The sequence below is a fragment of the Achromobacter sp. ACM05 genome (assembly GCF_019218915.1).
Taxonomy (GTDB): Bacteria; Pseudomonadota; Gammaproteobacteria; order Burkholderiales; family Burkholderiaceae_B; genus Achromobacter; species Achromobacter animicus.
On record NZ_JAHUWQ010000005.1, the window covers coordinates 339,430 to 397,100 of the forward strand.

General features: G+C 65.1%; 46 protein-coding genes and 1 pseudogene (2 of these 47 only partly in view). 24 read left to right on the forward strand and 23 right to left on the reverse strand.

Annotation, left to right across the window (positions count from 1 at the left end):
- On the reverse strand, nt 1-401 hold the 5' end (the start) of the coding sequence (locus KW836_RS26280) for an ATP-dependent DNA helicase (RefSeq protein WP_218345173.1). The gene continues 1,690 nt to the left of window position 1, outside the view; the window shows 401 of its 2,091 coding nt (coding positions 1-401); it begins with the start codon at nt 399-401; the stop codon falls past the left edge of the window.
- A gap of 174 nt (nt 402-575) precedes the next feature.
- Between KW836_RS26280 and tex the strand changes: the two genes are divergently transcribed.
- Both tex and KW836_RS26290 read left to right on the forward strand, forming a co-directional pair.
- Nucleotides 576-2,951: an RNA-binding transcriptional accessory protein Tex gene (gene tex, locus KW836_RS26285; protein WP_175184290.1), complete on the forward strand. Its 2,376-nt coding sequence runs from the start codon at nt 576-578 to the stop codon at nt 2,949-2,951.
- A 347-nt stretch (nt 2,952-3,298) separates the two neighbouring features.
- Nucleotides 3,299-3,805, forward strand: coding sequence for a hypothetical protein (locus tag KW836_RS26290; RefSeq protein ID WP_218345174.1), 507 nt, complete (start codon nt 3,299-3,301; stop codon nt 3,803-3,805).
- Between the two features lie 57 nt (nt 3,806-3,862).
- Here the strand turns inward: KW836_RS26290 and KW836_RS26295 are convergent, their stop codons facing one another.
- The 12 genes from KW836_RS26295 to KW836_RS26350 all read right to left on the reverse strand — a co-directional run bounded on the left by KW836_RS26295 (nt 3,863) and on the right by KW836_RS26350 (nt 19,777).
- Nucleotides 3,863-5,218, reverse strand: a complete 1,356-nt coding sequence (locus KW836_RS26295; protein WP_218345175.1) for a tryptophan--tRNA ligase — start codon at nt 5,216-5,218, stop codon at nt 3,863-3,865.
- 86 nt (nt 5,219-5,304) lie between these two features.
- Nucleotides 5,305-5,628 carry a DUF3325 domain-containing protein gene (locus KW836_RS26300; protein WP_056567777.1) on the reverse strand — a complete coding sequence of 108 codons (324 nt, stop codon included), beginning with the start codon at nt 5,626-5,628 and terminating at the stop codon, nt 5,305-5,307.
- A complete protein-coding gene (locus KW836_RS26305; RefSeq protein WP_218345176.1) occupies nt 5,625-7,340 on the reverse strand; it encodes a PepSY domain-containing protein in 1,716 nt (571 codons plus the stop codon). The genes KW836_RS26300 and KW836_RS26305 overlap by 4 nt, the downstream gene beginning before the upstream one ends.
- Entirely contained in the window at nt 7,337-7,615 is a 279-nt protein-coding gene (locus KW836_RS26310; RefSeq protein ID WP_175122875.1) for a DUF3649 domain-containing protein, read from the reverse strand. Before KW836_RS26310 ends, KW836_RS26305 begins: the two co-directional genes overlap by 4 nt.
- Nucleotides 7,616-7,817: 202 nt before the next feature.
- The gene (locus tag KW836_RS26315) at nt 7,818-10,346 is read right to left on the reverse strand and encodes a TonB-dependent siderophore receptor (protein ID WP_218345177.1); all 2,529 of its coding nucleotides are present in this window, start codon (nt 10,344-10,346) and stop codon (nt 7,818-7,820) included.
- Between the two features lie 78 nt (nt 10,347-10,424).
- Nucleotides 10,425-11,399: a FecR domain-containing protein gene (locus KW836_RS26320; protein WP_218345178.1), complete on the reverse strand. Its 975-nt coding sequence runs from the start codon at nt 11,397-11,399 to the stop codon at nt 10,425-10,427.
- Nucleotides 11,392-11,925, reverse strand: a complete 534-nt coding sequence (locus tag KW836_RS26325) for a sigma-70 family RNA polymerase sigma factor (RefSeq protein WP_218345179.1) — start codon at nt 11,923-11,925, stop codon at nt 11,392-11,394. Before KW836_RS26325 ends, KW836_RS26320 begins: the two co-directional genes overlap by 8 nt.
- 111 nt (nt 11,926-12,036) lie before the next feature.
- Nucleotides 12,037-13,128: a cell division protein ZapE gene (gene zapE / locus KW836_RS26330; RefSeq protein WP_105237867.1), complete on the reverse strand. Its 1,092-nt coding sequence runs from the start codon at nt 13,126-13,128 to the stop codon at nt 12,037-12,039.
- 84 nt (nt 13,129-13,212) lie between these two features.
- Entirely contained in the window at nt 13,213-14,640 is a 1,428-nt protein-coding gene (gene lpdA, locus KW836_RS26335) for a dihydrolipoyl dehydrogenase (RefSeq protein WP_056567795.1), read from the reverse strand.
- Nucleotides 14,641-14,772: 132 nt separating this feature from the next.
- Complete coding sequence (odhB, locus tag KW836_RS26340) at nt 14,773-16,008, reverse strand: 2-oxoglutarate dehydrogenase complex dihydrolipoyllysine-residue succinyltransferase (protein ID WP_191576692.1); 1,236 nt, start codon at nt 16,006-16,008, stop codon at nt 14,773-14,775.
- A gap of 103 nt (nt 16,009-16,111) precedes the next feature.
- Complete coding sequence (locus tag KW836_RS26345; RefSeq protein WP_218345180.1) at nt 16,112-18,979, reverse strand: 2-oxoglutarate dehydrogenase E1 component; 2,868 nt, start codon at nt 18,977-18,979, stop codon at nt 16,112-16,114.
- 327 nt (nt 18,980-19,306) lie between these two features.
- Nucleotides 19,307-19,777 (reverse strand): Lrp/AsnC family transcriptional regulator, encoded by a 471-nt coding sequence (locus KW836_RS26350; RefSeq protein ID WP_056567804.1) that lies wholly within the window; start codon nt 19,775-19,777, stop codon nt 19,307-19,309.
- Between the two features lie 192 nt (nt 19,778-19,969).
- Here KW836_RS26350 and KW836_RS26355 point away from each other — a divergent pair, with 192 nt between their 5' ends.
- On the forward strand, nt 19,970-20,986 hold the full coding sequence (locus KW836_RS26355) for a 1-aminocyclopropane-1-carboxylate deaminase (RefSeq protein WP_218345181.1): 1,017 nt from the start codon (nt 19,970-19,972) through the stop codon (nt 20,984-20,986).
- Nucleotides 20,987-21,000: 14 nt separating this feature from the next.
- Here the strand turns inward: KW836_RS26355 and KW836_RS26360 are convergent, their stop codons facing one another.
- On the reverse strand, nt 21,001-22,242 hold the full coding sequence (locus tag KW836_RS26360; RefSeq protein WP_218345182.1) for an MFS transporter: 1,242 nt from the start codon (nt 22,240-22,242) through the stop codon (nt 21,001-21,003).
- Nucleotides 22,243-22,389: 147 nt separating this feature from the next.
- Here KW836_RS26360 and KW836_RS26365 point away from each other — a divergent pair, with 147 nt between their 5' ends.
- From KW836_RS26365 to KW836_RS26380, 4 genes and pseudogenes are all read left to right on the forward strand, one after another.
- Nucleotides 22,390-23,298 (forward strand): LysR family transcriptional regulator, encoded by a 909-nt coding sequence (locus tag KW836_RS26365; RefSeq protein WP_218345183.1) that lies wholly within the window; start codon nt 22,390-22,392, stop codon nt 23,296-23,298.
- Between the two features lie 119 nt (nt 23,299-23,417).
- Complete coding sequence (gene puuE, locus KW836_RS26370; RefSeq protein WP_218345184.1) at nt 23,418-24,362, forward strand: allantoinase PuuE; 945 nt, start codon at nt 23,418-23,420, stop codon at nt 24,360-24,362.
- A gap of 68 nt (nt 24,363-24,430) precedes the next feature.
- Nucleotides 24,431-25,684 (forward strand): annotated as a pseudogene (locus tag KW836_RS26375) (hydantoinase/carbamoylase family amidase); the annotation flags it as partial.
- A gap of 4 nt (nt 25,685-25,688) precedes the next feature.
- The gene (locus tag KW836_RS26380) at nt 25,689-26,930 is read left to right on the forward strand and encodes a M20/M25/M40 family metallo-hydrolase (protein WP_218345185.1); all 1,242 of its coding nucleotides are present in this window, start codon (nt 25,689-25,691) and stop codon (nt 26,928-26,930) included.
- A gap of 9 nt (nt 26,931-26,939) precedes the next feature.
- On the opposite strand, the gene KW836_RS26385 is transcribed toward KW836_RS26380, so the two are convergent.
- Nucleotides 26,940-28,991 (reverse strand): OPT family oligopeptide transporter, encoded by a 2,052-nt coding sequence (locus KW836_RS26385; RefSeq protein WP_218345186.1) that lies wholly within the window; start codon nt 28,989-28,991, stop codon nt 26,940-26,942.
- A gap of 211 nt (nt 28,992-29,202) precedes the next feature.
- Here KW836_RS26385 and mdeB point away from each other — a divergent pair, with 211 nt between their 5' ends.
- The 3 genes from mdeB to KW836_RS26400 all read left to right on the forward strand — a co-directional run bounded on the left by mdeB (nt 29,203) and on the right by KW836_RS26400 (nt 34,978).
- Entirely contained in the window at nt 29,203-31,890 is a 2,688-nt protein-coding gene (gene mdeB / locus KW836_RS26390; RefSeq protein ID WP_218345187.1) for an alpha-ketoglutarate dehydrogenase, read from the forward strand.
- Between the two features lie 235 nt (nt 31,891-32,125).
- Nucleotides 32,126-34,426 carry an NADP-dependent malic enzyme gene (locus tag KW836_RS26395; protein WP_175122888.1) on the forward strand — a complete coding sequence of 767 codons (2,301 nt, stop codon included), beginning with the start codon at nt 32,126-32,128 and terminating at the stop codon, nt 34,424-34,426.
- 99 nt (nt 34,427-34,525) lie between these two features.
- On the forward strand, nt 34,526-34,978 hold the full coding sequence (locus KW836_RS26400) for a DUF2214 family protein (protein WP_218345188.1): 453 nt from the start codon (nt 34,526-34,528) through the stop codon (nt 34,976-34,978).
- Nucleotides 34,979-35,003: 25 nt separating this feature from the next.
- Here the strand turns inward: KW836_RS26400 and KW836_RS26405 are convergent, their stop codons facing one another.
- A complete protein-coding gene (locus KW836_RS26405) occupies nt 35,004-36,116 on the reverse strand; it encodes a hypothetical protein (protein WP_218345189.1) in 1,113 nt (370 codons plus the stop codon).
- Nucleotides 36,117-36,286: 170 nt separating this feature from the next.
- Between KW836_RS26405 and KW836_RS26410 the strand changes: the two genes are divergently transcribed.
- The 4 genes from KW836_RS26410 (at nt 36,287) to KW836_RS26425 (ending at nt 41,394) form a co-directional block, all read left to right on the forward strand.
- Nucleotides 36,287-36,826 carry a fimbrial protein gene (locus KW836_RS26410; RefSeq protein ID WP_175122891.1) on the forward strand — a complete coding sequence of 180 codons (540 nt, stop codon included), beginning with the start codon at nt 36,287-36,289 and terminating at the stop codon, nt 36,824-36,826.
- Between the two features lie 81 nt (nt 36,827-36,907).
- Nucleotides 36,908-37,645 (forward strand): fimbria/pilus periplasmic chaperone, encoded by a 738-nt coding sequence (locus KW836_RS26415; RefSeq protein ID WP_218345190.1) that lies wholly within the window; start codon nt 36,908-36,910, stop codon nt 37,643-37,645.
- 138 nt (nt 37,646-37,783) lie between these two features.
- Nucleotides 37,784-40,354 carry a fimbria/pilus outer membrane usher protein gene (locus KW836_RS26420; protein ID WP_218345191.1) on the forward strand — a complete coding sequence of 857 codons (2,571 nt, stop codon included), beginning with the start codon at nt 37,784-37,786 and terminating at the stop codon, nt 40,352-40,354.
- 14 nt (nt 40,355-40,368) lie between these two features.
- A complete protein-coding gene (locus KW836_RS26425; protein ID WP_218345192.1) occupies nt 40,369-41,394 on the forward strand; it encodes a fimbrial protein in 1,026 nt (341 codons plus the stop codon).
- A gap of 94 nt (nt 41,395-41,488) precedes the next feature.
- Here KW836_RS26425 and KW836_RS26430 read toward each other — a convergent pair whose 3' ends face one another.
- The 7 genes from KW836_RS26430 to KW836_RS26460 all read right to left on the reverse strand — a co-directional run bounded on the left by KW836_RS26430 (nt 41,489) and on the right by KW836_RS26460 (nt 47,318).
- Complete coding sequence (locus tag KW836_RS26430; protein ID WP_006218129.1) at nt 41,489-42,799, reverse strand: citrate synthase; 1,311 nt, start codon at nt 42,797-42,799, stop codon at nt 41,489-41,491.
- Between the two features lie 19 nt (nt 42,800-42,818).
- Entirely contained in the window at nt 42,819-43,079 is a 261-nt protein-coding gene (locus KW836_RS26435; RefSeq protein WP_218345193.1) for a succinate dehydrogenase assembly factor 2, read from the reverse strand.
- 24 nt (nt 43,080-43,103) lie between these two features.
- Entirely contained in the window at nt 43,104-43,820 is a 717-nt protein-coding gene (locus KW836_RS26440) for a succinate dehydrogenase iron-sulfur subunit (protein ID WP_056322095.1), read from the reverse strand.
- An 18-nt stretch (nt 43,821-43,838) separates the two neighbouring features.
- Nucleotides 43,839-45,617 (reverse strand): succinate dehydrogenase flavoprotein subunit, encoded by a 1,779-nt coding sequence (gene sdhA, locus KW836_RS26445; RefSeq protein ID WP_175122896.1) that lies wholly within the window; start codon nt 45,615-45,617, stop codon nt 43,839-43,841.
- A gap of 3 nt (nt 45,618-45,620) precedes the next feature.
- Nucleotides 45,621-46,004 carry a succinate dehydrogenase, hydrophobic membrane anchor protein gene (gene sdhD, locus KW836_RS26450; RefSeq protein WP_008161843.1) on the reverse strand — a complete coding sequence of 128 codons (384 nt, stop codon included), beginning with the start codon at nt 46,002-46,004 and terminating at the stop codon, nt 45,621-45,623.
- Complete coding sequence (gene sdhC, locus KW836_RS26455) at nt 46,005-46,418, reverse strand: succinate dehydrogenase, cytochrome b556 subunit (protein WP_063952703.1); 414 nt, start codon at nt 46,416-46,418, stop codon at nt 46,005-46,007.
- Nucleotides 46,419-46,538: 120 nt separating this feature from the next.
- Nucleotides 46,539-47,318 (reverse strand): GntR family transcriptional regulator, encoded by a 780-nt coding sequence (locus KW836_RS26460; protein ID WP_218345194.1) that lies wholly within the window; start codon nt 47,316-47,318, stop codon nt 46,539-46,541.
- Between the two features lie 355 nt (nt 47,319-47,673).
- Between KW836_RS26460 and KW836_RS26465 the strand changes: the two genes are divergently transcribed.
- The 10 genes from KW836_RS26465 to KW836_RS26510 all read left to right on the forward strand — a co-directional run.
- Nucleotides 47,674-48,663, forward strand: a complete 990-nt coding sequence (locus tag KW836_RS26465; protein WP_054429535.1) for a malate dehydrogenase — start codon at nt 47,674-47,676, stop codon at nt 48,661-48,663.
- Nucleotides 48,664-48,905: 242 nt separating this feature from the next.
- A complete protein-coding gene (gene prpB, locus KW836_RS26470) occupies nt 48,906-49,796 on the forward strand; it encodes a methylisocitrate lyase (protein ID WP_175122897.1) in 891 nt (296 codons plus the stop codon).
- An 89-nt stretch (nt 49,797-49,885) separates the two neighbouring features.
- On the forward strand, nt 49,886-51,079 hold the full coding sequence (prpC, locus tag KW836_RS26475; protein WP_056322074.1) for a 2-methylcitrate synthase: 1,194 nt from the start codon (nt 49,886-49,888) through the stop codon (nt 51,077-51,079).
- 73 nt (nt 51,080-51,152) lie between these two features.
- Complete coding sequence (locus KW836_RS26480; RefSeq protein ID WP_218345195.1) at nt 51,153-52,604, forward strand: bifunctional 2-methylcitrate dehydratase/aconitate hydratase; 1,452 nt, start codon at nt 51,153-51,155, stop codon at nt 52,602-52,604.
- Nucleotides 52,605-52,695: 91 nt separating this feature from the next.
- Nucleotides 52,696-53,124, forward strand: coding sequence for a CopD family protein (locus tag KW836_RS26485; protein ID WP_218345196.1), 429 nt, complete (start codon nt 52,696-52,698; stop codon nt 53,122-53,124).
- Nucleotides 53,125-53,709: 585 nt separating this feature from the next.
- Nucleotides 53,710-55,098 (forward strand): class I SAM-dependent RNA methyltransferase, encoded by a 1,389-nt coding sequence (locus KW836_RS26490; protein WP_254594174.1) that lies wholly within the window; start codon nt 53,710-53,712, stop codon nt 55,096-55,098.
- A 262-nt stretch (nt 55,099-55,360) separates the two neighbouring features.
- On the forward strand, nt 55,361-55,549 hold the full coding sequence (locus KW836_RS26495; RefSeq protein WP_008161862.1) for a hypothetical protein: 189 nt from the start codon (nt 55,361-55,363) through the stop codon (nt 55,547-55,549).
- Nucleotides 55,550-55,682: 133 nt separating this feature from the next.
- Nucleotides 55,683-56,198 carry an RDD family protein gene (locus tag KW836_RS26500; RefSeq protein ID WP_218345198.1) on the forward strand — a complete coding sequence of 172 codons (516 nt, stop codon included), beginning with the start codon at nt 55,683-55,685 and terminating at the stop codon, nt 56,196-56,198.
- 141 nt (nt 56,199-56,339) lie between these two features.
- Nucleotides 56,340-57,245, forward strand: coding sequence for a DUF2167 domain-containing protein (locus KW836_RS26505; protein WP_218345199.1), 906 nt, complete (start codon nt 56,340-56,342; stop codon nt 57,243-57,245).
- A gap of 106 nt (nt 57,246-57,351) precedes the next feature.
- Nucleotides 57,352-57,671: the start of a UDP-2,3-diacylglucosamine diphosphatase gene (locus KW836_RS26510; protein ID WP_175122903.1), read on the forward strand. Its footprint extends 553 nt past the window's final position; only the first 320 of its 873 coding nucleotides appear in the window; it begins with the start codon at nt 57,352-57,354; its stop codon lies off the right edge, out of view.

Below are 57,671 nucleotides of genomic sequence, written 5' to 3' on the forward strand. Positions count from 1 at the left end.
TGGATTTCGGAGCGGGACTTGAGCGCGCGCTCGTCGCCCTGAAGGCGTTCGAGGTGGTAGTGGCACACATAGTTGCCGCGGCCCTTGAGCAGCGCGGCCGTGACGGGTGCAGCCAGCGCGGCGCGCACCCGCGGCAGATCGCGCGCGAAAAGCTGGTCTTGCAGGGTGCGTGTGCCGGTGGAAATGAGCACCTTGCCGCCCTGGATGAAGGCGGGTACAAGATAGGCCCAGGTCTTGCCGATGCCGGTGCCGGCTTCGGCCACGAGCGTGGCGCGGTCCTGGATGGCCTGGCCAATGGCCTGCGACAGTTCCACCTGCGATGGACGCGGCTTGTAGCCGGGCAAGGCCGTGGCCAGCGGCCCGTCCTCGTCAAAGAATTCGGATATGTCCAGGTCCAGCATTACAGCAGCCTAATGTAGGGCCCCAAATGATACCCGCTGGCGCGCCGGTTTCCTGCTTGCGGCCTGCCGCAATGCCCTTGGCAGAGGGACGGATCAGACACTTCGGCCACGTTCCGTAACAACGGCTTATGGCACAATCCGCCCCTCGTTTTCCCTTTTTGCCGTCGTATAGAGATGTCTGAAACTTCCACTATCACGAACGTCGCCACCGGCGTCGACAACGCCCGCATCGTCGCTCAACTCGCCACCGAGTTGGGCGCCCGCGCCTCCCAGATCGCTGCGGCGGTGGAACTGCTGGATGACGGCGCCACCGTGCCCTTCATCGCCCGCTACCGCAAGGAAGCGACCGGCGGCCTGGACGACACCGTGCTGCGCAACCTGGAAGTCCGTCTGGGCTACCTGCGCGAGCTCGAAGAACGCCGCGGCGCCATCCTGGAATCCATTTCGCAGCAAGGCAAGCTGACGCCCGAGCTGCAGCAGGAAATCGCCACGGCCGACACCAAGCAGCGCCTGGAAGACCTGTACGCGCCGTACAAACCCAAGCGCCGCACGCGCGCCCAGATCGCCCGCGAAGCCGGCCTCGAACCGCTGGCCGACGCCATCCTGGCCGATCCCGCCTGCGATCCCGCCGCGCTGGCCGCGCAATACCTCAATCCCGAAGCCGCCATCAACGACGCCAAGGCGGCGCTCGATGGCGCGCGCGACATCCTGGCCGAACGCTACGCCGAAAACGCCGACCTGCTGGCCGACATGCGCGAGCACCTGTGGTCCACCGGCTTGGTCTACTCCAAGATGATCGAGGGCAAGGAAACCGAAGGCGCCAACTTCCGCGACTGGTTCGACTTCAACGAGCCGCTGCGCACCCTGCCCTCGCACCGCATCCTGGCGCTGCTGCGCGGCCGCCAGCAAGGCGTGCTCGAGCTGCGCCTTGGCCTGGAAGCCGACCTCGAAGCCCAGACGCCGCATCCGTGCGTGGCCCGTATCGCCAACTTCCTGAAGCTCGGCAACGGCCTGTTCGCACTGGACGCCACGCCGCGCGCGCGCTGGCTGGGCGAAGTCTGCCGCTGGACCTGGCGCGTCAAGCTCCTGACCGCATTCGAAAGCGAACTGATCGGCCGCCTGCGCGAAAGCGGCGAAGCCGAGGCCATTCGCGTCTTCGCCGCCAACCTGAAAGACCTGCTGCTGGCCGCGCCGGCCGGTCCGAAGGCCGTGCTGGGCCTGGACCCCGGCATCCGCACCGGCTGCAAGGTCGCCGTCATCGACAAGACCGGCAAGGTCGTCGACACCACCACCGTGTATCCGTTCGAACCGCGCCGCGACCGCGAAGGCACGATCAACACGCTGGCCGCGCTGGTGGCGCGCCACAACGTGGACCTGATCGCCATCGGCAACGGCACGGCTTCGCGTGAAAGCGAAAAGCTCGTCGGCGACATGATGGAGCGCTTCCCCGACCTGAAGGTCACCCGCGTCGTCGTTTCCGAAGCGGGCGCGTCGGTGTATTCGGCCTCCGAAATCGCCGCCCAGGAATTCCCCGACCTCGACGTGACGCTGCGCGGCGCCGTGTCCATTGCCCGCCGCCTGCAGGATCCGCTGGCCGAACTGGTCAAGATCGATCCCAAGGCCATCGGTGTGGGCCAGTACCAGCACGACGTCAACCAGCGCGAACTGGCGCGCTCGCTGGACGCCGTGGTCGAAGACTGCGTGAACGCGGTGGGCGTGGACGTGAACACGGCGTCGGCCGCGCTGCTGGCCCGCGTGTCTGGCCTGAACTCGCTGCTGGCCAAGAACATCGTCTCTTTCCGCGACGAAAACGGCGCGTTCCCCACGCGCGAGGTCCTGCGCAAGGTTCCGCGCTTTGGCGAGAAGGCCTTTGAACAGGCCGCGGGCTTCCTGCGTATCCCCAACGGCGACAACCCGCTGGACGCCTCTTCGGTCCACCCCGAAGCCTACCCGGTGGTCGAGCGCATCGTGGCCAAGATCAAGGCCGAAGTGAAGCAGATCATCGGCCAGCGCGAAGCCCTGAAGGGCGTGTCGCCGTCGGACTTTACCGATGAGCGCTTCGGCCTGCCGACCGTCAAGGACATCTTCGCTGAACTCGAAAAGCCCGGCCGCGATCCGCGCCCGGAGTTCAAGACGGCGCAGTTCAAGGAAGGCGTGGAAACGCTGAACGACCTGTACCCGGGCATGGTGCTGGAAGGCGTGGTGACCAACGTGGCCAACTTCGGCGCGTTCGTCGACATCGGCGTGCACCAGGACGGACTGGTCCACATCTCGGCGCTGGCCGAGAAGTTCGTGAAGGATCCGCGCGACGTGGTGCGCGTGGGCCAGACGGTCAGCGTCAAGGTGCTGGAAGTGGACGCCGCGCGCAAGCGCGTGGCGCTCACCATGCGCTTGAACGACACCGCCGCGCCCGCCCGCCGCAGCGCCGATGCGCCCAAGGGGGGTGATCGCCCGCGCCGTCAGGGCGATGGCGGCCGCAACGCAGGCGGCGGCGCAGCAGCGTCGATGAACAGCGCCATGGCCGACGCGTTTGCCAAGTTGAAGCGCTGATCCGCTGATCCCTCGGCATCCCTGCTTTACCGAAATCCCGGCGTCCGAGGCGCCGGGATTTTCTTTTGGGCAGCCCCTTCAGGCCACCTTCAGGTGCTGCTGCAATCTAGGGGCTTACCCCTAGACCATGCGCTTTTGTTGCGCTCCCGCAATTCGGCACCACAGAAATAAGTGAAAATATCTAATTGTGTCTAAATAATAAAAACCAGCATGACGCTGTCTTTCACTAAAGCGTTCACCGGCGGCACAACCACCCGCGGTCAGGCGAGCTACTGCGCGAAGCGCCTGTCGGGGAGCAGCATCAGAACAAGAGCGCGCCCCCTGATAGCCCGGAGATCCGTTCCGTCATGCTCAGCACCATTACGCTCGCCGCAAACGAAACCGCAACCATCACCGACAAGGACGCCACGGCAAGCGGCGTCTACGGCGACGTGGCGTTGGGTCAGTATTCGCATCTGATCGTCGACAGCGCCGCGGTCACCTTCAAGCACGTCACACTCGAACGCCTGGGCAGCCGGGTCATCGAACTGCGCAATGGCGCGCAACTGCATGTGGGCGCGCTGGGATTTGCCAGCATGGGCGCCAGCATCGTCTACCGCATCGGCATCGGCTGCGTGATCACCTACGACGCCAGCCAATGGGATCCCGAAGTCGTGGCCAACACCACGTTCGACTTCGCCAGCGAGGGCAGCGGCACGCTGAAGTATTTTCCGTTCATCAATCCGCAATGGCTGGACTGTCCCCACGTCACGGGCTATTCGGACGGCGACCAGCTTGAAATCGCGGGGCAAGGCCGCGTGCAGCGCTTTCAGGTGCGCGACGGACGCATCGTCGCCAGCGCACGCCTGAACTGAATGCAAAACGGCGCGGATTGCCCGCGCCGTCTTTGTCCATCCGCTACCCGCTACCGGTTATTCCTGCGCCAGCGACAGCAGCGCTTCTCGCGTGCGCGCGATGCCCGCAGCCGGTTCGCCCTGCACGCCTTCGGGCGCGGTGGCGACCGTCACACCGTCGATCACCACCGCATAGCCCTGGGCATTGGCCTGCAGGACGCTGTCGGCGGGTTCGGACTGCAGGCGGCGCATCAGTGCGCCCGCTTCCTTGGGATCGGCAAAGCGCTGCGACAGCAACAGTTCCTCGCCATCGGCCGCCAGCAGGCGGAAGCGGAAGCCGCCGTCCTCGTCGCGGAAGCTGACGAATCGCGCCCCCTTGGACTTTTCCTTCTTGCCCTGGGCGCCCTTGCCCGCCGTAGCGGCGGCGCCCAACGTGCGCAGGCCCACGGCCTCGCGCAGTTCCTGCATGAACGGCACGGCAAGCTTGCGCGCCTTGGCGGCGCCCGCCTGCAGGATGTCTTCGATGCGGGCGGGATTGGCCATCAGATCGACGTACTTTTCGCGCATCGGGGCCAGCAGGTTTTCCAGGTGCTCGAACAGCGCCTGCTTGGCATCGCCCCAGCCCATGCCGGCCTCGAGCTGCTGGCGGAACGCCGCCGATTGCTCGGACGTGGCAAACGCGCGGTACAGCGTGTACAGATGGGACGATTCGGCGTCCTTGGGTTCGCCCGGCTCGCGCGAGTCAGTCACGATGCGCATCACCGAGGCGCGCAATGCGCTTTTGCCGCCTTCGAAAAGCGGAATCGTGTTGTTGTAGCTCTTGGACATCTTGCGGCCGTCCAGCCCGGGCAGCGTCGCCACGTCTTCTTCGATGACCACCTCCGGCAGCGAGAAATACTCGCGGCCATACAGATGATTGAAGCGCTGCGCGATGTCGCGCGCCATTTCCAGATGCTGGATCTGGTCGCGGCCCACGGGCACCTTGTTGGCGTTGAACATGACGATGTCCGCGGCCATCAGGATCGGGTACGAGAACAGCCCCATGGTGATGCCGTCGTCCGGATCCACGTTCTTGGCCACGTTCTGGTCCACCGAGGCCTTGTAGGCATGCGCCCGGTTCATCAGGCCCTTGGCGGTCACGCAGGTCAGCAGCCAGCTCAGTTCGGGGATCTCGGGGATGTCCGACTGGCGGTAGAACGTCACGCGCTCGGGGTCCAGGCCCACTGCCAGCCACGTGGCGGCGATTTCCAGACGCGAGCGCGCGACGCGCGCCGGGTCGTCGCATTTGATCAGTGCGTGGTAGTCCGCCAGAAAGAAGAATGCGTCCACGCCGGGCTGCGTGCTGGCCTGCACCGCCGGACGGATCGCGCCCGCGTAGTTGCCGAGATGGGGAGTTCCAGTCGTGGTGATGCCGGTAAGGACGCGGGTGTTCATGAGGCGAGAAGGCGGTTGCTAGGGGAAGCCCTGAGTGTAACGTGCCGCAGCCCGGCCCCGCCCCGGAAAGACTCGGGGCACCGCGCTTACAGCACCGCCAGCACTGGCGCCGCCAGCGCGCACAGGCCGCCCGCGGTCAGCGCGGCGCGCGGCCGGAAGGTCAGGAACCAGATCAGCAGCAGACCGGCGATGCTGAGGATGCCGATCCATTCGACCGTGCCGTAACTCCAGCCCCAGACCGCCGCCGACGCCCACAACGACAGCGCCAGCGACGCCCAGCCGAACAGCCGCAGCGGCAGCCGATGGCGGCGCGGCAAGGCGCGGTCGAACAGGTCTTCGTAGTGACGGTCCATACCCAGGCACAGGGCGGAAAACCCCGCATAGGCCAGGCAGAAGGCGGCAAGCGTCATGGCGTATCACCTCGCGGTTCAAAAGCGGTCCGGTGCACGGCGGCCGGGACGGCGGGCTCGTGGGCGGGGGCTGGGGCGGTTGCCGGGGGATGGGCAGTGGCGGCGACGGCGGCCTTGACCGCTTCGTTGCGCGCGGCGCGCGGCTTGCCCGCCGCTCTGGCGGGCGCCTTGCGGGCGCGGGCGGCCTTCATTGCCATCCAGGCAAAGAACAGGGCGCTGGCCAGGCACGTCAGGTCAAAGCCCGCCATCACCCAGTCGCCCTGCGGCAGGGAAACGCCCAGGTGCCGGTCGGTGGTCAGCGCATTGACCACGGGCACCAGCGCCAGCGCGGCGGCGGCGATGGCAAGCAGGTCCTGCCACTTGCGCCGCTGGAACAAAAACGCGTAGACCAGCGACAGCCCCCAGGCCATGAAGAAAGCGCGCACTTCCCAGACCTGGCGGCCGGGCATGTCGGCCGGCAGGAGCCGGTTGGCCAGGAACACCGCCGCCACGCCGAACACGACGCCCGCGATGGTGCCCGCATTCAGGCCGTCGACCAGACGCAGCGAGAAGGCTTCCCGCGCGTCGCCCTGCCGCGCCTTCTGACGGCGCTTGGCGATCCACAGCACGAGGCCTGTGGCCACCATGGCCGTGCCGGCCAGGCTGACGATGAAATAGAACCAGCGCAGCAGCGGTTCGGCGAACAGGCCCAGGTGCAGGCCGGTGATGACGCCCGTGGTCACGACGGTGGCGCTGTGATCGTCCTCGGCCTCCTGCAGTGCGCCCGTCACCCCGTCAAAGCGCATGAATGGCGCCAGCAGCCCGTACGACACGCCGTCACCCACGTTGCGCACCAGCGTGATGGTGGCGCCCGCATCGCCGGGGTTGTTGACGGTCACGCGCCCGAGGCGGCCCTGCCAATGCTGCTGGGCCTGTTCCACCAGCGGCGCGATGTCGACCAGCGGCGCCGGCTGGTTCTGCGGCGGCGTGATCCTGTTGGCCTTGAAGACCTCGCTCGTGAACTGGCGCGGATTGTCGTACACGGCCTGGATGCCCGCCGGCATCAGCATCACCATGAACAGCACCAGACCGCTGAAGGTGATCATCAGGTGAAACGGCAGACCCAGCACCGACAGCACGTTGTGGCCGTCCATCCAGGCGCGCTGCCCGCCCTTGCCCGGCCGGAAGGTGAAGAAGTCCGCGAATATCTTCTTGTGCGTGATGATGCCGCTGATGATCGCCACCAGCATGAACATGCCCGCGATGCTGGCCAGCCAGCGCCCCCACGGAAACGCGGTCTCCAGTTCGAAATGGAAGCGGTAGAAGAAGTCGCCGCCCCGCGTCTGGCGCGCCGTCACGGGCTCGCCGGTGGCCGCATCCAGCTTGACGCGCACGAACCCGCGTTCGCCCGGCTTGGGCTTGGGTGTCTGGTACAGCAGCTGGATGAGGGGCTCGCGATCCGAGGGCGGCGTGATGAACCAGCGCTTGGCGTCCGGCGCGTGTTCCGCCAGATAGCGCTGCGCCGTGGCAACGGCCTGCACTGCCGGCGCCGGCTGGGCTTGAACCTCAGGTTGCATCCAGCGCGTGATCTCGGGCCGGAAGAAGGCCAGCGAGCCGGTCAGGAACATGGCGAACAGCACCCAGCCGAAGATCAGGCCGGCCCACGTGTGCAGCCAGGACATGGACTGACGAATGCCCTCTTCGCCGGGATGCTTGTGCTTGGCCGCCTTCATGCCGCCACCAGCCGATGCGCCAGGAATAGACCGCCCAGCAGCGCGGCCGGGCCCAGGATGCCGGCCCAGGCGCGCCAGGCGCTGCGCGTGGCGAACACCCAGATCACGCCGCAGGCGTAGACCACGAAGGACAGCATCTGCGCCGCGGTCACGGCGTCGGCGCGCCCCATGGGCAGCCAGACCGCCAGACAGGCAGCCGCCGCCGAAGCCAGGGCGTAGCCGCCCAGGATGGCGGCCGTCGCGCGAGAGAAAACGGCCATTCTGTAGCGCATCATGCCTGCGCCGGCTGCGGGAGCTTTCACGGGAGTTCTAGGTGGTTGCGGGTCCGTGGCGGACCCGGGGTGGGGACGGGGTTTCCGAGCTTATCCGCCATTCCCTGTATAAGGCCTGAATTATAACGATTCTCGTTAATACAGGAACGGCAGTCTCGGACCAAAAGAAAAGGCGGCTCGCCAGGGAGCCACCTTTTGGCGTTGCTTACCAGCGATACCGCAAGCTGGCCTTGATGGAGCGCTGGTAGCCGAACCAGCACCACGATTCGCCGGAGCACGACGCGATGTACTCCTTGTCGAACAGGTTCTGCACGTTCAGCGCCACCTGCATGCCCTTGAGCGCGGGCGAGGCGCGGCCCAGGTCGTAGTCCAGCATCAGGTCCACCAGCGTGACCTTCGGCACCTTCAGCGTGTTGGCCTCGTTGGCATACGACGATCCGATGTAGCGCACGCCACCACCAACGCCCAGGCCGGCCAGCGGCCCTTCCTGAAGCTGGTAGCGCGCCCACGCCGACGCTTGCTGCGACGGCAGCGCGGCCGGAGTCTTGCCGGTCAGGTCGAAGCCGGCCGCATTCGGGTAGGCCTTGGTGTACTCGTTGTTCATGATCGAGTACGCGGCAATCAGCGACAGTCCGCGCATCGGCTCGGTCTTGGCTTCGAGCTCGATGCCCTGCGTGCGCAGTTCGCCCGCCTGGATCGAGCAGCGGCCGCCGGCCGTGCCGCACACGTGCGTCGGATCCGGATCGGTGGTCGTCATGTTCTCGCGGCGGATGTCGAACGCCGCGAACGTCAGCAACGTGGCCGAACCCGGCGGCTGGTACTTGATGCCCACCTCGTACTGCTTGCCCTCGATCGGCTTGAACGGCGTGTTGTTCCAGCCCGTGCCCGACTGCGGCTCGAAGGATTCCGAATAGCTGAAGTACGGCGCGACGCCATTGTCGAAGTTGTAGATGGCGCCGATCCGGCCCGAAAAGGCTTCTGCGTTCAGCTTGGACGGGGTGACACGGCCGGAAGCGATGGCGGTCGTTTCACCGACGTTGCGCGACCAGTCGTAGCGCCCGCCCAAGAGGAACGACAGGCGGTCGATCTTGATCTGGTCCTGAAAGTACACGCCCGTCTGGTACTGCGTGGTAGACGCGTCGCTGGAGAACGCCGGAACCGGAATGTTCTGGAAGTTGTCCGGGTTCTTCACGTACAGCGGGGGGGCCGAGCCAAAGCCCGACAGCGTGTCGGTCTTGACGTGCTGATAGTCGAAGCCCACCAGCACGTTGTGGCCGATCTTGCCCGTGTTGAACCGCGCCTGCAGGTTGTTGTCGATCGTCAGCGCGCCAACGTCCACGTCCGTCGCGATGGAGGCGCGCTGGTGATACAGGTAGGTCGGGTCGGTGTATCCGTAGTAGTTGGTCATCGCGCCGTAGACGCTGCGGTACTTGGCGTCCGAATGCGTCCAGCGCAGGCTTTGCGACGCCTTGAAGGTGTCGTTGAAGCGATGGTCCAGGATGTAGCCCAGCGAATAGCTCTTGCGGTCGCTCTTTTCGAAATTGGCGTCGCCATCGTAGTAATCGGCCGGCAGACGGAAAACGTCGGGCGCGCGCAGCAGCGTGCGCATCGCCGGCACGGCGCCGTACGAGCCCATGTCGGGATCGTGCTGGAAGTTGGTCAGGATGGTCAGCGACGTGTCCGCATTGGGCTTGTACGCGAACGCCGGCGACACGAAGTAGCGGCGCTCCTTGGTGTCCTGAACCTGGCCGTCAGACATGTAGCCCGAGCCCACCAGGCGGTACAGGTATTTGCCCTCTTCGTCGATGGGGCCGCCGAAGTCGAAGTTGGCGCGGCGGAAGTCGTAGTTGCCGACCTGCAGCTCCACTTCGCGCAGCGGCTCTTCCAGCGGACGCTTGCTGACCTGGTTCACTACGCCGCCCGGGCCGCCCTGCCCGTACATCACCGACGCCGGGCCCTTCAGGACGTCGACGCGCTCGAGGCGGAAGGCGTCGACCTGCGGCAGCGCATCGCGGCCGCCGAACACACGCAGCCCGTCCAGATAGGTGGACGCCGAGAACCCGCGCACGTTGAACTGGTCCAGGCGGGTCGCCGTGGCGCCGCGCGATTCGGTGGCAACGCCCGCCGTGTAGCGCAGCACCTGATTCAGCGTCTGCGCGCCCTGCTCGGTGATCTGCTCGCGCGTGACCACGGACACCGACTGCGGCGTCTCGATCAACGGGATGTCGGTCTTGGTGGCGCTGGCGCTGGCGGTGGCCACATAGCCCACCGTGGGCGCAAAGGCGCTGTCCGACATGCCCGTCACCGTCACCGGCGCGAGCGTGTGCGTGTCGCCCGTGGAGACCGGCGCGGGCGCCAGCGTCCAGGTGTTGCCCGACTGCGCGCGCGCCTGCAGGCCGCTGCCCGCCAGGATGCGCGAGAAGCCCGCGCCCACCGTGTAAGAACCATTCAACCCATCCGAATGCCGGCCGCGCACCAGCGCGGGGTCGAACGACAGCACCACCCCGGCGCTGCGCGCGAACTGGGTCAGCGCGTCGGCCAGCGGCCCTGCGGGAATCTGGTAGCTGCGCTGGCCATTGGCGGTGGCTTGCGCACCTGCGGCAGGCGCCGGCTGCGCCCAAGCCGCCGGCGCACCGGCAAACAGCGCCCCGGCGCAGGTCGCGGCCAGCACAGCTTTACGGCCGGCGGTCATCGGTGTGCGCAGGCGCGGGTGGATTGAAGCGGACACAAACATCTCCCTGTACGGTGGTTTCTTTCTGCTTTCCGTACGGGGATGCAAAACCTGCAATGCGCCGGCAAGAAAATTTGTAACTCAGGCGCCGGTGGGACCAACCTGCAGCCAGTACTGCGTGCGGCGCGTCACCGCGATGGGCAATGTGTGTTCCAGCGCCTTGAGCGCGCGCTCGGCGTCGTCCAGCGGAAACACGCCCGACAGCCGCAATGCCGCCACCGCAGGATCGACGCGGATCACGCCCACCCGCTGGCGCGCCAGGTGCTCGGCAAAATCGTCCAGCCGCCACTCCTTGGCCACCACCATCCCGTCCACCCATGCCAGGCGATCCGGGTCCGACGCGCCGCGGCGGACCTCGCCATCGTCGGCGTAGGCAAGCCGTTCACCGGCGCTCAGTTGCGTCAGCACGCCCTGGCGCAGCAGCGCGACGCTGCCTTCATATACGCCCACGCGCGAACCCTCCGCCGTGCGCCGCAGGTCAAACCGCGCGCGCTCGGCCCGCAGTTCGCCGTAGCCGGTATCCACGCGCAGCGCCTGCACGCCGGGGCGCGGCTCGGCCTGCACCAGCATCTCGCCACGCAGGAGATCGATGTCGCGCGCGCTGCCGCTGACGTTGACGCGCACCGCGGTATCGCTGTTCAACGTAACGCGCAGCCCGTCCGCCAGCGCCAGCGCACGACGCTCGCCCACGCCCGTGCTGTAGTCGGCGACCAGCCGTTGCCACGGGGCATGGCGGTAGCCCGCCCACCCGGTGGCAGCGATGCCCGCGCCGGCCAGCAGACAGCGCAGCGCGGCGCGCCGGCCGTGCGAGGCAGGCGCATTCAGCGCCGTGTGCGCCAGGGCCGCCGGCACGCGGCGCGCATTGCGGCCGATGTCCTGCAGCCGATCCCACGCCACGCGGTGCGCGGGGTCCTGGGCCAACCAGGACCGGCAGGATTCGTGGTCGCGCGCATCGTCAATGCCCGATTGCAGGCGCGCCCACCACGCAATGGCCTCGCGCACCACGGCATCGGACGGGCGGGCGTCCACAGGCGCGCCGTTGGCCGCGTCAGGCATGGATCGCCGCATAGCAGGCGGACATTGCGCGCACCATGTACTGCTGCACCGAACTCAGCGACACATCGAGGCGTTCGGCGATCTCGGGATACGTCAGGCCATCCAGCTGCGACAAGAGGAAGGCCGCGCGGGCCTTGGGCGGCAGCCCGTCCAGCAGGCGATCCAGCTGAACCAGCGCCTGCAGTTGCTCGGCCTGCGCCTCGGGCGATGGCGCATAGGATTCGGGAACGGTGGCCAGATAGGCCAGATACGCATGCTCCAGCGCGGCATGCCGCTGGTGATCGACCACCAGGCCTTTTGCAATGGTGGTGAGCAGCGCGCGCGCCTCGCTGGCGCGCACCTGCTTGCGGCCCTGGATCACCCGGACAAAGACGTCCTGGGCCAGGTCTTCCGCGCGGTGTTCGCAACCCAGCTTGCGGCGCAGCCACCCGAACAGCCACGGGCGATGATCGCGATACAGGCCATCGACAGGCGCGACCTGGGCGTCGACGCACGGGGCCGATGAGGAAAGCGAGGTGGAAGACACGGTTGAGACTGCGGCGCTGAACCAAAAGTCCCAAAATCTTAATTGATAATGACTTGCATTAACAATGATTGCGCCCCCGTGCCCTCGAAATGAGGGCGGGATGAGGCTTTACTACAACGTCACGGCCAACCGGCGTTCGGATTCCAGGTATTCGCGCGACTGCATTTCCAGAATGCGCGACACCGTCCGATGGAACTCGTTGGCCAGCGCGCCTTCCGTGTAGATCTCTTCAGGTTCGCACTCGGCCGACATGATGAGCTTGACGCGGTGGTCGTAGAACACGTCGATCAGCCAGGTGAAGCGGCGCGCCTCGGACGCCTGGCGCGGCCCCATGCGCGGCACGCCCGACAGGATCACGGCGTGGAAGCGGTTGGCCAGTTCCAGGTAATCGTTCTGCGAACGCGGACCGCCGCACAGCGTGGCAAAGTCGAACCACACGACCGACCCGCCCAGCGCCAGCGCGCGGATCTCGCGGTGCTCGATGTGCAGCACCGGATCCTGCGGCGGCGTGTCGGCCAGCGCATCGAAGGCCGCCTGCAGCGCCTTCTGCGCGTTCTCGTCCAGCGGCGTGTGATAGCTCTGCACCTGCTCCAGCGAGCGGCGGCGGTAATCAATACCCGCATCCACGTTCATGACATCCATGCGCGACTGGATCAGCGCAATGGCGGGCAGCACGCGGTCGCGGTGCAGACCATCGGTGTACAGCGTGGACGGTTCGTAGTTGGACGTCATCACGAAGGACGTGCCGTATTCGAACAGCTTGAGCAGCAGGCGGTGCAGGATCATCGCGTCCGCCACATCGGACACGTGGAATTCGTCAAAGCAAATCAGCCGGTAACGCTTGGCCACGCGCTTGGCGACCTCGTCCAGCGGATCCTGCATGCCCTTCACTTCCTCGAGTTCGCGGTGCACGCCGCGCATGAACTCATGAAAGTGCAGACGCGTCTTGCGCACGACGGGCACCGTGGCATAGAAGGCGTCCATCAGGAAGCTCTTGCCGCGGCCCACGCCGCCCCACAGGTACACGCCGCGCGGCACGTCGGGACGGTTCAGCAGCTTTTTCAGCGCATTCGAGCGCATCGACTTGAACTTGACCCATTCGTCGTAATAGCGCTGCAAGCGGTCGATCGCCTTCTTCTGCGCGTCGTCGGGCTTGTAGCCGCGTTCGGCCAATGCGTGTTCGTAGTAGTCGCTGACATTCATAGGGGAACCGGATCAAGCTGAAGGGAGTAAAGAAAAGGGCGGGTCCTGGAACCCGCCCCCGGTCTTGCAGAAGTCAGACGCGGCTTAGAAGTTCAGCGCGCGCTTGTCCACGGCCAGAGCGGCTTCCTTCACGGCTTCCGACAGGGTCGGGTGCGCGTGGCAGATGCGGGCGATGTCTTCGGCGGCGCCGCGGAATTCCATGATGGTCACGGCTTCCGAGATCAGTTCCGAGGCCATCGGGCCCACGATGTGCACGCCCAGGACTTCGTCGGTCTTGGCATCGGCGATCACCTTGGCAAAGCCGGTGGTGTCGCCCAGCGCGCGGGCGCGGCCGTTGGCCAGGAACGGGAAGCTGCCGGCCTTGTACTCGCGGCCTTCGGCCTTGAGCTGCTGCTCGGTCTTGCCGACCCAGGCGATTTCCGGCGAGGTGTAGATGACCCACGGCACGGTGTCGAAGTTGACGTGACCGTGTTGGCCGGCGATACGCTCGGCAACCGCCACGCCTTCTTCTTCGGCCTTGTGCGCCAGCATCGGGCCGCGCACCACGTCGCCCACTGCCCAGACGTTCGGCAGGTTGGTCTTGCAGTCGCCGTCGACGGCCACGAAGCCGCGCTCGTCAAGCTTCAGGCCCACGGCGTCGGCGTTCAGACCGCCGGTGTAGGGCACGCGGCCGATCGAGACGATCAGCTTGTCCACGACCAGCTTCTGCTCGGCGCCCTTGGCGTCGACGTAGGGCACGGTCACCGACTTGGCGGTCGCCTTGATCTCACCGATCTTGACGCCCATCTGGATGTTCAGGCCTTGCTTGGTGAAAGCCTTGAGGGCTTCCTTGGCCACTTGCCCGTCGGCGGCGGCCAGGAATTCCGGCATCGCTTCCAGGATCGTGACTTCGGAACCCAGGCGGCGCCACACGCTGCCCATTTCCAGGCCGATCACGCCGGCGCCGATGACGCCCAGCGTCTTGGGCACGGCGCCGATGTTCAGTGCGCCGTCGTTGGACAGCACGACCTTTTCGTCGAACGGCAGGCCGGGCAGTTCACGCGCCGACGAGCCGGTGGCGACCACGACGTGCTTGGCAACCAGGTCTTCCTCGGCGGTGCCGGTGACCTTGATGGCCCAGCCGCCTTCCACCTGGCCGCTGAACGCGCCCTTGCCGTGGAAGAACGTGACCTTGTTCTTCTTGAACAGGTACAGGATGCCGTCGTTGTTCTGCTTGACCACCGTGTTCTTGCGGCCGATCAGCGTGTCGAGCTTCAGGCTGACGCCCTTGACTTCGATGCCGTGCTCGGCGAAGTGGTGGTTGGCTTGTTCGAAGTGTTCGGACGATTGCAGCAGCGCCTTGGACGGGATGCAGCCGACGTTGGTGCAGGTGCCGCCGGGAGCCGGGCCGCCTTGGCCGTTTTGCCAGGCGTCGATGCAAGCGACCGACATGCCGAGCTGCGCGGCGCGGATGGCGGCGATGTAGCCGCCGGGGCCTGCGCCGATCACGACGACGTCAAATTGTTTGGACATAGTGTTCTCGCGAATGAGGGATGAAGAAGCGCACTTCCTGCCCAGCGCAGTCGGGCTGCGGGCCGGCGGGGAGCCGGCCCGGGCGCCGCGCGACCAGCAGGTCGGGCGCGGCGCCGGTCAGGGGCGTCGAGATTACAGGTCCAGCAACAGGCGCTGCGGATCTTCCAGGGCGTCCTTCATGGCGACCAGGCCCAGCACGGCTTCGCGGCCGTCGATGATGCGGTGGTCGTAGGACAGGGCCAGGTAGTTCATCGGGCGGATGACGATCTGGCCGTTTTCGACGACGGCGCGATCCTTGGTGGCGTGCACGCCCAGGATGGCCGATTGCGGCGGGTTGATGATCGGGGTCGACAGCATCGAGCCGAACACGCCACCGTTGGAGATCGAGAACGTGCCGCCGGTCATTTCTTCAATGCCCAGCTTGCCGTCAGCAGCGCGGCGGCCGAAGTCGGCGATGGTCTTTTCGATGTCGGCGATGGACAGCTGGTCGGCGTTGCGCAGGATCGGCACCACCAGGCCACGCGGGCTGCCGACAGCGATACCGATGTCGAAGTAGCCGTGGTAGATGATGTCCTTGCCGTCGATCGAGGCGTTGATCAGCGGGTACTTCTTCAGCGCGGCAACGGCGGCCTTGACGAAGAACGACATGAAGCCCAGCTTGATGCCGTGTTCCTTTTCGAACTTGTCCTTGTACTTGGCGCGCAGGTCGATCACGGCCTGCATGTTGACTTCGTTGAACGTCGTCAGGATGGCGTTTTCTTGCTGCGATTGCAGCAGACGTTCGGCGATGCGGGCGCGCAGGCGGCTCATCGGCACGCGCTGTTCCGGACGGCCATCCAGCGACAGCGTGGTCGGGGCGGGCGCGGCGGCGGCCTTGGCCGGTGCGGCCTTGGCGGGAGCGCTGGCGGCCAGGGCGTCGCCCTTGGTCACGCGGCCGTCACGGCCCGAACCCGCCACGGAAGCGGCGTCAACGCCCTTCTCGGCCAGGATCTTCGAGGCGGCGGGCGAAGCGACGCCGGCGGCGGCCGTCGAGGCCGGTGCAGCAGCGGCGGGCGCGGGAGCAGCAGCGGCTTGCTCGGCGGCCTTCGGGGCTTCAGCCGGCGCGGTGGCGGCGGCGCCAGCCTTGGCGGCGGTGTCGATGCGGGCCAGCACTTCGCCCGAGGTCACGGTGCTGCCATCGCCCTTGACGATTTCGGCCAGCACGCCCGAGGCGGGGGCCGGCACTTCCAGCACGACCTTGTCGGTTTCGACTTCGATCAGGATTTCGTCGGCTTCAACGGCAGCGCCCGGCTGCTTCTTCCAGGTCAGCAGGGTCGCTTCGGAAACGGATTCGGAAAGTTGGGGAACGACGACGTCGGTAATAGCCATTTTGTTTATTCCGTAGAGAGTATGTTCTTGTCACGCGGCGCGGCAAGGTTCGAAACGGGGTTCCGGAACGCTTGCCGCCCGCGGCGCGTGCATCAAGTAAAGGTTACTTCGTCAACATGACCTTGAACTTGGGCGCGAAGGCCGTTTCGATCAGGGCCTTCTGCTGCTCCTGGTGCTTGGCCAGGTAGCCCACGGCCGGCGATGCCGACGCGGCACGGCCTGCGTAGCCAAGCTTCTGGCCTTCGACCATGTTCTCGTACACGTGATGCTGAACGTAGAACCAGGGGCCTTGGTTCTGGGGTTCGTCTTGCACCCAGATCACTTCGGTCGCCTTGGAGTACTTGCGCAGTTCGGCTTCGAACGACTTGTGCGCAAACGGATACAGCTGCTCGACGCGGATGATGGCGACGTTGTCGGCGCCACGCTCGCGGCGGGCGTTGACCAGGTCGTAGTACACCTTGCCCGAGCAAGCCAGCACGCGCTTGACCTTGCTGGCGTCGATGGCCTCGTCGACCTCGCCGATGACCGGGCGGAAGCTGCCGCCGGCCAGATCGGTCAGGGGCGAACCGGCGTCCTTGTTGCGCAGCAGCGACTTCGGCGTGAACAACACCAGCGGCTTGCGGAACGGGCGGATCATCTGGCGGCGCAGAACGTGGAAGATCTGCGAAGCCGAGGTCGGCTGAACCACTTGCATGTTGTTGTCGGCGCACAGCTGCAGGAAGCGCTCGATGCGGCCCGACGAGTGCTCGGGACCCTGGCCTTCGTAGCCGTGCGGCAGCATCAGCGTCAGGCCCGACTGGCGGCCCCACTTGGCTTCGCCGGAGCTGATGAACTGGTCGATGACGACCTGGGCGCCGTTGACGAAGTCGCCGAACTGGCCTTCCCAGATGACCAGCGTGTTGGGTTCGGCGCTGGAGAAGCCGTATTCAAAGCCCAGCACCGCCTCTTCGGACAGCACGGAGTCGATGACGGTGAACGGCGCCTGGCCTTCCGACACGTTCTGCAGCGGAATGTAGGTGCCGTCGTTCCAGCGTTCGCGGTTCTGGTCGTGCAGCACGGCGTGGCGGTGCGTGAACGTGCCGCGGCCCGAATCCTGGCCGGTGATGCGGATGGCGTAGCCCGAGGACACCAGGGTCGCGAAGGCGAGGTGTTCGCCCATGCCCCAGTCCAGGTTCATTTCGCCCTTGGCCATGGTGCGGCGGTCGTTCAGCAGCTTGGCGACCAGCGGGTGCACCGTGAAGCCTTCCGGCACGGTGGTGATGCGTTCGCCGATGCGCTTGAGTTCAGCCAGCGGCACGGCGGTGTCGGCCTGGTCGGTCCACTTGGCGCCCAGGAACGGCGACCAGTCGATGGCGTACTTGCTCTTGTAGTCGGTCAGCACCGGTTCGATGGTGCGCTGGCCGTCTTCCATGAGCTGGCGGTAGTCCTTGACCAGCTGATCGGCTTCGCCGTCGGCCAGCACGCCTTGCGTGGTCAGCTTGTCGGCGTACAGCTTGCGCGTGCCGGGGTGGTGGCCGATGCGCTTGTACATCAGGGGCTGCGTCAGCGACGGGGTGTCCTGCTCGTTGTGGCCCAGCTTGCGGAAGCAGACGATGTCCACGACGACGTCGTGGCGGAACTGCAGACGGTAGTCCAGCGCCAGCTTGGTGACGAACACCACGGCTTCGGGATCGTCGCCGTTGACGTGGAACACCGGGGCTTCGATCATCTTGACCACGTCGGTGCAATACAGCGTCGAACGCGAGTCACGCGGGTCGGACGTGGTGAAGCCGATCTGGTTGTTGATGACGATGTGCAGCGTGCCGCCCGTACCGTAGCCGCGCGTCTGCGCCAGGTTCAGGGTTTCCATCACGACGCCCTGGCCGGCAAAGGCCGCGTCGCCGTGCACCAGCACCGGCAGCACTTGCTTGCCTTCGGTATCGCCGCGGCGTTCCTGGCGGGCGCGTGCGCTGCCTTCGACGACGGGGTTGACGATTTCAAGGTGCGACGGGTTGAACGCCAGCGACAGGTGGACGGGGCCGCCGCGCGTGGACAGGTCGCTCGAGAAGCCGTTGTGGTACTTCACGTCGCCGTCGGTCAGGCCTTCGGCGTGCTTGCCTTCGAACTCGGCGAACAGGTCGCCGGGCATCTTGCCCATGATGTTCACGAGCAGGTTCAGGCGGCCGCGGTGGGCCATGCCGACCACGATTTCCTGGACGCCGTTTTCACCGGCGTGGTTGACCACTTCGTCCATCGAGGCGATGAAGCTTTCGCCGCCTTCCAGCGAGAAGCGCTTCTGGCCGACGTACTTGGTGTGCAGGAAGCGTTCCAGGCCTTCGGACTCAGTCAGCTGCTGAAGGATGTGGCGCTTTTCTTCCGCGGTGTACGTGGGCGCGCCCAGCGTGGTTTCCAGGCGTTCCTGGATCCAGCGCTTGGCGGCGGGGTCGGAGATGTGGGTGAATTCTGCACCGATGCTGCGGCAGTAGGTGTCGCGCAGCGCCTTCAGGATGTCGCGCAGCGTCATCGTGCTGGCGGTCGTGAAGTAGGTGTTGGTGGCCGAGTACGTCTGGTCCAGATCGGCTTCGGTCAGGCCGTAGAAGGCGGGATCGAGCTCGGGGATCGGCGGACGTTCCTGGCGCTTGAGCGGATCGAGGTCGGCCCAGCGCGAACCCAGCGAACGGTAGGCGGCAATCAGCGATTGCACCGAAACCTGCTTGCTGGCCACGCTCAGGTCGGGTTCGGCGCAGCGTTGCACGAAGGCATTGGCCTTGGCGCGCTGGGCGAACGATTCGACGATGGGAGCGTGGGCCTGGTCGCGAGTGGATTCCTGGCCGTCGGTTGCGGGAGCGTGCTGCAATTGGTCGAAATATTCGCGCCAGTTGTCAGGTACCGAACCGGGGTTATCGAGGTAGGCTTCGTAAAGCTCCTCGACATACGGGGCATTACCCCCAAAGAGGTAAGACGTGGATAGAGATTCTATTTCCGAAGACATATCGCTTCACCTTTACGAGTGCTTCACTCGAGACGATGCAGGAAAACCTTCCGCGACACGGGCTTCCCGTTAGGCGGATAGCAGGGGCAGAAGGCGCGTACAAGCCTTGAAAGCCTATGGTCGAGAAGTATAACCCTTTGAGTTTATGGGTGTCTTCCTGCATTTCTGTGACGCAAAAGGCCTTTCGGAATGCTGTCATGCGGCAACGGAATGTCCGTCCAACCCCTTCTATTGCACCGTCTACGCGCCACCAAAATCCGTCAATGCAAAATGCGGCAGCGCGTCATTTCAAATAACAGAAAAGATGAGTGTTGCGTTTACGCGTCGTCAAACCGGCAGCGCGGTGGTCGACATGATCTCTTTGAGCACGAAAAAAGTACGAATCTGGCGTACGCCAGGCAGCTTGATGATCTCGCCCGCATGCAGCTTGTTGAAGCGTTCCAGGTCCCGGATACGCAACATCAGGAAATAGTCGAATTCGCCCGCCACCAGATGGCATTCCAGGCAACCGCTGATGCCCTTGGCCGCTTCCTCGAAGTCTGTGAATGAATCGGGCGTCGAGCGATCCAGCACCACGCCAACGATGACCAGCGTGGCCATGTCGACGTCAGCGGGCTCCAGCAACGCGACCGTCTTTCGGATGACGCCTTCGCTCTTCAGCCGTTCCACGCGCCGCAGGCACGCTGCCGGGCTCAGATGCACCCGGGCGCTCAAGTCCAGATTGGTGATCTGCGCATCGTCCTGAAGAATGCGCAGGATCTGGCGGTCGATGCGGTCCAGCGTGAAAACGGCGGTCATGGATAGCGTCCCTAAAAATTTAATTTCGCCGGTCTTTTTGTTTTGCAAATATTAGATCGATTAATCGGGATAAACGACCTTTCGATTTGGCGGATTAAAAAAATACGCAATTGACCCCTCAACCCCATGATTTCTATGATTTTTGCGAACCCCGCCGCAACGCCGGGCCCGCCAGAATCACCAGGAGCCACCATGGATCTGCAACGTTTTCCCCGTCATCGCCTGACCTTTGGCGATACCCCGATCGAAAAGCTGGAGCGCTTGTCGCAGCATCTGGGCGGCAAGGTCGAGATCTACGCCAAGCGTGAGGACTGCAACAGCGGCCTCGCCTTCGGCGGCAACAAGCTGCGCAAGCTCGAATACCTGATTCCGCAGGCGCTGGAACAAGGCTGCGACACGCTCGTCACGATTGGCGGCATCCAGTCCAATCACACGCGGATGGTCGCGGCGGTGGCCGCCAAACTGGGGTTGGCCTGCGTGCTGGTCCAGGAGAACTGGGTGGACTATTCCGATGCGGTCTACGACCGCGTCGGCAACATCATGATGAGCCGCCTCATGGGTGCGGACGTGCGGCTGGTCGATCAGGGCTTTGACATCGGCTTTCGCCGCAGTTGGGAAGAGGCGCTGGAAGAAGTGAAACGCCGCGGCGGCAAGCCCTATGCGATTCCGGCGGGCGCGTCCGATCACGAATTAGGCGGGCTGGGCTATGTAGGCTTTGCCGAAGAAGTGCGCCGCCAGGAAGCCGAGCTGGGATTCAAATTCGACTACATCGTCGTGTGCGCGGTCACGGGCAGCACGCAGGCCGGCATGGTGGTGGGCTTTGCGGCCGACGGCCGCGCCGATCGCGTCATCGGCATCGATGCGTCCGCCACGCCGGACCAAACCCGCGCGCAGGTCCTGCGCATCGCGCGGCGCACCGCCGACCTCGTCGGCTTGGGCAAACCCATCGAAGACAAGGACGTGGTGCTGGACACGCGCTACGCCTATCCGGCATATGGCCTGCCCTCAGCCGAAACCAACGACGCCATCCGCACGTGCGCCCGTCTCGAAGGCATGATGACCGACCCCGTGTACGAAGGAAAATCCATGCAGGGAATGATGGACATCATCCGCAAAGGCGAAATTCCCGCCGGCTCGAAGGTCCTGTATGCGCACCTGGGAGGGGTGCCGGCGATCAACGCCTACAGCTTTCTCTACCGCAACGGATAGCGGCGGATTCGGCGTCACGGGGTGGCCTTGCGGGGACTTGCGTTGACATTGCAGCCCTGCCCGCCCGCCATGGGAAACCCATGGCGGCGCGCCGCTGCCGCCACGATCAGCGTCGCCGCCAGCAACAGCACCAGCGCGGGCGCAAAGGCGGCGACGCCCACGCCTTCGAGCAGGAGGCCGCCGATGACACCGCCGCCCGCGATCGCCAGATTCCAGGCCGTGACCAGCATCGACTGCGCCACATCGGCCGACTCGCCCGCGGTCTTGGCCAGCGCAGTCTGGAACAGCGTCGGCGCCCCGCCAAACGCCAGGCCCCATGCCGCCACCGCCGTGACCACCACGGCCGGATCATTGCCGCTGAAGCCCAAGACCAATGCCGACAACGCGAACAGCACCGTGCTGGCCAGCGTCATCACGCGCAGGTGGCTGTCGATCAGAACGCCGATGACCCAGAGCCCGATCAACGACGACAGACCGAACACCAGCAACATCACGTCCGTGCGGTCCTCCATACCGCGCGCCGCCAGGAACGGCGCGATGTAGGTATAGAGAATGTTGTGCGCCAGGACGAATGCAAACACCACGAACAGCACCGCGCGCACGCCCGGCAGGGTGAAGACGCGGCGCAGCGGCGCGCGCTTGCCCGCAGCCTGGCCCGCAAAGTCCGGCACCTGGATGCGCACCCACGCCATCAGGATCAGCGCCAGCGCGCTCATGATGCCGAAACACCAGCGCCATCCCACCACGTTGCCCAGGAAGGTGCCCGCCGGCACGCCCAGCGACAACGCCAACGGCGTGCCCACCATCGCGATGGCGATGGCCCGCCCTTTCTGATGCTCCGGCACCATGCGCGCAGCGTAGCCCGCGGCCAGCGCCCACAGCAGCCCGGCGGACACGCCGGCGACGAAACGCGCCGCCATCGTCAGCGCATAGCTGGCGGACACCGTCGTGATGGTGTTGGCGATGACGAAGCCGGCGATCGCGGCCAGCAGCAACGGGCGGCGGCGCACGCCTCGCGTCGCGGCGGTCAACGGTATCGCCGCCGCCAGCGAACCGATCGCGTAGATCGTCACCAGCTGTCCGGCCATCGCTTCGGAAATAGCCAGCCCCGCGCTGATCTGCGGCAACAGGCCGGCCGGCAGGGCTTCCGTCAGGATCGTGACGAAACCGGCCAGCGCCAGGGCCAGCAGTGCTGCAATGGGAAGACGCGCCTCGCGCGCGCCGGGGCCGGAGGCCGCCGCCTGATCACCTGCCATGTTCTGCCTTTTGATTGGCCGGCGGCGGGTGGAAATCCCCGACGCCGGCACGTGTTGTGGGAAGGCAGCCATGTTGGCGGCAAGTGCAGTCCGGGACAATAATGCCGGTGTTCAAAACATATCGGACAAATTGTCCTGAATCGCATCATGGTTGAATCGCTCAGCGCCATTGCCGCCTTCGTGCAAGCCGCCGAAATGCGCAGTTATTCCGAAGCCGCCCGCCATCTGGACGTGTCGGCGTCGGCGGTGGGCAAGAGCGTCTGCCGGCTTGAAACACGCCTGGGCGTGCGCCTGCTCCATCGCAGCACGCGCAGCATCACCTTGACCGCCGAAGGCGCCGTTTTCCTGGAACGTTGCCGGCGCATCCTGTGCGAGCTCGAGTCCGCCGAACTCGAACTCTCCAAAACGCGCCAGGCGCCGCAAGGCCGATTGCGCATCAGCCTTCCGCTCGTCGGCATGCTGGTCATGCCGGCGTTGACCGCATTCATGCACCGCTATCCCGCGATCGAACTGGACGTGGATTTTTCAGATCGTCTGGTGGACGTCATCAACGAAGGCTTCGACATCGTGATGCGCACGGGCGAGCCGACGGACTCGCGGCTGGTGTCGCGCCCGGTCGGCAACTATCGTCTGCTGCTTGTCGCCGCGCCGGGTTACCTGGCCAGCCGCGGCACGCCGCGCAGTCCGGCCGACCTGCTGCATCACGCCTGCCTGCAGCACCGATTCCCCAGCACCGGCAAGCTTGAACCGTGGCCGCTGAAGCGCGACGCAGGCATGCCCGAATGGACAGTGCCCGCGTCGATGGTGTGCAACACGTCTGCGGCCCTCCTGGATGTGGCAGTCGCAGGCCTGGGCATCGCGTGCCTGCCCGATTTTCTGGTGCGGCCTGCCTTGCAGCGTGGCGAACTGGTTTCGGTGCTGGACGCCCATGTCGAACACCAAGGCACATTCCGGCTGCTGTGGGCGTCCAGCAAGCATCTGGCGCCCAAGCTACGGGTATTTATCGACTTCATGGGCGAGGAATTGTTCAAGGAGCGCGACGCCGCGCCAGTATGAAAACCGCGGCGTAGGGCATTCGCCGATGGCCGGCGGCTGGTATTTGATGTACATACTTTGTATACATGATCAGACCCGCGTCATCACGCGACCGATCATCCCCCTTCTTGCGACCGCCGATGCCCCTCTACGACACCACGCTGCTCTACCCCCGCGACCTCGTCGGCTACGGACGCAATCCGCCGCACGCGCAGTGGCCGGGCAACGCGCGGATCGCCGTGCAGTTCGTGCTGAACTACGAAGAAGGCGGCGAAAACAGCGTGCTGCATGGCGACGCCGGCTCCGAGCAATTCCTGTCCGAGATGTTCAACCCCGCCAGCTATCCGAACCGCCATCTCAGCATGGAAAGCATCTACGAATACGGGTCACGAGCGGGCGTGTGGCGCATTCTGCGTGAATTCGAAAAGCGGCAACTGCCGCTGACGGTGTTCGGCGTGGGCATGGCCCTGCAACGCCACCCCGACCTGACGGCTGCCTTCGTGGAACTGGGCCATGAGATCGCCTGCCACGGCTGGCGCTGGGTCCATTACCAGGACGTGGACGAGGCCACCGAACGCGAGCACATGCGGCTGGCCATCGACGCCATCACCACGCTGACCGGCACGCGCCCGCTGGGCTGGTACACCGGACGCGACAGCCCGCGCACGCGCAGGCTGGTCGCCGACGACGGCGGATTCGAATACGACAGCGATTACTACGGCGACGACCTGCCCTTCTGGATGCAGGTCCGCAAGACCGATGGCTCGACCGCGCCGCAGCTCATCGTGCCCTACACGCTGGACTGCAACGACATGCGCTTTGCGCTGCCGCAGGGCTATTCGCACGCCGATCCCTTCTTCCAGTACCTGAAAGACAGCTTCGACGCGCTCTATGCCGAAGGCACCGAGGCGCCAAAGATGCTCAGCATCGGCATGCACTGCCGCCTGCTGGGCCGCCCCGGACGCATCGTCGCCCTGCAACGCTTTCTGGATCACATCGCGCGCCACGACCGCGTCTGGATCTGCCGCCGGCTGGACATCGCGCGTCACTGGAAAGCCACGCACCCCTACACCCCCGACCGTTGAACAGGACGACCATGACCAACAATCTGAACGATCCGAACGCCGAGCCGAGCCCGCGCGAGCGCGTCGGCGAACCCGGAATGGGCAAGGACATCTGGGACTGGCACGAGGCGCTCAGCGTCTACAGCGATCCGGGCTACGCCGAGAAAGGCCAACTCACAGTCACCTATCTGACCGACGCGCACCGCGCCTGCGCCGCGCGCATCTCGCAATGGATGAAGGACTGCGGCTTTGACGAGGTCGGCATCGATGCCGTCGGCAACGTGGTCGGGCGTTACCGTGCCGCGCAGCCCGGCGCACCGGTCCTCATGTCGGGCAGCCATTTCGACACGGTACGCAACGCCGGCAAGTACGACGGCCGGCTCGGCATCTTCGTGCCCATGGCCTGCGTGCGCGCGCTGCACCGCCAGAACCGCCGGCTGCCCTTCGACGTCGAGGTGATCGCCTTCGCCGAAGAAGAAGGCCAGCGCTATCGCGCGACGTTCCTGGGATCGGGCGCCCTGATCGGCGATTTCAAGCCTGAATGGCTGGACCAGAAGGACGCCGACGGCATCACCATGCGCGACGCCATGCTGCACGCGGGGCTGGACATCGACGGCATTGCCGGCCTGCGGTGCGATCCGGCCCGCTACCTGGGCTTTGTCGAGGTCCACATCGAACAAGGCCCCGTGCTGTACGAACTGGGGCTGCCGCTGGGCGTCGTCACGTCGATCAACGGCTGCGTGCGCTATCAAGTGCAGATCCTGGGCCTGGCCAGCCACGCGGGCACGACGCCCATGGACCGCCGGCGCGACGCCGCCGTGGCCGCCGCCGAACTGGCGCTGTTTGTCGAACGGCGCGCCGCCCGCGATGGCGACTCGGTCGGCACCGTGGGCATGTTTGAGGTGCCCAGCGGGTCGATCAACGTCGTGCCGGGCGAATGCCGATTCAGCCTGGATCTGCGCGCGCCCAGCGATACGCAGCGCGACGCGCTGGCGGAGGACGTGCTGGCCGAACTGGCCGCCATCTGCCAGCGGCGCGGCCTGCGTTACGCGCTGGAGGAAACCATGCGCGCCTCCGCCGCGCCCAGCGATCCGCGTTGGCAGCAGCGCTGGGAACGCGCGGTCGACGCGCTGGGCGTACCCGTGCACCGCATGCCCAGCGGCGCGGGCCACGACGCCATGAAACTGCACGAGGTCATGCCGCAAGCCATGCTGTTCGTGCGCGGCCAGAACAACGGCATCAGCCACAACCCCAACGAATCCACCACCAGCGACGACATCGAACTTGCCGCGCAGGCCATGCTGAGCCTGCTCGATGCGCTGGCCAACGAAACCTCGACATAACGCCATGACCGATTACGCCCGACTCGACGCCTGGGTTGACGCCCATTTCGACGAACAAGTCCGCTTCCTGCAGGAACTGGTGCGCGTGCCCACCGACACGCCGCCCGGCAACAACGCGCCGCACGCGGTGCGCACCGCGGAACTGCTGCAGGGCTTTGGCCTTGAGGCCGAAGCGCATCCCGTGCCTGCGCAGGCCGTGCAGGACTACGGCATGCAGTCCATCACCAACCTCATCGTGCGGCGCGAATACGGCCGCGACGGCCTGCGCATCGCGCTCAACGCCCACGGCGACGTGGTGCCGCCCGGAGACGGCTGGACGCACGATCCTTATGGCGCCGAGATCGACAACGGCAGCCTGTACGGCCGCGCCGCCGCGGTCAGCAAGAGCGACTTCGCCAGCTTCACGTTCGCCGTGCGGGCGCTGGAAGCCATCGCCAAGCCGACCCGCGGCGCGGTGGAATTGCACTTCACGTATGACGAGGAATTCGGCGGCCTGCTGGGTCCCGGCTGGCTGCTCGCACAGGGGCTGACGCGCCCCGACCTCTTGATCGCGGCGGGCTTCAGCTATGAAGTCGTCACCGCGCACAATGGCTGCCTGCAGATGGAGGTAACGGTGCACGGCAAGATGGCCCACGCCGCCATTCCCAGCAGCGGCGTCGACGCCCTGCAGGGCGCCGTCGCGCTGCTCAATGCCTTGTATGCGCAGAACGCGCAGTACCGCAAGATCACGTCGCAGGTGCCGGGCATTTCGCATCCGTACCTGAACGTGGGGCGGATCGAAGGCGGCACCAACACGAACGTGGTGCCGGGCAAGGTCAGCTTCAAGCTGGACCGCCGCATGATTCCCGAAGAAAACGCCGTCGAGGTCGAGGCCGGCATCCGGCGCATCATCGAGGAAACCGCAGCGTCATGTCCCGGCATCCGCGTGGACATCAAGCGGCTGTTGCTGGCCAATTCGATGCGCCCGCTGCCGGGCGCGCAGCCGCTGGTGCAGGCCATCCAGCAACACGGCGAGGCCGTGTTCGGCGAACCCATTCCGGCGATGGGCACGCCGCTGTACACCGACGTGCGCTTATACGCCGAGGCCGGCATCCCCGGCGTGATCTACGGCGCAGGTCCGCGCACGGTGCTGGAATCGCACGCCAAGCGGAGCGACGAACGTGTCGTTCTGGAAGACCTGCGACGCGCGACGAAGGTCATCGCGCGTACGCTGGCGGATCTGCTGCAACCGGGCACGGGTGTCTGACACCCTGTTCTACGCCAGCCGCATCACCCGGCGCCAGAACAGCACCGCCACCAGGACGAACACGGCCAGGCCCAGATAGGACGCCATGCCGGCGAAGTCTTCACCAACGATCGCCAGCGGCGCCTCGGACCCCGCTGCCCCGATGATCGCGGCCATCAGCACACCCACCAGGCTCTCACCCACGATCAGCCCGGAAGCGAGCAGCACGCCGCGGCGGTTGGCCGCTTCGGCGTAGCTCTCATAGGGCTGGCCGGCGGCGGCAGCGCGGCGGCGCAGCGCGCCTTCCAGCAGCCACGCCAGCAGCGCGCCCGCCACGATGGGCGCGGCCACGGTCGGCGGCAGGTAGATGCCGATGCCCACCGCCAGCACGGGGATGCGCGCAACCTTGCACGTGCGCTTCAGAATTTCATCCACCACGATCAGGGCCACGCCGACGGCCATGCCGATCAGGATCATGGTCCAGTTGAGCTGGTGGGTGAAGATGCCGCGCGTGATCGCCAGCATCAGCGTGGCCTGCGGCGCCGACAGCGCCTGCGACGGGTCCATGCCCTCGCGCGGCATCGCGTCCGCGAAACCATACGCGTTGTACAGCAGCTCCAGCACCGGCGAGATCACCGCGGCGCCCACCACGCAGCCGATCAGCAGCGCAACCTGCTGGCGCCACGGCGTTGCGCCCACCAGCCAGCCGGTCTTCAGGTCCTGCAGGTTGTCGTTCGAAATGGACGCCACCGCCACCACGGCCGACGTGCTGAAGATCGCCAGCGCGATCGCCATCTGCACGCCATTTTCCAGCGCCATCAGATCGCCGCCCACGCCCAGCATCAGCACCGACACCAGCACGATGGCGACGATGCCCACGCCGGAGATCGGGCTGGTCGACGAACCCACCAGGCCCGCCATGTAGCCGCAGGCGGCCGCCACCAGAAAACCGAACACAAATGCGAACAGCACCGCGTAGGCCACCAGCTTCCAGATGCCGCCCGCCGACAGCGGCGTGCCGGACAGAAACACCTGGAACGTGAAGACCAGGATCGCCACCAGCACCAGCGTCACCGCCGAGATCCAGCCGGCCGACAGGTCACGCTCGGTGCGCGGCGCGGCCCCGGCGCGTGCGGCGCCCTCCTTGGTCAGCGCCGAAAACGACGCTTTCACGCCGCGCGCCATCGGCACGAACAGCGTCGCCAACGTCCAGATCGCGCCCACGGCGATCACGCCCGCGCCAATGAAGCGTACCTGCGAGGACCACAAGCCCGTGGCGTACGAGGCCAACGTCGCGCCGGCGGGCATGTCGCCCATGGCGGTCAGGATGGGCACCGCGATGCCCCACGCAATCACCAGGCCCGTCAGCATCGCCAGCCCGGCAACGATGCCGATCAGATAGCCCGCGCCCAGCAGCGCCAGCGAAAAGCCCATCGGCAGGCGGAACACCGCGCCGCCCAATGCAAACCAGCCGCTCACGCTGTCGCCCAGGACCCGCAGGCCGTTGGCCGCAAAGCTGACCACGGCCGCCGCGATGCCGCCGGCGACGATGTCGCCCATGCCCGTGGCGGCGGGTTTGGCCGAGGCGCCCGCGGCGTCCTGCGGCTCGTCCTGCGCGCGCTCGGCGCTGCCGACGCGCAGAATCTCGGCCGCCGCCACGCCCTCGGGATACGGCAGGTTGCTCTGCACCACCATCACGTGACGCAACGGAATCGTGAACATCACGCCCAGCATGCCGCCGGCCGCGCATATGCCCAGCGTCTGCCAGAACGGAAAACCCTGCCAGTGGCCCATCATGACCAGCGCCGGCAGGATGAAGATGATGGCCGACAGCGTGCCGGCCGCCGAAGCCTGCGTCTGCACCATGTTGTTTTCAAGGATGTTGGCGTCCTTGAACATGCGAAGGACGGACATCGAGATGACCGCCGCCGGGATGGCGGACGAAAACGTCAGGCCCACCTTCAGCCCCAGGAACACGTTCGAGGCGGTAAAGATGACGGTGATCAGCGCGCCGAGCAGGACGCCGCGGAACGTCAGCTCCGGCAGCGTGACCTCCGGCGGAACGCGGATGGGCTCAGTCATGGGTTTCTCCCTATTGATAGCCGCGAATTCTAGCGCCTGGCCGTCCACACCGTGGTCACCAGCCGTAAGCACGATGCGGCGGTAGAACCTGCCGTGGCGCGGGACCCTGGCGAAAGATTATGCTGAAAGCGCAGGATTTGCCCGGGAATTTCGATGCCTCATGCCTGGCGCATGGGTCTAGGATGAGGATAAAAACAGGAGACGACTTACCATGCTCGACCCTCGCCAGCCTCTTTCCGCATCGGCCCGCCAAGACGACGCCGACCCCGCAGAAACCGCCGAATGGCGCGAAGCGCTGCAGTCCCTGCTGGAGGCGGACGGGGCCGATCGTGCCGGCTATGTGCTGGACAGCGTGCTGGGTCATGCCGCCTCGCTCGGCCTGCGCGCCAACAGCCAGACCCGCACCGCGTACCTGAACACCATTCCCGCCGACCAGGAACCGCCGTTTCCCGGCAATCTGGCCGTCGAAGAGCGCATCGCCCGCATCAACCGCTGGAACGCGCTGGCGATGGTGGTGCGCGCCAACCAGGCGCATGGCGAACTCGGCGGCCACATCGCCAGCTATGCATCTGCCGCCGACCTGTTCGAGGTCGGCTTCAACCATTTCTTCCGGGCGCGCTCGGACGGCAATCCCGGCGACATCGTCTACATGCAGCCGCACTCTGCGCCCGGCGTGTACGCGCGCGCCTTCCTGGAAGGCTTTCTGGGCGAAGATGACCTGGCGCACTTCCGCCAGGAAATCACGGCCACCACGCGCGGCCTGCGGGGCCTGTCGTCCTATCCCCACCCGTGGCTGATGCCCGACTTCTGGCAGTTCCCCACGGGTTCGATGGGTATCGGCCCCATCAACGCGATCTACCAGGCGCGCTTCATGCGCTACCTGGAGCACCGCTCCCTCGTGCCCGGCGCCGACCGCAAGGTGTGGGGCATTTTCGGCGACGGCGAAATGGACGAGCCCGAATCCATCGCCGCGCTCACGCTGGCCGCGCGCGAAAAGCTCGACAACCTGATCTTCGTCGTCAACTGCAACCTGCAGCGCCTGGACGGTCCCGTGCGTGGCAACGGCCGCATCATCGATGAGCTGGAAACCCTGTATGCGGGTGCCGGCTGGAACGTCATCAAGCTGGTCTGGGGCAGCGACTGGGACGCCCTGCTGCGCCGGGACACGGGCGGCGCGCTGGCCCGCGCCTTCGCCAACACCGTGGACGGCCAGTTCCAGACCTTCGCGGCCAACGACGGCGCCTTCAACCGCGCCCATTTCTTCAACCAGAATCCCGAACTGGCTGCACTGGTGGCAGACTGGTCGGACGAAGCCATCGACCGCCTGAGCCGGGGCGGCCACGACATGGTGAAGATCCACGCCGCTTACCACCGCGCCGCGCGCCATCGCGGCCAGCCCACCGTCATCCTCGCGCAGACCAAGAAGGGGTTTGGCATGGGGACGGCCGGCCAGGGCAAGATGACCACCCACCAGCAGAAGAAGCTGGACGACGAGGCGCTGCTCGCCTTCCGCGACCGCTTCGCCCTGCCGATTTCCGACGCCGACTGCCTGGCGCTCAAGTTCTACCGGCCCGCCGACGACAGCGCCGAGCTGCGCCACCTGCAGGCGCGCCGCGCCGCGCTGGGCGGCTACATTCCGCGCCGCAACGCCGAGGCCCCGCGGCTCGCGCCCCCGGACGCAGACCAATGGGCGCGTTTCGCCCTGGCCGCAGACGGCAAGGAGATGTCGTCCACGATGGCCATCGTGCGCATGCTCACCGCGCTGCTGAAAGACGCCACCGTGGGTCCGCGCATCGTGCCCATCGTTGCCGACGAAGCCCGCACCTTCGGCATGGCCAACCTGTTCCGGCAGATCGGCATCTATTCCGCGCAAGGTCAGCTCTATGAACCCGAGGACATCGGCTCGGTGCTGTACTACCGCGAGGCCCGCGACGGCCAGATCCTCGAAGAAGGCATCACCGAGGCCGGCGCGATCTCGTCATGGACCGCGGCCGGCACCAGCTATTCGGTCAACGGCCTGCCGATGCTGCCCTTCTATATCTATTACTCGATGTTCGGATTCCAGCGCATCGGGGACCTGATCTGGGCGGCCGCCGACCAGCGCACCCGGGGCTTCCTGATCGGCGCCACGTCGGGCCGCACGACGCTGGGCGGCGAGGGGCTGCAACACCAGGACGGCTCCAGCCACATCATGGCCGCCACCGTCCCCAACTGCCGCGCCTACGACCCGGCCTACGCCTACGAGGTCGCCGTCATCGTCGAACACGGCATGCGCCGCATGCTGGACGAGCAACGCGACGAATTCTTCTACCTGACGGTCACGAACGAGAACCTGGCGCAGCCCGGCATGCCCGAGGACCCGGCCACGCGCGAAGGCATCCTGCGCGGCCTGTACCGGCTGCGGCCCGCGCGCGGCAAGGCTCGGGTCCGCCTTCTGGCCGCCGGCCCCATGCTGCGCGAGGCCGAAATGGCCGCCACGCGCCTGCAGGATGAATTCGGCGTGGACGCCGAGGTCTGGAGCGTCACCAGCTTCTCGGAACTGGCCCGCAGCGGCCTCCAGGCCGAGCGCGCACGTGTGCTGGGCCTGGACGCGCCCGACGATCAGGACTGGGTGCGCACCTGCCTGGGCGGCAGCGACGCGCCCGTGATCGGCGCCAGCGATTACGTGCGCGCCGTACCCGAACAGATCCGCGCGTACGTGCCCGCGCCCTACCGCACGCTCGGCACCGACGGGTTCGGCCGCAGCGACACCCGGGCCCAGCTGCGCGATTTCTTCGAGGTCAGCGCGGACTGGATCGTGCTGTACGCCCTGGACAGCCTGGGCAGGCAGGACGACACGCGCGCACTGCGCGAATCCCTGAATGCCGGCAGCCGCCAGGCGCCGCCCTGGGAGGTCTGACTCTCGTCCGTCGAACCTCGACCATCGGACCGATGCAGCGCTGGTGTTTGCTTGATTAAAAGCTAACCAACGCGAACACTCGCTGCAGTGCAGCAACCAAGCACCCTCGCTTTCTGGTGAAATACGGGTGTTCCCCAAGCATTTCGCAAAGAATACGGCGGGCCGCGAGCCCGCCTTTTGTCATCCCGATTTTTCATCCCGTTTTTTTCCGTTAGCCCTTTCAGGCCCCGATCCCATGGACGAAACTCTCACCAAACTGGCGTTGGACTACCACGCCTATCCCACTCCCGGCAAAATCTCGGTCACCCCGACCAAGACCCTGGCCAACCAGGACGACCTGTCCCTGGCCTACTCCCCCGGCGTGGCTGCGGCTTGCATGGCCATTTTCGACCAGGGCGACGACGCCGCCTCCAAGTACACGTCGCGCGGCAACCTCGTGGGCGTGATCACCAACGGCACCGCCGTGCTGGGCCTGGGCAACATCGGCCCGCTGGCCGCCAAGCCCGTGATGGAAGGCAAGGGTTGCCTGTTCAAGAAATTCGCCGGCATCGACGTGTTCGACATCGAACTGGCCGAGAACGATCCGGACAAGCTGGTCGACATCATCGCGGCGCTGGAACCCACGCTGGGCGGCGTCAACCTTGAAGACATCAAGGCGCCCGAATGCTTCTACATCGAGAAGAAGCTGCGCGAGCGCATGAAGATCCCCGTCTTCCACGACGACCAGCACGGCACCGCCATCATCTCGTCGGCCGCCATCCTGAACGGCCTGAAGGTCGTGAACAAGGACATCGGCTCGGTCAAGCTGGCGTGCTCGGGCGCCGGCGCCGCCGCCATCGCCTGCCTGGACCTGCTGGTTCACCTGGGCATCAAGCGCGAAAACATCTTCGTGGTCGATTCGCGCGGCGTCATCTGGGACGGCCGCGACGAAAACATGGAAGCCAACAAGAAGCGCTACGCGCAAAAGACCGACGCGCGCACGCTCGCTGACGTGGTCAATGGCGCCGACGTGTTCCTGGGTTGCTCCACCGCCGGTGTGCTGACCGCCGACATGGTCAAGACCATGGCCGACCGTCCGCTGATCCTGGCCCTGGCCAACCCGGAACCCGAAATCCGCCCCGAAGTCGCCAAGGCCGCGCGCCCCGACTGCATCATCGCGACCGGCCGTTCGGACTACCCGAACCAGGTCAACAACGTCCTGTGCTTCCCCTTCATCTTCCGCGGCGCCATGGATGCCGGCGCCTCGCGCATCACCGAAGAAATGAAGCTGGCGTGCGTCAAGGCCATCGCCGATCTGGCGCAGGCCGAGCAGAACGATGAAGTGGCCCGCGCCTACGCCGGCCAGGAACTGTCGTTCGGCCCCGAGTACATCATCCCCAAGCCGTTCGATCCGCGCCTCATCGTGCAGATCGCCCCGGCCGTGGCACAAGCTGCCGCCGACTCCGGCGTCGCCGCTCGTCCCATCGAAGACATCGAAGCCTACCGCCAGAAGCTGATGGGCTTCGTGTACCACTCGGGCCAACTGATGCGCCCGCTGTTCGCCCAGGCCAAGAAGGCGCCCAAGCGCGTCATCTACGCCGACGGCGAAGACGAACGCGTCCTGCGCGCCGTGCAGACGGTCGCCGACGAAAAGCTGGCTTTCCCGATCCTGATCGGCCGTCCCGCCGTCATCGAGATGCGCATCCAGAAGGCCGGGCTGCGCCTCGTCGCCGGCCAGCACTTCGAGATCGTCGATCCCGAAGACGACAGCCGCTTCAACGAAACCTGGAACGCGTACTACCAGCTGAAGGGCCGTGAAGGCGTGACGCCGGCCATCGCCAAGGCGATGATCCGCAAGCACAACACGCTGATCGGCGCGATGCTGCTGCGCCGTGGCGACGCCGACGCGCTGCTGTGCGGCGTGGCCAGCAAGTACGACAACCAGCTCAAGTACATCGACGAAATCATCGGCAAGAAGGAAGGCCAGACGTACGCCGCCCTGAACGTGCTGATGCTGCCCGACCAGACGCTGTTCGTCACCGACACGCACGTCAACGAGAACCCGTCGGCCGACGAAGTCGCCAGCATCACCATCCAGGCCGCCGATGAAATGCTGCGTTTCGGCGTCGTGCCGAAGATCGCCCTGCTGTCGCACTCGAACTTCGGCAGCCGCGTCACGGAATCGTCGCGCAAGATGGCCGCCGCGCGCCAGATCGTGCAAGACCGCGCGCCCGATCTCGAAGTCGACGGCGAAATGCACGCTGATGCCGCCCTGTCCGAAAAAATCCGCGTCCTGGCCTATCCGGACAGCACGCTGAAGGGCCGCGCCAACCTGCTGGTCATGCCCAATCTGGACACGGGCAACATCACGTACAACATGCTGAAGATGACCGGCAGCAATGGCGTCGCGATGGGTCCGATCCTGCTGGGCGCCGCGCGTCCCGTGCACATCCTGACCACCAGCGCCACCGTGCGCCGCATCGTCAACATGACGGCGCTGGCCGTGGTGGACGCGCAGCAGGAAGCCGCTGAAGAAGCCAAGAAGCGCCGCCGCTGATCGCACCGTCTCGCTGCAGACACGCGGGCGCCCCTGAACGGGGCGCCCGTTTTATTTCGGGATGGTAAAACCTAGCTTGTCCTTTACCCTGGAGACGACATGCTGGCCGATGCAATGTATGCCTGGTTCCACTATCTGGCGATCTTCGTACTCGTGGTGGTCCTGACCGCCGAAGCCGTCCTGCTACGGCCTGACCTGACGCCGGCCGGCGTGAAGCGCCTGATCATCTACGACCGCCTCTACGGCGTGTCCGCAATCCTGGTCCTGGTCACCGGCGTGCTGCGGCTGACCTTGGGCGCCAAAGGCGCGGCGTTCTACATGGGCAACCCCTGGTTCCACGCCAAGGTCTCGCTCTTCGTCGTCATCGCGCTCTGTTCCATCCCGCCCACGCTCACGTTCCTGCGCTGGGCAAAGCAACGTCGCCAGCAGCCGGAGTTCGTCCCCGCCCTGCCCGAGATCAAGCGCGCCCGGCGCTGGGTGATGATCGCCTCGCACCTGTTCATCTTCCTGCCGCTCTTCGCGGTGCTGATGGCGCGCGGCATCGGCTATTGACGCATCCGGCGGCTGACGCGCCCGCTCAGGGGCAGCGCGCCCGGGCCGGGCGCTCCGGCTCCTTGCCGTCAATGATGAAGGTATCGAAGCGGATCACGCCCGCCGCTTCGTTATCCACGATGTCCACGACCTCGCCTTGCAGCGTCTGCAAGACGGACTTGCCCTCGGGCACATCCTCATGGCCGGCGCGCTTGGCAGCCTGCCCGTTCCACGGCGAGAAAACCAGCACACCGGGATACGGTTCGCGCTCGCCCGCGGCCTTGCGCCGCGCAGTCTTGAATTGCGTGCCGGCGGGGTAGGTCAACCCGCCGAACGGGGTGCTACAGGCGAGCTCCGCATCCGTGACCCGCAGCACTTCGCGCGACGCATCCAGATAAAGGCTCGGCCGGCTCAGGTAAAGCCCGAACACCTGCACGGCAGTCGTGCCATTCACGCTCACCCGCCAACGGTCCGGGTCGCGCGAACCATCGGTATAGACGGTGCCGTCAGACCCTCGCAGCACAGCCCCCGGCGCGATCTCCAGGTCTGCGGCCCGGTTGCCGTCCGCCAGCACACATTGTTCAAACGCCTTCAAGGCGCCATCGGGCATCACGTCGAACTCGATGTCCTGCGTGGCATCGCAACGCCAGCCCTGCACGTCCTGCACACCGGCGCCGCGCAGAATGACCGATCGCGGATGCCTGCCCAGCAGCGCATACGTGTCCTTCTCGTATTCGGCATCGAGATAACGCCGCACGAACGTCGCGTTCACACCCAGCATGGACACCGCCTGCGGAAAGCTGGCCTCGACGTAGGTGTCGAGTTTTCCTTCGTCCTGCAGTTTCAACCGCGTACCGGCAGGCATCGTGACACCGCTCACTGTCGCGGCCTGCTGCAACGTCACATTGCGTGCCGCTTCGCCGCGTTCGATCTCCCGCTCGATCTGCCACATCATGGCCTGGAACCACGCATAAAAGCCGAATGGCACCAACAGTGCCACGCACAGCAACGCCGACGTCTTCCAGTATTTGCGAACCGTGCGCCGCGCGCCGCGGCTGACCGCCAGAACCAGCCCCCATCCCAGCAGCAATAGCCCTGCAAAGAAGCCGGCGGTGAGCAAGATGAAAAAACTGGCGCTGGGAAGTGCTATCGGAATCATGGCGGGGATGCTATCCGCAAAATTACTCTGTGGCGAATTATCAGAATTTTATTAAAGACACCACTTCTCAGACCGAATGTAATGACCCCTGTCGACGGAAACACACCCTGAACCGCTGAAAAACACCGTCGGCAAATCGTTTTTCAGCCCTTTTTGACAGACATCAAATCATGAAATCCAAGGTGTTCATTGCGCTGGCCATCAGCGCCTTCGCTTCCACTTCGCAACTGGCGTTCGCCGCCGACGGCACAATCAACTTCACCGGCGCAATCTCCGCCAACACGTGCACCATCGACGGCAACGGCAGCGGCAACAAGAATTTCAACGTGCTCATGCCCTCGGTCGGCGTCGACGCCCTGACCACGGCAGGCCAAACGGCCGGTACCACGCCTTTCACCATCCGACTGACGGCATGCACCCCGGACACGGGCACGGTCCACACCCTTTTCGAACCCGGCTCCAACGGCAATGCCGCAACCGGCAATCTGACAATCGGCGCGGGTGGCGCAAACAACGTTGAAATCCGCCTTCTGAATGGCGACGCAACGCCCATCAACGTCACAGTGGCCGACGAAGCCCAGAACTCCAAAGCCGTTTCCCTGAGCAGCGGCGAGGCCTCGCTCAATTACCTGGCCCAGTATTTCGCACTCGGTCAGGCCAGCGCCGGCCACGTAACCGCCACCGCCAAATACACCATCATTTACCAATAAGCCGCCAGGCTTGGCCTCTGCAATGCCTTGAAGCCGCCCGGATCAGTAGTCAAGACCCACCGTTATAGTCCGAGGAATCCGATGAACCCATTCAACGTAGTCATTGCCGCCACCGCGTTGGCAGGCTGTATTTCCGCCGCAGCGCCGGCCACCGCATCCGTCGTCATTGGCGGCACTCGCATCATCTACGAGGCCGGGCAGGCGGAAGTCAACGTCAAGCTCAAGAACGAGGGCAGCCAGCCCGCCCTCACCCAGGCCTGGATCGACAAGGGCGACGCCAAGGCGGCGCCGGGATCCATCCAGGTGCCGTTTATCGTGACCCCGCCCGTCACCCGGATCGACCAGGGCAAGGGCCAGACCCTGCGCCTGATGCACACGGGCGAACCGATGGTCCAGGACAAAGAGTCCGTATTCTGGCTCAACGTGCTGGAAATTCCGCCCAAGGACAAAGCCGACCAGAACCTGCTGCAGATGGCATTCCGCTCGCGGATCAAGCTGTTCTACCGGCCCGCAGGGCTCAAAGGCAAGGCCGAGGACGCGCCCTCGCAAGTCAGCTGGCGCCTGGTCAAGTCCGGCAACCGCAACGCCATCGAAGCCAACAATCCCACGCCGTATCACGTCACCTTCATCGAGGTAAACGTGGCAAGCAACGGCAAGCGCGCAAAGTTCACCGACGGGGACATGCTTGCCCCGGGCGAAAAAAAGATCCTTCCCCTTGTGGGCGACGTGGTCCAGGGCGCAAATGCCGAAGTCACGTACCGCTTCCTGAATGACCATGGCGGCGCGGTCAAAGGCGCCCGGTCCGTCAGCGCCACCTAGCACGACACAAGCATTACCGGCCCGGATCGACCGGCCGGCTGTCTGCTCACCAATCCCATTCCCGACGCCAGCAACGCGGCACGATCGGCCGGCATCAGCCTGCCGGCAGCGCCGCGCCTGATCACGCCCCTGCCCATCATGGAACGTCTTGCCACCACGCCGCATTTCGCGCTCGCCGCGATCACGCTAAGCCTGCTCAGCGCAACTGCCTGGGCCGCAGGCAGCACCGAGCTCGCCGCCATGGAAGCGGACGTGGAGTTCAACGATGCCTTTTTGGGCGGCGCGAACGTGGACGTCAGCCAGTTCTCGCGCTCAAACAGCGCAATCCCGGGCACCTACCGCCTCGACGTGCTGGTGAACGACCGCTGGCTGGGTCGTTCTGACGTGCGTATCGATAAATCGTCTTCCGCAAACGCGCCGCTTCAGGCGTGCTTCGACCAGGCGCTCGTGGAGCTGGTGGGCATCGATCTTGCCAAGGTTGACGCCGCGGGCGCCGGACGGTTGTCGGGCGACCAATGTGTCGCGCTGACCGACCTGGTGAAGGAAGCGCGCGCGGAGTTCGATGCGGGCGAGCAGCGGCTGAACGTGACGGTGCCGCAGGCGTCGCTGGTCCGGCAGGGCCGCGGTTTTGTGGACCCCAAACATTGGGACGAAGGGGTGCCCGCCGCGCTTCTGAATTACAACGCCAACTTCTACACCTCTCGCGCCGATGGCAAGGCTTCGACCCAGAGTTTTGCGGGCCTGAACGCCGGCGCGAACGTCGGCCCCTGGCGCCTGCGTCACACCGGCAACGCGACCAAGGACAGCAAGCGCGGCCTGCAGTATCAAAGCGTGCAGACGAATCTGCAGCGCAACATCACCGGCATGAAAAGCCAGCTGGTCATCGGCGACGCGTTCACGGACGGGTCCACTTTCGACAGCGTCGGGTTCCGCGGCGTACAGATGTCCAGCGACGATCGCATGTATCCCGAATCGCAGCGCGGCTTTGCGCCTACCCTGCGCGGCATCGCCAACACCAACGCGCGCGTCCAGGTCCGCCAGAACGGCAACATCATTTACGAAACCACCGTGGCCCCCGGCCCGTTCATCATCGACGACCTGTATGCCACCGGATACGGCGGCGACCTGGAAATGGTGGTCAACGAAGCCGACGGCCGTGTCCTGGTCTCCCGGGTTCCTTTCTCCGGCGCCGTGAATTCCTTGCGCCCGGGCGTGACCCGATACAGCGTGACCGCGGGCCAATACCGCACGCCGCAGACGGCCGATCGGCCGTTGATGGCGCAAGCGACCGTGCAGCATGGCATCAACAATCTCGTGACCGCCTACGGCGGCCTGACCGCGGCCCAAGGCTACGGCGCCGTATTGGGCGGCGCCGCGTTGAACACGGACTTCGGCGCGTTTGGGCTGGACATCACGCAGGCTGCCACGCGCCTGCCCAAAGAAAAGAACCGCAATGGACAAAGCGTCAAACTGAGCTACTCCAAATTTCTGGAGCCCACCAGCACCAGCCTCACCCTGGGCGCCTATCGCTATTCCAGCCGCGGCTACCTCAGCATGGCCGACGCCATGGAACTGCGATCCCGGCAGGAGCACGGGCAAGGCGCGGGCCAATATGGAACGCAGCGCGGCCGCCTGCAGGCGACCATCAACCAGAAACTGCCGCAGGGTTATGGGTCCGTCCATTTCACCGGATCGACGCAGGATTACTGGGACAAACCCGGCCGCGACACCCAGCTCCAGGCCGGTTACAGCAACAGCTACAAGAACGTGAACTACAGCGTGTCGGCGACGCGTCAGCTCAACGTGGGCACGCAGAAGTGGGACAACCAGGTCATGCTCAACGTGGGCATTCCGCTGGGCCGCAACCAGAACCCGGTCTACGCCTCGACCAGCATGCAGAAGGGATCGGACGGTTCGAGCAGCATCCAGCAGTCGGTGGCAGGAGCCCTCGGCGCCGGCAACGCGTTCAACTATGGCGTGAGCGCCGGGCGCGCCATGTCGTCAAATGGTCCAGCCAACACCAACATCGCGGCCAACGCCTCGTACCGCACGCCGGTGGCCGCCGTGTCGGCCAACGCCAGCACCAGCTCGAACTACACGCAATACGGCGCGGGCCTTTCCGGCGGCGTCGTGGCGTATGGCGGCGGCGTCGTCATGACCCCGAACTCCGGCGAAACCATCGCAATCGTCGAGGCGAAAGACGCTGCCGGCGCCCGGGTGCTGACCAGCAGCGGGGTGCGCCTGGATTCCAAGGGCCGCGGCGTCGTGTCGACATTGACGCCCTACGCCAGAAACAGCATCGAACTCGACCCCAAGGGCCTGCCGCTGAACGTCGAACTCAAGGCGACCGAACAACATGTGGCCCCCACCGCTGGCGCGGTGGTTCGGCTGAGCTTCGAAACCGAAAGCACTGGAAGCGCGGCGCTGCTGACGGTTGCCACGCGCAGCGGCGAACCCCTTCCCTTCGGCGCTGACGTGCGGGATGCAGAGGGCAACAGCGTGGGTGTCGTGGCACAGGGCGGCCGCATTCTCGCGCGCGGACTGAAGAACAAACAAGGCGTCCTGACCGTGAAATGGGGCGCGAACGATGGCGAAACCTGCACGTTCGGTTATGCCCTCCCCGAGCAGCGTTCCAAGGCCGAATCGCTGCCTCAGGCAACCGGCCTGCTCTGCGAAGAGACGGCGCCCCGCCTGATCGCCAAAAACTGACGACGAGAACATTGATGAAAAAGACCATCCTGCTTGCCGGGGCCACGCTGATCGCCTTGCTGGGTTCCACCACCTCGTGGGCCGCCTCGACCTGCACCCAGACGATAAGCGCGGTTTCCGTGAATACGCCGCCGCACATCACAGTACCTCGGGACGCGGCCGTTGGCACGGCCCTCACCGACTGGCTGACGACCGATTCCACTGCCGACTGGTTCAAGTGCAACGTTTCCGGAGGGGCCACCACGGGCACGGGTATGCGCGCCCTGATTCCCAGCGCAGGACAGACGAAGGTGGTTGACGGAGTTACCTACGAGGTCCATGCGACGGGCGTCGACGGCCTCGGCATCATCATCGGCGCCCGGAGCTTCATCAACGGCTGCAGTTGGTCGGCATTCCAAGCCCTCAGCCGGAACTGGAGAACAAGGGCATGCAACATGCAAGGCGCCGTCACCAACGGCGGACAGCTACGCGCGATGTTCGTTAAGACCGGGCCGGTTGCCACTGGCATTGTTTCGCCGATAACCATTGCATCCACCGCATCGTTCTCGAATGAAGTCGGCAGTGCTCTCACCCAGAATCCCGGACTCGAGATCAATTTCGTCACCATGGCGGTGTTGCTGTTCTCGCAGGCATGCACCACGCCCGACGTTTCCGTGCTTCTCGGATCCCCCAAAGCATCGGTCTTCAAGGGCAAGGGGACATCCAGTGAGCCGGTTCCATTCGATATTTCGTTGAATGGCTGCCCGGCGGGAATGAGCGCCATCCACTACCAGATCGACGCCGTCACGCCCGTCCTGGACGCCGCAAACGCGGTCATCGGGCTGGACGCGGCCTCATCCGCGACGGGCGTTGGCATCCAGTTGCTGGACGGAGACGGAAATCCGGCAGTGCTGGGCACCAAGGTGCCGTTTACCGGCTACAACAGCGCATCGGGCGGCAGCTTCAAGATCCCCTTGCGCGCGAAATACCGTCAAACCGGCGACAAGGTCACGCCCGGTTCGGCTAATTCGGCAGTGACTTTCACGATGAACTATCTGTAGCTGCCAACGCAAGGCGCCAAAGAAAAACGCCAGTCGGCGCTGAGCTGACTGGCGTTTTGCCGGAAGGCGTCGCCCTCCGGAGGGGCGTAGCGAATTAACGCTTGTCCATCGGGGGCACGTCGCGCGTGACCGAACCGGTGAACAGCTGGCGCGGACGGCCGATCTTGTAGTCGGGATCCGACAGCATTTCGTTCCACTGGGCGATCCAGCCCACCGTGCGGGCCAGCGCGAAGATGGCCGTGAACAGCGAGGTCGGGATGCCGATGGCGCGCTGGACGATACCCGAGTAGAAGTCCACGTTCGGGTACAGCTTGCGCTGGACGAAGTACGGATCCGACAGGGCGATGCGTTCCAGTTCCATGGCCAGCTTGAACAGCGGGTCGTTTTCCAGGCCCAGGGCCGAGAGCACTTCCTTGCAGGTTTCCTGCATCAGCTTGGCGCGCGGGTCGTAGTTCTTGTAGACGCGGTGGCCAAAGCCCATCAGGCGCACGCCCGAGTTCTTGTCCTTGACCTTCTCCATGAACTCGCCGACCTTGTCGATGCCGCCGTTGGCTTGCAGTTCTTCGAGCATCTGCAGGCAAGCTTCGTTGGCGCCGCCGTGAGCCGGGCCCCACAGGCAAGCCACGCCAGCCGAGATCGCGGCGAACGGGTTGGTGCCCGACGAACCGCACAGGCGCACGGTCGAGGTGGAGGCGTTTTGCTCGTGATCGGCGTGCAGGATGAAGATGCGGTCCAGCGCACGCTCGACGACTTCATTGACCTTGTAGTCTTCGCACGGCGTGGCGAACATCATGCGCAGGAAGTTGCCCGTGTAGGACAGGTCGTTCTGCGGGTAGATGAACGGTTGGCCTTGCGAATACTTGTACGCCATCGCAACCAGCGTCGGCATCTTGGCGATCAGGCGGATGGCCGAGATGTGGCGATGCTGCGGGTTCGTGATGTCGGTGGAGTCGTGGTAGAACGCAGACAGCGCGCCGACCAGACCCGTCAGGACGGCCATCGGGTGGGCGTCGCGGCGGAAACCACGCAGGAAGAAATGCAGCTGCTCGTTGACCATCGTGTGATGGGTCACTTGCGAGTCGAAATCGGCCTTTTGCTCCTGGTTCGGCAGTTCGCCGTTCAGGATCAGGTAGCAGATGTCCATGAAGTCGCAGTTCACGGCCAGCTGTTCGATCGGGTAGCCGCGGTACAGCAGTTCGCCCTTGTCGCCGTCGATGTACGTGATGCCCGATTCGCAGGCAGCCGTCGACATGAAGCCGGGGTCAAACGTGAACATGCCCGTCTGGCCGTAAAGCTTGCGGATGTCGATCACATCCGGACCGACCGTGCCCTTGTAGACAGGGAACTCAATGGGTGCGCTGCCATCCGAGAAGGACAGAGTGGCTTTTTTGTCAGACAGGTTCATGTTTATTCCTCTCAATTAATCAGAGCGCGCGCATCTGGCCAATAATGCCTCGAAGCCTGGGCGTATCCAGCTCGCCTTCGAGGTCCTTACGGGCCAGCAGCAGATCGAGAAGATCGTTGTCTCCCATCTCGAACAGCTGGGTCAATGCGGCCACGTCATCATCGGTAAGTTCAGCCTCGTGGGCATCCAGATACCGGGTGATGATCAAGTCGTTTTCGAGCAGGCCGCGGCGCGCCCGCCAACGCAGTCGCGCCCGCTCCAGTTCAGTCAGCCTGCTCATTCGTACACCTCAAATACACAAAAACTAGACCGTGCGGCGGACCATCAGTTCCTTGATCTTGCCGATCGCCTTGGTCGGGTTCAGTCCCTTGGGACAGACGTCGACGCAGTTCATGATCGTGTGGCAACGGAACAGGCGGTACGGATCTTCCAGGTTGTCCAGACGCTCGCCGGTGGCTTCGTCGCGGCTGTCGGCGATGAAGCGGTAGGCTTGCAGCAGGCCGGCCGGGCCGACGAACTTGTCCGGATTCCACCAGAACGACGGGCAGGAAGTGGAACAGCACGCGCACAGGATGCACTCGTACAGACCGTCCAGCTCTTCGCGCGCCTCGGGCGACTGCAGGCGCTCTTTTTCGGGCGGCGGCGTGTCGTTGATGAGGTACGGGCGGATCGAGTGGTACTGGTTGAAGAAGTGCGTCATGTCCACGATCAGGTCGCGGATGACCGGCAGACCGGGCAGCGGACGCAGCACGATCGGTTCCTTCAGTTCGCGCAGGTTCGTCGTGCAGGCCAGACCGTTCTTGCCGTTGATGTTCATGGCGTCGGAACCGCACACGCCTTCACGGCACGAGCGGCGCAGGGCCAGGCTGTCATCGACGTCGTTCTTGATGCGCACCAGCGCATCGAGCAGCATCTTGTCGGTGGGCTGGAGTTCGACGTCCAGCTTCTGCATGTAGGGACGCTCGTCCTTGTCCGGATCGTAGCGGTAGATTTCGAACTTGACGATTCTCTTGGTGCTCATAGTAGGCTCAATCCGGACTTAGAAGGTACGCGCCTTGGGCGGGAAGGATTCGACCGTCAGCGGCTTCATCTGAACAGGCTTGTAATCCAGGCGGCTGCCTTCGGAGTACCACAGCGTGTGCTTCAGCCAGTTCTCGTCGTCGCGCGTCGGGTGATCGTCCAGCGCGTGTGCGCCGCGGCTTTCGGTGCGGGCGGCGGCCGACTTGATCGTGGCGCGTGCCACTTCGGTCATATTCGCCAGTTCCAGCGCCTCGACGCGGGCGGTGTTGAACACCTTGGACTTGTCCTTGAAGTAGATGCTGTCGGCTTGCTTGGCCAGGTCTTCGATCTGGGTCACGCCTTCGTTCAGCAGGTCCAGCGTGCGGAACACGCCGCAGTGGCGCTGCATCGAGAAGCGGATGGCGTTACCGATGTCTTGCGTTTTTTCGCCGGACGTACGCGATTCCAGCTTGTTGATGCGGTCCAGCGAGAACTCGACGGCCTGTTGCGGCAGGTCCTGGTGCGCGCGCTGGCGCTCCGGATGCGAGTTCACGATGTGGTTGCCGGTGGCGCGGCCGAACACGATCAGGTCGAGCAGCGAGTTCGTGCCCAGGCGGTTTGCGCCGTGGACCGACACCGCGGCGCATTCGCCGATGGCGTACAGGCCGTTGACGATCTTGTTCTCGCCGTTTTCGCGCGTCAGCACCTGGCCGTGGTAGTTGGCCGGAATGCCGCCCATCTGGTAGTGGATGGTCGGAACGACGGGGATCGGTTCCTTGATCGGGTCCACGTTGCCGAACTTGATGGCGATTTCGCGGATCGAGGGCAGGCGCTTGTTGATGACGTCGGCGCCCAGGTGGTCGAGCTTGAGCACGACGTAGCTGCCGTCCGGACCGCAACCGCGGCCTTCCTTGATTTCCTGGTCCATCGAGCGCGACACGAAGTCACGCGGCGCCAGATCCTTCAGCGTGGGGGCATAACGCTCCATGAAGCGCTCGCCATCCTTGTTCAAGAGAATGCCGCCTTCGCCGCGCACGCCTTCCGTGATCAGCACGCCCGCGCCGGCCACGCCGGTCGGGTGGAACTGCCAGAATTCCATGTCCTGCAGCGGGATGCCGGCACGGGCAGCCATGCCCAGGCCGTCGCCGGTGTTGATGAACGCGTTCGTGGAAGCGGCCCAGATGCGGCCCGCGCCGCCGGTGGCCAGCACCGTGGTCTTGGCTTCCAGGATGTAGATTTCGCCCGTTTCCATTTCGAGGGCGGTCACGCCCACGACGTCGCCGGCTTCGTTGCGCAGCAGATCCAGCGCCATCCATTCGACGAAGAACTGGGTGCGCGCGGCAACGTTGCGCTGGTACAGGGTGTGCAGCAGGGCGTGGCCGGTACGGTCGGCAGCAGCACAGGCGCGCTGGACCGGCTTTTCGCCGAAGTTGGCGGTGTGGCCGCCGAACGGACGCTGGTAGATCGTGCCGTCGGGGTTGCGGTCGAACGGCATGCCGAAGTGCTCGAGCTCGTACACGGCGTTCGGTGCTTCACGGCACATGAATTCGATGGCGTCCTGGTCGCCCAGCCAGTCCGAACCCTTGACGGTGTCGTACATGTGCCAGTACCAGTTGTCTTCGCTCATGTTGCCCAGCGAGGCGCTCACGCCGCCTTGCGCGGCCACGGTGTGCGAACGCGTGGGGAACACTTTGGAGAGCACCGCAACGGACAGGCCCGCTTGGGACAGTTGCAGCGAACAACGCATGCCGGCTCCGCCGGCGCCCACGACCACCACATCAAACTGGCGGCGCGGCAGGGATTTCAGGACAGAGACCACGGCTTAAATGCTCCAGAGGATTTGCGCGAAGTAAACGACCGAACCGACCAGCCAGAGGATCGTCAGCACTTGCATCAGCAGGCGCACGCCCACCGACTTGACGTAGTCCATCCAGATGTCGCGCACGCCAATCCAGGCATGCCAGGCCAGCGCAATGAATGCGAGGGTGGCCAGGATCTGGCCAACCGGAAGAACGCCCACGTAGAAATTGAACAGCGCGGTCCAGTGTTCGTACGTGAAGGCCGGCATCATCAGGATGCCGATGAGCAGCACCAGCGTGTACACGGCCATGATGACGGCGGTGATGCGCTGGATGATGAAATCCATGACGCCATAGTGCGCGCCGACGACCAGGCGCTTGGGTCCGTAGTTTTTAGCGGCGGCCATTTACAGCACTCCGAACAGTTTGAGAGCGAACACCAGGGTCAGCGCGAGGCTGACGCCGAACACCACGCCGGCGCTCTTCTTGGAGGACTGCTTGTCGATGCCGATGTGCAGATCCAGGAGCAGGTACCGGATGCCCGCACAGAAGTGATGCAGGTAGCCCCAGACGAGGACGAGGAAAACGAGCTTGACGATCGGGTTGCCGGCGTACGCGGCCACGGCGGCGAACGTCTGCGGTGCGGCCACGCTGGCCGCGAAGAGCGGCAGAATGACCAAGGGAAGACAGAGGAACAACAACGCGCCGCTTACGCGGTGCAGAATGGACAGCTTGCCGGCCAGGGGCAGGCGGTAACTGGCAATTTGCGCAATACCAATATTGCGAAACTGCGGACGTGGCTTGGCAGCGGTGTCGGACATGACGGCCTCGGTGTTTCGGAACTAGGGAATCGTTACGGCTAAATCGCCGCGGCCCTTGCGGGCAAACGCGGTATTTTCGCCCAGAGACGGGTTGGTATCAAATCGTAGGTAAAAAGCTCATCAATTCAGACTATTGCGGTAGTGGTATCGATCGGTCAAGTACACCCCCCGGCGGATTTCCATGGGGCGGTCACCGTATGTGTAAGACACCCGGTCTACCTGCAACAACGGCGTGCCGGCGGCAACATTAAGCAGCGTACAGACTTCGGCCGGCGCGGCGACCGCGCGCAGCTTCTCGTCCGCGCGCACCATGCTGACGCCGAACTCGGATTCAAAAAGGCCATAGAGCGGCGCCTTGTTGGCGGTCAGCAGCTCAAGGGTGAGACCACGGAATATGGAACCGGGGAGCCAGATGTCGTCCAGCACGGTCGGTGTCTGCCCCATGGACAGCAGGCGGCGGATCATGACGACGGTCTCGCCGGCGCGCAGGTCCAGTGCGCGCGCGATTTCGGCGGGCGCGCGGGTGCGGCGGCATTCCAGGATGCGGCTTTCGGCGCGGCCGGCCTCGCCCTCTTCGTCGGGGGCCAGGCGCAGGAAACGGTAGCGCACGCGGGCTTCGTGGTGGGTGGCGACAAAAGTGCCCTTGCCCTGGCGGCGCAGCAGCATGTGCTCGGCGGCCAGCTCATCGACCGCCTTGCGCACCGTGCCCTGGCTCACCTGAAAACGGGCGGCCAGATCGATTTCGCTGGGGATGAGCTCGCCGGGCTTCCATTCGCCGCGTTCGAGGCTTTGGACAAGCAGATCCTTGATCTGGCGGTAGAGCGGACTGAAAGCGGCTCCCTCGCCCGTTGGACGGGCGGCGCGATTGCGTAAGGAGGTTTCGGGCCTAGGCTCTGCCATGGATCTTCTTGAAAGTGTCATGTTTATCCGGATGAATGAGAAGGCAGCACCAAGGGATGCGGACTCATCCGTATGCGCTGCTGCCGCCGGCCTTATGGCTTGATACAGGCGCGCGGCCCAGTGGGCCGCGGCGCATTCGAATAAACGCTCTATTGTGGCATATCGGGAGGCGAGCTGTCCAACGTCTTATGTCTTATATAAGATAGAAGATCAATTGACGCTTACGTTAATTCGATCTAGGATTCAAAGCTGTCCGCGCGACGCGCAGCGCCCCTGGCGGCCGCTTGTTACCGCGCCCAACGATTACACTGATTGGTGAGATTTTTTTCTCGCCAAACCATTACGGAGAACGTCCATGTCCAAGCCTGCCTTGCGTGTCGCCGTCACCGGCGCCGCCGGCCAAATCGGTTACGCACTGCTATTCCGCATCGCCTCGGGCGAAATGCTGGGTAAAGATCAACCCGTCATCCTGCAACTGCTGGAAATCCCCGACGAGAAAGCGCAAAAGGCCCTGAAGGGCGTCATCATGGAACTGGATGACTGCGCCTTCCCGCTGCTGCAGGAAGTCACCGCGCACAGCGACCCGCGCACCGCCTTCAAGGACGCCGACGTGGCCCTGCTGGTTGGCGCCCGTCCGCGCGGCCCGGGCATGGAACGCAAGGACCTGCTGTCCGTCAACGCACAGATCTTCACGGCTCAGGGCAAGGCCCTGAACGACGTCGCCAGCCGCAACGTCAAGGTCCTGGTCGTCGGCAACCCTGCCAACACCAATGCCTACATCGCCATGAAGTCGGCGCCGGACCTGCCCGCCAAGAACTTCACCGCCATGCTGCGCCTGGACCACAACCGCGCCCTGTCGCAACTGGCCGCCAAGTCTGGCAAGGCCGTCGCCGACATCGAAAAGCTGGTCGTGTGGGGCAACCACTCGCCCACGATGTACCCCGACTTCCGCTTCGCCACCGTCGGCGGCGAATCGCTGTCCAAGCTGATCAACGACGACGCCTGGAACCGCGACACGTTCATCCCCACGGTGGGCAAGCGCGGCGCCGCCATCATCGAAGCCCGTGGCCTGTCCTCGGCCGCTTCGGCCGCCAACGCCGCCATCGACCACGTCCGTGACTGGGTCCTGGGCAGCAACGGCAAGTGGGTCACGATGGGCATCCCGTCGGACGGCTCCTACGGCATCCCCGAAGGCATCATCTACGGCGTGCCGGTCACGACCGAAAACGGCGAATACAAGCGCGTCGAAGGCCTGGAAATCGACGCCTTCTCGCGTGAGCGCCTGGACTTCACGCTGAAAGAGCTCCTCGAAGAGCGCGACGGCGTCAAGGACCTGCTGAAGTAAGCAGCGCGCAGTAAAAGGATTGGGCCCGTTCATGCGGGCCCAATCCTTAAGCGGGACCGCATTGCGCGCGGCACCTGAAGTGCCGCACCGCAGTGCCGCATTCAATACCGCAGTACCGTGAAATACACCTGTCTCTTCGCTCTCTTCGCGAAAGATCTTGCCGCGGGGATTGTCGCGCAGGGGACAGATTTATTTTTCGGACCCGCGATAAGGTCGTGGGCTACCAAGAACAGGAGACAACCATGGCCAGACCCGAATCGCCCGGCGCCCTCTTTCGCCGCGCGCTCGCCGAAGAGAATCCGCTGCAGATCATCGGCGCCATCAACGCGAACCACGCCCTCTTGGCCAAGCGCGCCGGCTATCGCGCCATCTACCTGTCCGGCGGCGGCGTCGCGGCCGGCTCGCTGGGTCTGCCGGACCTGGGCATCAACACGATGGACGACGTCCTGACCGACGTGCGCCGCATCACCGACGTGTGCGATGTGCCGCTGCTGGTCGACATCGACACCGGCTTCGGCCCGTCGGCGTTCAACATCGCCCGCACCGTCAAGAGCCTCATCAAGTTCGGCGCGGCCGCCTGCCACATCGAGGACCAGGTCGGCGCCAAGCGCTGCGGCCATCGGCCCGGCAAGGAAATCGTCACCACCGAGGAAATGGCCGATCGCGTGAAGGCCGCCGCCGACGCGCGTACCGACAGCGATTTCTACCTGATCGCCCGCACTGACGCGATCGCCTCGCACGGCGTGGACGCGGCCATCGAACGCGCGCTGGCCTGCGTGGAAGCCGGCGCCGATGCGATCTTCGCCGAAGCCGCTTACGACCTGCCCACCTACGACCGCTTCGTGAAAGCCGTCAAGGTGCCGGTGCTGGCCAACATCACCGAGTTCGGCAAGACGCCGCTTTTCTCCGTCGAGGAACTGAAGAGCGTGGGCGTGGGCATGGTGCTCTATCCGCTGTCGGCCTTCCGCGCCATGAACAAGGCCGCCGAGGCCGTCTACACCGCGATCCGCCGCGACGGCCACCAGAAGAACGTCGTCGACCTGATGCAGACGCGCGAAGAACTGTACGACCGCATCGGCTATCACGAATTCGAATCCAGGCTGGACGCGCTCTTCCAGAAGGGCAAGGCCTAGTTGCGCAACGTCAGGCGCGCGCCGCGGCAGACCCGCGGCGGCGCCCGCCCCCATTGCATCTTCCATCGCGTAAGGAAAGGAGTAGAGACATGAGCACGGCTCCCAAGAAGCAAGAAGCCAAATCGGACGCCAAGCCGGAAGAAAAAGCCGGTTTCAAGCCCAAGAAGTCGGTTGCGCTGTCCGGCGTGGTCGCGGGCAACACCGCACTGTGCACCGTCGGCCGCAGCGGCAACGACCTGCACTATCGCGGCTACGACATCCTGGACATCGCCGATACCAGCGAGTTCGAGGAAATCGCCCACTTGCTCGTCCATGGCAAGCTGCCCAACAAGGCCGAACTGAAAGCCTACAAGGAAAAGCTGCGCAGCCTGCGCGGCCTGCCCGCGCAACTGCAGGTCGCCCTGGAAGCCCTGCCCGCCGCCAGCCATCCGATGGACGTGATGCGCACGGCCGTGTCGGTGCTGGGCTGCGTGCTGCCTGAAAAGGACGACCACAACACCCCGGGCGCGCGCGACATCGCCGACCGCCTGATGGCCAACCTGGGCTCGGCCCTGCTCTACTGGTACCACTACAGCCACAACGGCCGCGTCATCGACGTGCAGACGGACGACGACAGCATCGGCGGCCACTTCCTGCACCTCTTGCATGGCGAAAAGCCCAGCGACGAATGGGTCAAGGCGATGCACATCTCGCTGAACCTGTACGCCGAGCACGAATTCAACGCCTCGACGTTCACGGCCCGCGTCATTGCCGGCACGGGTTCGGACATGTTCTCGGCCATCTCGGGCGCCATCGGCGCACTGCGCGGCCCCAAGCACGGCGGCGCCAACGAAGTCGCATTCGAAGTCCAGAAGCGCTACGAAACGCCGGACGAAGCCGAGGCCGACATCCGCCGCCGCGTGGAAGCCAAGGAAGTCATCATCGGCTTCGGTCACCCGGTCTACACGGTTTCCGACCCGCGCAACAAGGTCATCAAGGACGTCGCCAAGAAACTGTCCAAGAAGGCCGGCACGACCAAGATGTTCGACATCGCCGAACGCCTGGAAACGGTCATGTGGGACGTCAAGAAGATGTTCCCCAACCTGGACTGGTTCTCGGCTGTCAGCTATCACATGATGGGCGTGCCCACCGCCATGTTCACCCCGCTGTTCGTCATTGCGCGCACCGCGGGCTGGTCGGCCCACATCATCGAGCAACGCATCGACAACAAGATCATCCGTCCCACCGCCAATTACGTGGGCCCGGAAGACCAGAAGTTCGTGCCCATCGACAAGCGCAAGTAAAGCCAAGCGGAAGTAAAACCGATCGAGGGCGCGGCATGGCCACCTGTATTCACTTTTCCGAAGAGGTACTGCTATGTCTGCCCCGATCTCGAACGTCCGCCCCGAACCCGACCAGGTCCTGGCCGATATCGCGGACTACGTGCTCAACTACGAAGTCCGCAGCGATCTGGCGTACGAGACCGCGCGCAACTGCCTGATCGACACGCTGGGCTGCGGCCTGGAAGCGCTGGAATATCCGGCGTGCAAGAAGCTGCTGGGTCCGGTCGTGCCGGGCACCTTAGTGCCGCAAGGCGCCAAGGTGCCCGGCACGCAGTTCCAGCTTGACCCGGTCCAGGCGGCGTTCAACATCGGCACGATGATCCGCTGGCTGGACTTCAACGACACCTGGCTCGCGGCCGAATGGGGCCACCCGTCCGACAACCTGGGCGGCATCCTTGCCACAGCCGACTGGCTGTCGCGCACGGCGGTCGCGGCGGGCAAGCCGCCCCTGTCCATGCGCGACGTGCTGACCGGCATGATCAAGGCACACGAAATCCAGGGCTGCATCGCGCTGGAAAACTCCTTCAACAAGGTCGGCCTGGACCACGTCGTGCTGGTCAAGGTGGCGTCCACCGCCGTCGTCGCGCAGATGCTGGGCCTGACCCGTGACGAAGTGATCAACGCGGTGTCGCTTGCCTGGGTCGACGGCCAGAGCCTGCGCACCTACCGCCACGCCCCCAACACCGGCAGCCGCAAAAGCTGGGCGGCCGGCGATGCCACCAGCCGCGCGGTGCGTCTGGCGCTGATCGCGCGTACCGGCGAAATGGGTTATCCATCGGTGCTGACCGCCAAGACCTGGGGCTTTTACGACGTGCTTTTCAAGGGGCAGCCGTTCAAGTTCCAGCGGCCTTATGGCAGCTACGTGATGGAAAACGTGCTGTTCAAGATTTCGTTTCCGGCTGAATTCCATGCGCAGACCGCCGTGGAATGCGCCATGCAGCTCCACGGTCTGCTCAAGTCCCTGGGTAAAAGCGCCGACGACATCAAGCAGATCCGGATCCGCACGCACGAGGCGTGCATCCGCATCATCGACAAGAAGGGACCACTGAACAATCCTGCCGACCGTGACCACTGCATTCAGTACATGGTGGCCGTTCCGGTGCTGTTCGGGCGCCTGACCGCGGGCGACTACGAAGATGAGATCGCGCAGGATCCGCGCATCGATGCGCTGCGCGCCAAGATCGTCTGCATCGAAGACCCCGCGTTCACGAGCGATTATCACAACCCCGCCAAGCGCTCGATCGCCAACGCACTGACCGTGCAGTTCAACGACGGCTCGGCGCTGGATGAAATCGTCTGCGAATACCCCATCGGCCACAAGCGCCGCCGCGCCGACGGCATTCCGCTGCTGGAGGCCAAATTCCGCACCAACCTGGCCCGTGTGTTTCCACCGCGTCAGCAGCAGCGCATCTTGGCGGCGTCGCTGGATCAGGAGACGCTGGAAGCGATGCCGGTCCACGAATATATGGATTTGTACGTGATCTGAGGGCGTCCGGCTGACGGGAGGTGTAAACGGCAGGCGTCTGCGGCTCACACCGGCGCGCATACAATGCGGCTTTCCTCCATCGGATCGCGCCATGGCCATGCTCTGGGTCAAGACCTTTCACATCGTCTTCATCGCTTCCTGGTTTGCCGGATTGTTTTATCTGCCGCGCATCTTCGTGAATCTGGCGCAGACCTCAGACACTGCTGTCCAGGAAACGCTGCTCGGCATGGCGCGCCGCCTGTACCGCTTCACCACCATCCTGGCGGTCGTGGCCATCATTTTCGGGATGTGGCTATACGTGGGTTACCGCATCGGCGTGGGCCCGGGCAATGGCTGGATGCACGCCAAGCTCTTTTTCGTGCTGCTCGTCATCGGCTACCATCACGCCTGTGGCCTCATGCTGCGCAAGTTCGATCAGGGCAAGAACACCCGTTCGCACAAGTTCTATCGCTGGTTCAACGAAGTTCCCGTCTTGCTGCTCTTGGTGGTGGTGGCGCTGGTCGTCGTCAAACCCTTCTGATACCCCTACCTTTGCACATTCGCCAGGATTCGTATGTCCTCTGATGAACAGGACCGCCCGCGCAAGACGCTGACGATCAAGAAAACGGCCCGCGACGCCCAAGCCGAGGGCGCTGCCAAACGCACCCGCACCGGCGCCCGCGCGCGCCTGGTCGCGCAGATCGAGCGCGCCCGCGACAACACCGAACGCCAGAAAGACCCCGAAGGCTACCAGCGGCGCCAGGAAGAAGAGGCCCGCAGCGCCCGCAGGCCGTCCGGCGTGGGCCGCGATGCGCCCGCCCGTGGCACGTCGCCGCGTTCGGGGCAGTCGCGGTCTGGTCAGTCACGCCCCGGGCAGGCCGAGCGCGGCCAGTACGATCGCGGTCCGTCCGACCGTAGCCCGTACGACCGTGGTCCTTCCGATCGCGGCCAATCCGACCGTCCCTCGGCGCGCCGTAGCGCTTCGGACCGCACCCGCGCGGACGACAGCCGCCGTGGCGACGGCCGCCGTGACGACGGCCGCCGTGGCGACGGGCGCCGCGATGACAGCCGCCGCGATGACGCACCCGACTCGCGCGCAGGCCGCACGCCGCAGCGCGCGCCGCGCTTGCGTGACGACCAGTACATTGCCCCGGCGACGCCGGCCGGCCGTTTCTACGATCCGTTCGAAGACGACGGCCCCGCCCCCGAATTCGCGCAAGAGCCCGACCACACCGCAGCATCCGACGACGCGCAGCAATCCGATTTCGCGCACGAAGCCGATGCAGATCACGACTGGGATGCCCCACGCGAGCGCGCCGCCCCCCGCGTCGACGTCCGCAGCCGCCGTCCCCGCGAGCCGCGTCAAGCTGAAACCTTCACCGTCTTCGCCCCCTGCCCCCAAGGCCTGGAAGAAGCGCTGACCGCCGAAATGCAGGCCCTCGGCTACGAAGATGCCAAGGCAGGCCGGGCCGGCTGTTCGTTCACGTCGGACTGGTCCGGCATCCAGCGCGCCAACCTGTACTCGCGTCTGGCCACCCGCATCCTGGTGCAGGTGGCGCACGCCGAGATCTCGCACGAAGACGACATCCTGGATCTGGCCCGCGATACGCCCTGGGAACGCTGGTTCGGCGCCGAACAGACGCTGCGTGTGGACACCTCGGCCATCAAGAGCCCGGTGCAGAGCCTGCAGTACTGCAACCTGCGCGCCAAGGACGGCATCTGCGACCGCCTGCGCGAACTCGAAGGCGAACGTCCCAGCATCGACACGGTTCGGCCCGATGCGCGCGTGCACCTTTTCCTGACGGGTCACACGGCCACGCTGTACCTGGACACGTCGGGCGAATCCCTGTTCAAGCGCGGCTGGCGCCTGGACAAGGGCGAGGCGCCACTGCGCGAAAACCTGGCCGCCGGCATGCTGGCGCTGGCGGGCTGGGATCCGGCGGCGCCCCTGCTGGATCCTTTCTGCGGCTCCGGCACGATTCTGATCGAAGCGGCCTGGATCGCGCTGGGCGTGCCCCCGGGCATCTCGCGCCCGTTCGGTTTCGAACGTCTGCGTGACCACGATGCGTACCGCTGGCGCGACCTGAAGGAAGACGCCCGCGCCCGCATCCTGCCGCAGCTGGACGCACCGCTGGTCGGCTACGACCTCAATCCCCTGGCCATCGAATACGCCCGCAACAACGCCGAGCGCGCCTGGCTGACGGCCGACTCGATCCGTTTTGAAGTGGGCGACGCCCGCGACGTGACGGCGCCCGCCGACCACGGCTGGATCGTCACCAACCCGCCTTACGGCGAGCGCATGGGCGCGGAGCAGGACGCCGACCTGTGGCGCGACTGGGCCACCTGCCTGAAGCGCAATTTCGCGGGATGGGAGCTGCACGTCATTACCAGCGACCTGACGCTGCCCAACCAGATGCGCTTGAAGCCCAAGCGGCGCGTCCCCTTGCACAACGGCGCGCTCGATTGCCGCCTGTTCGGCTTCGAGCTGGTGGCCGCCGGCTACCGCGACGCCTGAGCGCGTTCTGCCCCCTGCGGCACACGCCGCGGGGGCGCCCCTTCCTTGATTCCGCCAGCATCCCACGTTGTAAAAGCGCCGCAACATGCGGCGCCTATCTTTGCTTATGGTGCCCGGCCGCGCGGTTTTGGGGCATCATCAGCACCAAGGTGTTGCCAGGTTGCACCAGCTTGAATCGGCCTCTTGCATAGTTTCAGGGTAAACCCCTATAATCCGGGTTATCCCTAGTAGCAAACAACTGTGCAAGCCCGTGGAGGCTATTGTGATCAACCCGAACAACACCATTCGCCTGACCGACGAACTCGAGCGTCAACTGATGCTCCAGGCTATCGAAGAACAATTCCGCCCGCATCCGATGCGGGCGTTGGCTGCAGGCCTGCGCAAGCTGGCCCACGGCATCAAGGCTCTGGCCGGCAAGACGAGCGCCAAGAACGCGCATTCCGCTGCCTAAGCTGGGCCCAGGCCTTCGGGCCTAACGATTTTCCCCTTGGGGGCTGCATAGCCCCTTTTATAGACCCGCCCTCACCGGCGGGTTTTTTTTCGCGCGAAACGTGGGGGCAACAATTTATGGATAATACGCGTCCATGAATGACGCCCACCTCGACGAGACGCCCAATCGGCTGCGCCGGTTTGCCTGCATGATGTACGAAGCCGTCCTGCTGTTCGGCGTCGTGTTCCTCGCGGGTTACCTGCTGGATACCCTCACCCAAAGCCGCAATGCGCTGGAATTGCGGGCCGCCCGGCAGGCGTGGCTGTTCGTGGCGATCGGCGCCTACTTCGTGCTGTGCTGGCGCCGCCGCGGCCAGACGCTGCCCATGAAGACCTGGAACATCCGGCTGGTGGACCGAAACGGCAACACGCCGTCGACCGGCCTGCTGATCCTGCGCTACATCCTGGCCTGGCCGCTGGTGCTGGCAGGCGCCGCCGTGGTCTGGGGCGCGGCGCTGGCCACCGGTTGGCCGTCCGTGGATATGTTCATCGTGGCGGCCCCCTTTGCCATCTTCATCTGGTCATGGTTTGACCCGGACGGTCAGTTCTTGCACGACCGGATCCTGGGCACGCGCCTGCGCAATGCGCCGCAGGCCAAGAAAGCGCGCTGACCGGCACGCTCGGCGGCACGCGGCCGGCATCGCCGTTTGATGCTTGCCAAGCCGCCCGCTATTTCGCGCGTCTGTTCAGAAAGATGACAGCCGCACGCCCGGACAATGAGGCCCCATTTAATTTACGGCTTCATTCTCACCATGCGCGCATTCCTTTCCCGCCTGTCGCTGGCCCTCGCCAGCGCGCTGTTGTTCCTGCACGCAGGCGCGTCCGCCCAAAACGCATCGGCCCAGCAGGAAATCGAAGCGGCTTCCAAAGCCGCCTTCTCCGCCGCCCGGCAGGGGCCGACCGACGTGACACTGGGCGACCAGGCCACGCTGAAGCTGCCCCAGAACATGTTCTTCGTGCCGCGCCCGCAGGCCGACCGGTTGATGCAGGCCTATGGCAACGGCAAGGATCCTTCCCTGCTGGGCGTCGTGATGCCCAAGAGCGACGACGAGGATTGGGTCGTCACTGTCAATTTCGACAAGGCCGGCTACATCAAGGACGACGACGCCCGCAACTGGAACGTGAACGAACTGCTGGACAGTCTGCGTGAAGGCACCGAGGCGTCCAACGAGGAACGCAAGAAGCGCGGCTTTCCGGAGCTGACGGTGGGCGGCTGGGTGGAGGCGCCCAAGTACGACAGCAATACGCAGCGCCTGGTCTGGTCGGTGGCCGCCAAGCACAAGGACGCCGCCGCGGAGGAAGACGCCACGGTCAACTACAACACCTACGCGCTGGGCCGCGACGGCTACATCACCCTGGACCTGATCACCGAAAAGAACAAGGTGCCCACGGACAAGGCCGCCGTGCTGGCGCTGCTGGACAACCTGCACTACGTGGAAGGCAAGCGCTACGCCGATTTCGATGCCTCGAGCGACAAGGTCGCCGAGTATGGCCTGGCGGCTCTGGTGGCGGGCGTCGCCGCCAAGAAGCTCGGTCTGTTTGCGGTGATCGCGGCTTTCCTGGCCAAGTTCGCCAAGGTCGGCATCCTGGCCGCGGCAGCGCTGGGCGGCGGGCTGTGGAAGCGCCTGAAGGGCAAGAAGGCCACCGGGCAGTCCTGATCCGCTGGACAGGTGGTGCGTGCGCCTGCCTGGCCGCGCGCGCCGTCACAACCGCGTCATGGATTCGTCACGCGCGCGTCATCGGTAGGTGGTCTCATTCTCAAGCATGACCACAGCCCACAGGGAAGCGACCGTGAACGAGATCCAACCGACGCACTGGCGCGCCCTGTGGATTTCCGATATTCACCTGGGCACTGCCGGGTGCAAGGCGGAATTCCTGCTCGATTTTCTGGATCACAACGACTCGGACACCCTGTACCTGGTCGGGGACATCGTCGATGGCTGGCAGTTGCGCAAGCACTGGCACTGGCCCCGCGCGCACAACGACGTGATCCAGCGCATCCTGCGCAAGGCCCGCAATGGCACTCGCGTGGTGTTCATCCCAGGCAACCATGACGAATTCGCCCGCGAGTTCGCCGGATTCGC

What these genes read in the sequence shown, in the direction of transcription:
- KW836_RS26345 (WP_218345180.1), bottom strand. Translation starts at nt 18,979, where the DNA reads ATGTCTTCGGAAATAGAATCTCTATCCACGTCTTACCTCTTTGGGGGT.
- KW836_RS26440 (WP_056322095.1), bottom strand. Translation starts at nt 43,820, where the DNA reads ATGAGCACCAAGAGAATCGTCAAGTTCGAAATCTACCGCTACGATCCG.
- KW836_RS26355 (WP_218345181.1), top strand. Translation starts at nt 19,970, where the DNA reads ATGGATCTGCAACGTTTTCCCCGTCATCGCCTGACCTTTGGCGATACC.
- KW836_RS26420 (WP_218345191.1), top strand. Translation starts at nt 37,784, where the DNA reads ATGGAACGTCTTGCCACCACGCCGCATTTCGCGCTCGCCGCGATCACG.
- KW836_RS26395 (WP_175122888.1), top strand. Translation starts at nt 32,126, where the DNA reads ATGGACGAAACTCTCACCAAACTGGCGTTGGACTACCACGCCTATCCC.
- KW836_RS26350 (WP_056567804.1), bottom strand. Translation starts at nt 19,777, where the DNA reads ATGACCGCCGTTTTCACGCTGGACCGCATCGACCGCCAGATCCTGCGC.
- KW836_RS26315 (WP_218345177.1), bottom strand. Translation starts at nt 10,346, where the DNA reads ATGTTTGTGTCCGCTTCAATCCACCCGCGCCTGCGCACACCGATGACC.
- KW836_RS26465 (WP_054429535.1), top strand. Translation starts at nt 47,674, where the DNA reads ATGTCCAAGCCTGCCTTGCGTGTCGCCGTCACCGGCGCCGCCGGCCAA.
- KW836_RS26430 (WP_006218129.1), bottom strand. Translation starts at nt 42,799, where the DNA reads ATGAACCTGTCTGACAAAAAAGCCACTCTGTCCTTCTCGGATGGCAGC.
- KW836_RS26380 (WP_218345185.1), top strand. Translation starts at nt 25,689, where the DNA reads ATGACCGATTACGCCCGACTCGACGCCTGGGTTGACGCCCATTTCGAC.
- zapE (WP_105237867.1), bottom strand. Translation starts at nt 13,128, where the DNA reads ATGAATGTCAGCGACTACTACGAACACGCATTGGCCGAACGCGGCTAC.
- KW836_RS26480 (WP_218345195.1), top strand. Translation starts at nt 51,153, where the DNA reads ATGTCTGCCCCGATCTCGAACGTCCGCCCCGAACCCGACCAGGTCCTG.
- KW836_RS26460 (WP_218345194.1), bottom strand. Translation starts at nt 47,318, where the DNA reads ATGGCAGAGCCTAGGCCCGAAACCTCCTTACGCAATCGCGCCGCCCGT.
- KW836_RS26405 (WP_218345189.1), bottom strand. Translation starts at nt 36,116, where the DNA reads ATGATTCCGATAGCACTTCCCAGCGCCAGTTTTTTCATCTTGCTCACC.
- KW836_RS26385 (WP_218345186.1), bottom strand. Translation starts at nt 28,991, where the DNA reads ATGACTGAGCCCATCCGCGTTCCGCCGGAGGTCACGCTGCCGGAGCTG.
- KW836_RS26320 (WP_218345178.1), bottom strand. Translation starts at nt 11,399, where the DNA reads ATGCCTGACGCGGCCAACGGCGCGCCTGTGGACGCCCGCCCGTCCGAT.
- KW836_RS26365 (WP_218345183.1), top strand. Translation starts at nt 22,390, where the DNA reads ATGGTTGAATCGCTCAGCGCCATTGCCGCCTTCGTGCAAGCCGCCGAA.
- lpdA (WP_056567795.1), bottom strand. Translation starts at nt 14,640, where the DNA reads ATGTCCAAACAATTTGACGTCGTCGTGATCGGCGCAGGCCCCGGCGGC.
- sdhD (WP_008161843.1), bottom strand. Translation starts at nt 46,004, where the DNA reads ATGGCCGCCGCTAAAAACTACGGACCCAAGCGCCTGGTCGTCGGCGCG.
- tex (WP_175184290.1), top strand. Translation starts at nt 576, where the DNA reads ATGTCTGAAACTTCCACTATCACGAACGTCGCCACCGGCGTCGACAAC.
- puuE (WP_218345184.1), top strand. Translation starts at nt 23,418, where the DNA reads ATGCCCCTCTACGACACCACGCTGCTCTACCCCCGCGACCTCGTCGGC.
- KW836_RS26425 (WP_218345192.1), top strand. Translation starts at nt 40,369, where the DNA reads ATGAAAAAGACCATCCTGCTTGCCGGGGCCACGCTGATCGCCTTGCTG.
- KW836_RS26435 (WP_218345193.1), bottom strand. Translation starts at nt 43,079, where the DNA reads ATGAGCAGGCTGACTGAACTGGAGCGGGCGCGACTGCGTTGGCGGGCG.
- prpC (WP_056322074.1), top strand. Translation starts at nt 49,886, where the DNA reads ATGAGCACGGCTCCCAAGAAGCAAGAAGCCAAATCGGACGCCAAGCCG.
- KW836_RS26485 (WP_218345196.1), top strand. Translation starts at nt 52,696, where the DNA reads ATGGCCATGCTCTGGGTCAAGACCTTTCACATCGTCTTCATCGCTTCC.
- KW836_RS26360 (WP_218345182.1), bottom strand. Translation starts at nt 22,242, where the DNA reads ATGGCAGGTGATCAGGCGGCGGCCTCCGGCCCCGGCGCGCGCGAGGCG.
- sdhC (WP_063952703.1), bottom strand. Translation starts at nt 46,418, where the DNA reads ATGTCCGACACCGCTGCCAAGCCACGTCCGCAGTTTCGCAATATTGGT.
- KW836_RS26410 (WP_175122891.1), top strand. Translation starts at nt 36,287, where the DNA reads ATGAAATCCAAGGTGTTCATTGCGCTGGCCATCAGCGCCTTCGCTTCC.
- KW836_RS26500 (WP_218345198.1), top strand. Translation starts at nt 55,683, where the DNA reads ATGAATGACGCCCACCTCGACGAGACGCCCAATCGGCTGCGCCGGTTT.
- KW836_RS26305 (WP_218345176.1), bottom strand. Translation starts at nt 7,340, where the DNA reads ATGAAGGCGGCCAAGCACAAGCATCCCGGCGAAGAGGGCATTCGTCAG.
- KW836_RS26300 (WP_056567777.1), bottom strand. Translation starts at nt 5,628, where the DNA reads ATGACGCTTGCCGCCTTCTGCCTGGCCTATGCGGGGTTTTCCGCCCTG.
- mdeB (WP_218345187.1), top strand. Translation starts at nt 29,203, where the DNA reads ATGCTCGACCCTCGCCAGCCTCTTTCCGCATCGGCCCGCCAAGACGAC.
- prpB (WP_175122897.1), top strand. Translation starts at nt 48,906, where the DNA reads ATGGCCAGACCCGAATCGCCCGGCGCCCTCTTTCGCCGCGCGCTCGCC.
- KW836_RS26310 (WP_175122875.1), bottom strand. Translation starts at nt 7,615, where the DNA reads ATGATGCGCTACAGAATGGCCGTTTTCTCTCGCGCGACGGCCGCCATC.
- KW836_RS26290 (WP_218345174.1), top strand. Translation starts at nt 3,299, where the DNA reads ATGCTCAGCACCATTACGCTCGCCGCAAACGAAACCGCAACCATCACC.
- odhB (WP_191576692.1), bottom strand. Translation starts at nt 16,008, where the DNA reads ATGGCTATTACCGACGTCGTCGTTCCCCAACTTTCCGAATCCGTTTCC.
- KW836_RS26295 (WP_218345175.1), bottom strand. Translation starts at nt 5,218, where the DNA reads ATGAACACCCGCGTCCTTACCGGCATCACCACGACTGGAACTCCCCAT.
- KW836_RS26505 (WP_218345199.1), top strand. Translation starts at nt 56,340, where the DNA reads ATGCGCGCATTCCTTTCCCGCCTGTCGCTGGCCCTCGCCAGCGCGCTG.
- KW836_RS26415 (WP_218345190.1), top strand. Translation starts at nt 36,908, where the DNA reads ATGAACCCATTCAACGTAGTCATTGCCGCCACCGCGTTGGCAGGCTGT.
- KW836_RS26400 (WP_218345188.1), top strand. Translation starts at nt 34,526, where the DNA reads ATGCTGGCCGATGCAATGTATGCCTGGTTCCACTATCTGGCGATCTTC.